This is a genomic window from Snodgrassella sp. W8132 (genome assembly GCF_016100865.1).
GTDB lineage: Bacteria > Pseudomonadota > Gammaproteobacteria > Burkholderiales > Neisseriaceae > Snodgrassella > Snodgrassella alvi.
The window spans coordinates 773,415-831,085 of record NZ_JACFRQ010000001.1 but is presented as its reverse complement, the minus strand read 5'-3'; the positions used below and the strand labels follow the sequence as shown (position 1 = coordinate 831,085).

At 40.4% G+C, this 57,671-nt stretch carries 54 protein-coding genes (2 of these 54 cut by a window edge); 14 read left to right on the top strand and 40 right to left on the bottom strand.

Annotation, left to right across the window (positions count from 1 at the left end; translation table 11 throughout):
- Together trmA and H3U82_RS03690 are read right to left on the bottom strand one after the other, a co-directional pair.
- Positions 1 to 875: the 5' portion of a tRNA (uridine(54)-C5)-methyltransferase TrmA gene (trmA, locus tag H3U82_RS03695; RefSeq protein WP_198209275.1), read on the bottom strand. Its footprint begins 217 nt before the window's first position; the window shows 875 of its 1,092 coding nt (coding positions 1-875); it begins with the start codon at positions 873 to 875; its stop codon lies off the left edge, out of view.
- Positions 876 to 910: 35 nt separating this feature from the next.
- Entirely contained in the window at positions 911 to 1,639 is a 729-nt protein-coding gene (locus H3U82_RS03690; protein ID WP_198209274.1) for an SDR family NAD(P)-dependent oxidoreductase, read from the bottom strand.
- 190 nt (positions 1,640 to 1,829) lie between these two features.
- Between H3U82_RS03690 and bioB the strand changes: the two genes are divergently transcribed.
- Both bioB and H3U82_RS03680 read left to right on the top strand, forming a co-directional pair.
- Positions 1,830 to 2,879, top strand: coding sequence for a biotin synthase BioB (gene bioB / locus H3U82_RS03685; RefSeq protein WP_198209272.1), 1,050 nt, complete (start codon positions 1,830 to 1,832; stop codon positions 2,877 to 2,879).
- 532 nt (positions 2,880 to 3,411) lie between these two features.
- Positions 3,412 to 3,867: a hypothetical protein gene (locus tag H3U82_RS03680; protein WP_198209270.1), complete on the top strand. Its 456-nt coding sequence runs from the start codon at positions 3,412 to 3,414 to the stop codon at positions 3,865 to 3,867.
- 280 nt (positions 3,868 to 4,147) lie between these two features.
- On the opposite strand, the gene H3U82_RS03675 is transcribed toward H3U82_RS03680, so the two are convergent.
- Entirely contained in the window at positions 4,148 to 4,606 is a 459-nt protein-coding gene (locus H3U82_RS03675) for a hypothetical protein (RefSeq protein WP_198209268.1), read from the bottom strand.
- 434 nt (positions 4,607 to 5,040) lie between these two features.
- On the opposite strand from H3U82_RS03675, the gene tadA reads away from it, so the two are divergent.
- Entirely contained in the window at positions 5,041 to 5,772 is a 732-nt protein-coding gene (gene tadA / locus H3U82_RS03670) for a tRNA adenosine(34) deaminase TadA (RefSeq protein WP_198209266.1), read from the top strand.
- Positions 5,773 to 5,795: 23 nt separating this feature from the next.
- On the opposite strand, the gene H3U82_RS03665 is transcribed toward tadA, so the two are convergent.
- From H3U82_RS03665 to lpxK, 6 genes are all read right to left on the bottom strand, one after another.
- Positions 5,796 to 6,572, bottom strand: a complete 777-nt coding sequence (locus H3U82_RS03665; protein WP_037476347.1) for a TSUP family transporter — start codon at positions 6,570 to 6,572, stop codon at positions 5,796 to 5,798.
- Between the two features lie 8 nt (positions 6,573 to 6,580).
- Complete coding sequence (locus tag H3U82_RS03660; protein ID WP_084551940.1) at positions 6,581 to 7,111, bottom strand: CNP1-like family protein; 531 nt, start codon at positions 7,109 to 7,111, stop codon at positions 6,581 to 6,583.
- Positions 7,112 to 7,227: 116 nt separating this feature from the next.
- Entirely contained in the window at positions 7,228 to 7,875 is a 648-nt protein-coding gene (gene adk / locus H3U82_RS03655) for an adenylate kinase (protein WP_037394928.1), read from the bottom strand.
- 49 nt (positions 7,876 to 7,924) lie between these two features.
- Positions 7,925 to 8,692 carry a 3-deoxy-manno-octulosonate cytidylyltransferase gene (kdsB, locus tag H3U82_RS03650; RefSeq protein WP_198209264.1) on the bottom strand — a complete coding sequence of 256 codons (768 nt, stop codon included), beginning with the start codon at positions 8,690 to 8,692 and terminating at the stop codon, positions 7,925 to 7,927.
- On the bottom strand, positions 8,685 to 8,876 hold the full coding sequence (locus tag H3U82_RS03645) for a Trm112 family protein (protein WP_025330730.1): 192 nt from the start codon (positions 8,874 to 8,876) through the stop codon (positions 8,685 to 8,687). Before H3U82_RS03645 ends, kdsB begins: the two co-directional genes overlap by 8 nt.
- Positions 8,877 to 9,149: 273 nt before the next feature.
- A complete protein-coding gene (gene lpxK, locus H3U82_RS03640) occupies positions 9,150 to 10,187 on the bottom strand; it encodes a tetraacyldisaccharide 4'-kinase (protein WP_198209262.1) in 1,038 nt (345 codons plus the stop codon).
- 120 nt (positions 10,188 to 10,307) lie between these two features.
- On the opposite strand from lpxK, the gene xseA reads away from it, so the two are divergent.
- Both xseA and H3U82_RS03630 read left to right on the top strand, forming a co-directional pair.
- Positions 10,308 to 11,660, top strand: a complete 1,353-nt coding sequence (xseA, locus tag H3U82_RS03635) for an exodeoxyribonuclease VII large subunit (protein ID WP_198209260.1) — start codon at positions 10,308 to 10,310, stop codon at positions 11,658 to 11,660.
- 179 nt (positions 11,661 to 11,839) lie between these two features.
- Positions 11,840 to 12,709 (top strand): DUF4261 domain-containing protein, encoded by an 870-nt coding sequence (locus tag H3U82_RS03630; protein WP_198209258.1) that lies wholly within the window; start codon positions 11,840 to 11,842, stop codon positions 12,707 to 12,709.
- Positions 12,710 to 12,913: 204 nt separating this feature from the next.
- On the opposite strand, the gene H3U82_RS03625 is transcribed toward H3U82_RS03630, so the two are convergent.
- The 8 genes from H3U82_RS03625 to lepA form a co-directional block, all read right to left on the bottom strand.
- Positions 12,914 to 13,744 carry a murein L,D-transpeptidase family protein gene (locus H3U82_RS03625; RefSeq protein WP_198209257.1) on the bottom strand — a complete coding sequence of 277 codons (831 nt, stop codon included), beginning with the start codon at positions 13,742 to 13,744 and terminating at the stop codon, positions 12,914 to 12,916.
- A 74-nt stretch (positions 13,745 to 13,818) separates the two neighbouring features.
- Positions 13,819 to 14,682, bottom strand: a complete 864-nt coding sequence (locus tag H3U82_RS03620; protein ID WP_084551946.1) for an ATP-binding protein — start codon at positions 14,680 to 14,682, stop codon at positions 13,819 to 13,821.
- Between the two features lie 30 nt (positions 14,683 to 14,712).
- Entirely contained in the window at positions 14,713 to 15,273 is a 561-nt protein-coding gene (locus H3U82_RS03615; protein ID WP_198209256.1) for a class I SAM-dependent methyltransferase, read from the bottom strand.
- 192 nt (positions 15,274 to 15,465) lie between these two features.
- The gene (era, locus tag H3U82_RS03610; RefSeq protein WP_037394944.1) at positions 15,466 to 16,389 is read right to left on the bottom strand and encodes a GTPase Era; all 924 of its coding nucleotides are present in this window, start codon (positions 16,387 to 16,389) and stop codon (positions 15,466 to 15,468) included.
- Positions 16,390 to 16,617: 228 nt separating this feature from the next.
- On the bottom strand, positions 16,618 to 17,136 hold the full coding sequence (locus tag H3U82_RS03605) for a DUF2867 domain-containing protein (RefSeq protein WP_198209255.1): 519 nt from the start codon (positions 17,134 to 17,136) through the stop codon (positions 16,618 to 16,620).
- Positions 17,137 to 17,202: 66 nt separating this feature from the next.
- A complete protein-coding gene (rnc, locus tag H3U82_RS03600) occupies positions 17,203 to 17,928 on the bottom strand; it encodes a ribonuclease III (protein ID WP_084585890.1) in 726 nt (241 codons plus the stop codon).
- Between the two features lie 76 nt (positions 17,929 to 18,004).
- Positions 18,005 to 18,994: a signal peptidase I gene (lepB, locus tag H3U82_RS03595; RefSeq protein ID WP_198209254.1), complete on the bottom strand. Its 990-nt coding sequence runs from the start codon at positions 18,992 to 18,994 to the stop codon at positions 18,005 to 18,007.
- 3 nt (positions 18,995 to 18,997) lie between these two features.
- Positions 18,998 to 20,788, bottom strand: coding sequence for a translation elongation factor 4 (gene lepA, locus H3U82_RS03590; RefSeq protein WP_037476315.1), 1,791 nt, complete (start codon positions 20,786 to 20,788; stop codon positions 18,998 to 19,000).
- Positions 20,789 to 21,209: 421 nt separating this feature from the next.
- Here lepA and H3U82_RS03585 point away from each other — a divergent pair, with 421 nt between their 5' ends.
- The 5 genes from H3U82_RS03585 to H3U82_RS03565 all read left to right on the top strand — a co-directional run bounded on the left by H3U82_RS03585 (position 21,210) and on the right by H3U82_RS03565 (position 26,535).
- Positions 21,210 to 22,340: a M14-type cytosolic carboxypeptidase gene (locus H3U82_RS03585; protein ID WP_037476313.1), complete on the top strand. Its 1,131-nt coding sequence runs from the start codon at positions 21,210 to 21,212 to the stop codon at positions 22,338 to 22,340.
- 154 nt (positions 22,341 to 22,494) lie between these two features.
- The gene (locus H3U82_RS03580) at positions 22,495 to 23,541 is read left to right on the top strand and encodes a lysozyme inhibitor LprI family protein (RefSeq protein WP_198209253.1); all 1,047 of its coding nucleotides are present in this window, start codon (positions 22,495 to 22,497) and stop codon (positions 23,539 to 23,541) included.
- An 89-nt stretch (positions 23,542 to 23,630) separates the two neighbouring features.
- The gene (dinB, locus tag H3U82_RS03575) at positions 23,631 to 24,701 is read left to right on the top strand and encodes a DNA polymerase IV (RefSeq protein WP_198209252.1); all 1,071 of its coding nucleotides are present in this window, start codon (positions 23,631 to 23,633) and stop codon (positions 24,699 to 24,701) included.
- Between the two features lie 144 nt (positions 24,702 to 24,845).
- On the top strand, positions 24,846 to 26,084 hold the full coding sequence (gene icd, locus H3U82_RS03570; RefSeq protein WP_198209250.1) for an NADP-dependent isocitrate dehydrogenase: 1,239 nt from the start codon (positions 24,846 to 24,848) through the stop codon (positions 26,082 to 26,084).
- Positions 26,085 to 26,238: 154 nt separating this feature from the next.
- Complete coding sequence (locus tag H3U82_RS03565) at positions 26,239 to 26,535, top strand: CHY zinc finger protein (protein WP_198209248.1); 297 nt, start codon at positions 26,239 to 26,241, stop codon at positions 26,533 to 26,535.
- 9 nt (positions 26,536 to 26,544) lie between these two features.
- Here the strand turns inward: H3U82_RS03565 and H3U82_RS03560 are convergent, their stop codons facing one another.
- The 6 genes from H3U82_RS03560 to ettA form a co-directional block, all read right to left on the bottom strand.
- Positions 26,545 to 27,318 carry a toxin-antitoxin system YwqK family antitoxin gene (locus H3U82_RS03560; protein WP_198209246.1) on the bottom strand — a complete coding sequence of 258 codons (774 nt, stop codon included), beginning with the start codon at positions 27,316 to 27,318 and terminating at the stop codon, positions 26,545 to 26,547.
- 110 nt (positions 27,319 to 27,428) lie between these two features.
- Positions 27,429 to 28,775: an aldehyde dehydrogenase family protein gene (locus H3U82_RS03555; protein WP_198209244.1), complete on the bottom strand. Its 1,347-nt coding sequence runs from the start codon at positions 28,773 to 28,775 to the stop codon at positions 27,429 to 27,431.
- A gap of 112 nt (positions 28,776 to 28,887) precedes the next feature.
- Positions 28,888 to 30,420, bottom strand: coding sequence for a peptidylprolyl isomerase (locus H3U82_RS03550; protein ID WP_198209242.1), 1,533 nt, complete (start codon positions 30,418 to 30,420; stop codon positions 28,888 to 28,890).
- 153 nt (positions 30,421 to 30,573) lie between these two features.
- Positions 30,574 to 30,843, bottom strand: a complete 270-nt coding sequence (locus H3U82_RS03545) for an HU family DNA-binding protein (RefSeq protein ID WP_025330749.1) — start codon at positions 30,841 to 30,843, stop codon at positions 30,574 to 30,576.
- Positions 30,844 to 31,043: 200 nt separating this feature from the next.
- Positions 31,044 to 33,488: an endopeptidase La gene (lon, locus tag H3U82_RS03540; protein ID WP_110414235.1), complete on the bottom strand. Its 2,445-nt coding sequence runs from the start codon at positions 33,486 to 33,488 to the stop codon at positions 31,044 to 31,046.
- 195 nt (positions 33,489 to 33,683) lie between these two features.
- The gene (gene ettA / locus H3U82_RS03535; protein WP_198209240.1) at positions 33,684 to 35,351 is read right to left on the bottom strand and encodes an energy-dependent translational throttle protein EttA; all 1,668 of its coding nucleotides are present in this window, start codon (positions 35,349 to 35,351) and stop codon (positions 33,684 to 33,686) included.
- Positions 35,352 to 35,499: 148 nt separating this feature from the next.
- Between ettA and H3U82_RS03530 the strand changes: the two genes are divergently transcribed.
- Positions 35,500 to 36,144 (top strand): DedA family protein, encoded by a 645-nt coding sequence (locus tag H3U82_RS03530; protein ID WP_084554406.1) that lies wholly within the window; start codon positions 35,500 to 35,502, stop codon positions 36,142 to 36,144.
- A 41-nt stretch (positions 36,145 to 36,185) separates the two neighbouring features.
- The gene (gene mutL, locus H3U82_RS03525; RefSeq protein WP_198209238.1) at positions 36,186 to 38,108 is read left to right on the top strand and encodes a DNA mismatch repair endonuclease MutL; all 1,923 of its coding nucleotides are present in this window, start codon (positions 36,186 to 36,188) and stop codon (positions 38,106 to 38,108) included.
- 86 nt (positions 38,109 to 38,194) lie between these two features.
- Here mutL and H3U82_RS03520 read toward each other — a convergent pair whose 3' ends face one another.
- The 12 genes from H3U82_RS03520 to ubiA form a co-directional block, all read right to left on the bottom strand.
- Entirely contained in the window at positions 38,195 to 39,784 is a 1,590-nt protein-coding gene (locus tag H3U82_RS03520) for a YdgA family protein (RefSeq protein ID WP_198209236.1), read from the bottom strand.
- Positions 39,785 to 39,924: 140 nt separating this feature from the next.
- Positions 39,925 to 40,731, bottom strand: coding sequence for an RNA methyltransferase (locus H3U82_RS03515; protein WP_198209234.1), 807 nt, complete (start codon positions 40,729 to 40,731; stop codon positions 39,925 to 39,927).
- Positions 40,728 to 41,681: a tRNA-dihydrouridine synthase gene (locus H3U82_RS03510; RefSeq protein WP_198209231.1), complete on the bottom strand. Its 954-nt coding sequence runs from the start codon at positions 41,679 to 41,681 to the stop codon at positions 40,728 to 40,730. Before H3U82_RS03510 ends, H3U82_RS03515 begins: the two co-directional genes overlap by 4 nt.
- Positions 41,682 to 41,831: 150 nt before the next feature.
- A complete protein-coding gene (locus H3U82_RS03505; protein WP_198209230.1) occupies positions 41,832 to 42,581 on the bottom strand; it encodes a phosphate/phosphite/phosphonate ABC transporter substrate-binding protein in 750 nt (249 codons plus the stop codon).
- Positions 42,578 to 43,069 (bottom strand): PAS domain-containing protein, encoded by a 492-nt coding sequence (locus H3U82_RS03500; protein ID WP_232335786.1) that lies wholly within the window; start codon positions 43,067 to 43,069, stop codon positions 42,578 to 42,580. The genes H3U82_RS03505 and H3U82_RS03500 overlap by 4 nt, the downstream gene beginning before the upstream one ends.
- A 237-nt stretch (positions 43,070 to 43,306) precedes the next feature.
- Positions 43,307 to 44,344: a pseudouridine synthase gene (locus H3U82_RS03495; RefSeq protein WP_100125526.1), complete on the bottom strand. Its 1,038-nt coding sequence runs from the start codon at positions 44,342 to 44,344 to the stop codon at positions 43,307 to 43,309.
- Positions 44,345 to 44,354: 10 nt separating this feature from the next.
- Complete coding sequence (locus H3U82_RS03490; protein ID WP_025330760.1) at positions 44,355 to 44,945, bottom strand: SMC-Scp complex subunit ScpB; 591 nt, start codon at positions 44,943 to 44,945, stop codon at positions 44,355 to 44,357.
- A gap of 53 nt (positions 44,946 to 44,998) precedes the next feature.
- Complete coding sequence (ylqF, locus tag H3U82_RS03485) at positions 44,999 to 45,922, bottom strand: ribosome biogenesis GTPase YlqF (protein WP_038649505.1); 924 nt, start codon at positions 45,920 to 45,922, stop codon at positions 44,999 to 45,001.
- 89 nt (positions 45,923 to 46,011) lie between these two features.
- A complete protein-coding gene (gene rapZ, locus H3U82_RS03480; RefSeq protein WP_198209228.1) occupies positions 46,012 to 46,872 on the bottom strand; it encodes an RNase adapter RapZ in 861 nt (286 codons plus the stop codon).
- A complete protein-coding gene (gene hprK, locus H3U82_RS03475; RefSeq protein ID WP_025330762.1) occupies positions 46,853 to 47,815 on the bottom strand; it encodes an HPr(Ser) kinase/phosphatase in 963 nt (320 codons plus the stop codon). Before hprK ends, rapZ begins: the two co-directional genes overlap by 20 nt.
- A 12-nt stretch (positions 47,816 to 47,827) precedes the next feature.
- Entirely contained in the window at positions 47,828 to 48,283 is a 456-nt protein-coding gene (gene ptsN, locus H3U82_RS03470) for a PTS IIA-like nitrogen regulatory protein PtsN (RefSeq protein ID WP_198190339.1), read from the bottom strand.
- Positions 48,284 to 48,433: 150 nt separating this feature from the next.
- Positions 48,434 to 49,264, bottom strand: a complete 831-nt coding sequence (gene ubiA / locus H3U82_RS03465) for a 4-hydroxybenzoate octaprenyltransferase (RefSeq protein ID WP_078475652.1) — start codon at positions 49,262 to 49,264, stop codon at positions 48,434 to 48,436.
- 255 nt (positions 49,265 to 49,519) lie between these two features.
- On the opposite strand from ubiA, the gene H3U82_RS03460 reads away from it, so the two are divergent.
- Entirely contained in the window at positions 49,520 to 49,987 is a 468-nt protein-coding gene (locus H3U82_RS03460; RefSeq protein ID WP_041881034.1) for a histidine phosphatase family protein, read from the top strand.
- 38 nt (positions 49,988 to 50,025) lie between these two features.
- Positions 50,026 to 50,382, top strand: a complete 357-nt coding sequence (locus H3U82_RS03455; protein ID WP_198209226.1) for a YkvA family protein — start codon at positions 50,026 to 50,028, stop codon at positions 50,380 to 50,382.
- A gap of 19 nt (positions 50,383 to 50,401) precedes the next feature.
- On the opposite strand, the gene H3U82_RS03450 is transcribed toward H3U82_RS03455, so the two are convergent.
- From H3U82_RS03450 to H3U82_RS03430, 5 genes are all read right to left on the bottom strand, one after another.
- Positions 50,402 to 51,127, bottom strand: a complete 726-nt coding sequence (locus H3U82_RS03450) for a GMP synthase (protein ID WP_084585903.1) — start codon at positions 51,125 to 51,127, stop codon at positions 50,402 to 50,404.
- A 184-nt stretch (positions 51,128 to 51,311) separates the two neighbouring features.
- Complete coding sequence (locus H3U82_RS03445) at positions 51,312 to 52,904, bottom strand: bifunctional aspartate transaminase/aspartate 4-decarboxylase (protein WP_198209224.1); 1,593 nt, start codon at positions 52,902 to 52,904, stop codon at positions 51,312 to 51,314.
- Positions 52,905 to 52,934: 30 nt separating this feature from the next.
- Positions 52,935 to 54,635, bottom strand: a complete 1,701-nt coding sequence (gene aspT, locus H3U82_RS03440; RefSeq protein WP_084585904.1) for an aspartate-alanine antiporter — start codon at positions 54,633 to 54,635, stop codon at positions 52,935 to 52,937.
- 894 nt (positions 54,636 to 55,529) lie between these two features.
- Positions 55,530 to 57,086, bottom strand: coding sequence for a patatin-like phospholipase family protein (locus H3U82_RS03435; RefSeq protein ID WP_110414243.1), 1,557 nt, complete (start codon positions 57,084 to 57,086; stop codon positions 55,530 to 55,532).
- A 157-nt stretch (positions 57,087 to 57,243) separates the two neighbouring features.
- Positions 57,244 to 57,671, bottom strand: the end of a protein-coding gene (locus H3U82_RS03430) for an efflux transporter outer membrane subunit (RefSeq protein ID WP_198209222.1). It continues 1,051 nt past the right edge of the window; the window shows 428 of its 1,479 coding nt (coding positions 1,052-1,479); the start codon falls outside the window, past its right edge; it ends in the stop codon at positions 57,244 to 57,246.

Here is a 57,671-nt window from a genome sequence, read left to right as displayed (position 1 = left end):
GTACTGAACTGATAATCAGCCAGATTAATCTGCTCGCTGGCCAATCGCCGGAAAGTTCGGATGCCTGTAAATGCTTCTGTAAATTCTTCTGCCGAAAGTCGTGCTAATGCAATATTATTGATATGATTATTTTCAATATTCCAATGCGCTGCCTGTACAGAAGTTTTTGATACTTCTGTAGCCAGAACTTTGTGAAATTGGCGGGACAGCGGCAAAGTAAAATTACCATTACCACAATAAAGCTCCAGTAGATCTCCGCCATTGATCGATTGAGCAACATCAACAGCCCAACCCAGCATCGACTGACTAACTTCTGCATTCGGCTGAGTAAAACCACCTTCAAACTGTTTATACTCAAAGATTTCATTATGAACTTTTAAGCGTTCAATAACATAATCGCGTTCCAGAACTACCTTTTGCCCACGGCTGCGTCCCAAGATCTGAATGTTCAGTTCGGTGGCCAGCGATTTAGCTGACTGAGCCCAGACATCATCCAGTTTTTTATGATAAATCAGAGTAACCAGCGTATCGCCAGCCAGTGTTGTTAAAAATTCAACTTGAAATAAGCGTGTTTTTAACTCTTCTCTGGCCTGTATTTTGCTCAGTAAAACAGGCATCAATGAGTTAATATTTTCATGAGCTATGGCAAAATCACGTATTTTACATACATTACCGGAACTGGCTTTTTCTCCCGGGGTAAACATAGCATAACTACAGCTGTTTCCTTCATGCCAGATACGAAATTCCGCACGCATCCGGTAATGAGAAGCCGGAGAAGTGAAAATCTGTATTGGCGGAAAAGCACAGTCTGCAAATAGTTGCTCCAGATAGTGCTGTTTATCAGATAATTGTTGCTGGTAAGTAATACCGGTCATATAGTTATCAGCCAAAGCAAAAAGGGCTTATTATATCAAACCCCGTTCTGTTCCCGTACATCGCGCAGAATTTGCCGGCCATAATCATCTGCAGCAATCATATCCGCAATTCTTTTTGCAGTATCTTCAGCACTTTGCAACTGATTTTTATCCTTTAAGCCTATAAAATTTTGTACCAGGGGAAATTTATCAGCATCGGCAGAACGGATATTTTGCTGCATATTGGTATCAACAACGCCGGGAGCAATACTGGCAATACGTACATGCGGATGTTGTTCAGCGGCTACTACTGCTGCATGCTGATCCAGTGCCGCCTTAGTAGCTCCATATACACTCCAGCCTGCTACCGGATGCCGTCCGGCACCACTACTGATATGCGCAATGCGAATTTCAGCTTTCGGAGCAGCGGCAATCACCGCATTAGTTAATAGTAATGGTGCAGTAATATTTACAGTTACCGCTTTAATAATTGCATCACAATCCTGCTGGCCTATTATTGAATTTGGCTCTACCATACCAGCGTTGTTTATCAGAATAATTTCATTTTTATTTTCAAGACCACTTTGCCAGCTGGCTGACCGGATTAATGTCGCCATAGCATCAGCATCAGAAAAATCAATTGAATATTCCAGTAATTTTTCCGGCGGATTATCCCAGCCATGCCGTGATAGACCGACAACTTTAACTTCTTTTGTCAAGTAATATTTTGTCAGAGCCCGTCCCAACCCCCGACTATGACCAGTAATAATTACACAACATTGCATATTAAATTCCCTTTTTCAAAAATTATCTGAGTTTCTAGCCAGATAGTAATCATACACTTTACTTATGCAGTAAAAAAATCAGATTTTAATTTGTTTAAATATCAACTTGATTTACGGAGAGATTGACTTTATTAAGTTAAGTATTATCATGCGATGTAAATTTTATGCCTGTTATTTAAAGGAAACTTTTATGTCGTTAAGCATTATTCGCCATGATTGGTCGCTACCAGAGGTTATCGAATTATTTCAACTGCCATTTAATGATCTAATTTTTCAAGCACAAACAATACACCGACAATTTTTTGATGCCAATAAAGTGCAAGTATCAACTTTACTATCCATAAAAACCGGTGCTTGTCCGGAAGACTGTAAATATTGTCCGCAATCAGTTCATTATGATACTGGTCTGGAAAAAGAAAAATTACTTGAAGTTCAAAAAGTAATTGAAAAAGCCAAGGCTGCAAAAGCAATCGGTTCAACACGTTTCTGTATGGGTGCTGCCTGGAAGCATCCCACTGCCAGAGATATGCCGTATGTTCTGGAGATGGTAAAAGGTGTTAAAGCACTGGGCATGGAAACCTGTATGACTCTGGGCAAATTGTCACAGGATCAGGCTCATGCGTTATCTGAGGCCGGATTAGATTTCTATAATCATAATTTAGATACTTCACCCGAATTTTACGGAAACATCATTACTACCCGTACCTACGCGGAACGTTTGCAAACATTGGCTTATGTCCGAGAAGCAGGCATTAAAATTTGCTCAGGCGGAATTCTTGGAATGGGTGAATCTTTAAAAGACAGAGCCAGTTTATTAATTCAACTGGCTAATTTAGATGAACATCCGGAAAGTGTTCCCATCAACAATCTGGTCAAGGTTAAAGGCACACCTTTAGCGAATGAACAGGATATTGAACCGTTTGATTTCATCAGAATGCTTGCAGTGGCCCGTATTATGATGCCTAAATCACATGTGCGATTATCCGCAGGGCGTGAACAAATGAATGAGCAAATGCAGGCACTGGCTTTTTTAGCAGGAGCAAACTCTATATTTTATGGAGATAAATTGCTTACCACATCTAATCCTCAAGTTGAAAAAGATAATGCTTTATTTATTAAATTGGGTATCAATCCCGAACAATGTGAAGATTATAGTGATGAGATACACCGGGCGGCTATTGTTCAAGCAATTTCCGAGCAAACACAAAATAATATGTCTGGTAATATTAACGAAGCTTAGTAACTCAGTGTTGTTTAAGCTCGTTTGTACAGTTGAGTGAATTGATAAATCTATACTGCAATATATAAAATTCCTTGAATTAACCTTTAGTGTGCATAAAAACAAAAAGCAAGAGTTGCTGTCAAAACTTGCATTTCTTGAAAACCTGAAGAGCGGTAGCCTAATCTGCTCTACTGGTGAGCGGAAATTGATGGTCACAATACTAAGGTTCTTTCAGGTGGTACAGCGAATGTATTAAGTATAGTGATTCAGATAGAACTGATTAAAACGTTTTTGCTTACATGCGTTTTATGTTACTAGGTGAAATTTTCACAGCCTGTGATATAGAACGGCAGATGCTAGCCTTGGACTTTATTATTCCTACAGATTTTTATCAGATAATTATCGTAACGCATGAAGACACGACTTAAGCTATTGCTAATACCCTGATTACATTGTAACTATTAAACTAAGGTAATAAGCTTCGGTTTTTATTTCCTAATTAATACGATAAAATCAAATTTTTAATTAATTTTCCCAAGAACAAGTGAGAATGACTAACAAAAACAAAACTAAAGACAACACAATATTAGCTATGAGAGCTCAACGGACTCTTAATGACTTAGGTGTAAATCTACTTATCCCGCAAGACTCTAAACAATGGAAGTCGTTTATCTGTAATCTTCGAGTTAATCTTCTGGGTTTATCTGCTGAAGAATTCTGGGAGATTTTAGGATTATCCAGAAGTTCTGGTGTCAAATATGAAAGTTCAGATAGATCTTACAGCAGACAGCCTAATCGGAAACTTATGCTTCTTATAGCGGAATCCTTTAATCTGAGCTGGGAGCCACTCAACCAAGTATTTGATAATCCTATTGATTCAAAATCTTCCACAAAAATGTTAGAAATGCTGAAAAAAAATAATGTCAGCATGCAGGAACTTGAGATTCTTTTAAGATGTTTGAGTGATTTACGGAAATTACATTCTAAAATAGAAAATAAAAATTAACCTTTATTATGTTTTTGCATAAATTCTGGTAATTTAAACAACTCAGTACTTCTCAGTATCTACAAAAATCTGGTCAGATGGAATTTCGCATCGGACCAGTAGCCTATTTGGGTTTAGGCAGAATACACCATAAACAACGTGTTGCAGATGCTATAAAGAACAATACGTTTAACAAATTCTAGTAACCGTTTATTATGCAAAGTACCCAAGTGACTGAATAACTCTGGACGAATCCATAACAAGGTTTCCTTTACTTTATTTATGACATATATCTCCTTTATTAAACTGCTTCAATTAAATATAAATTCGGATTACAAGCATCTACAGCGATAACTCTCCATTTAAAGTTAACAGGTGCTCCTTTCTTTACTAGGGTCGTTCCATACGTATTTAACGGGTGATTGAGATTTTCATTGGATGTACTAGGCGGAGTTTGAGCTCCACATACAACATAATCCCCAAAACTCAAATCCTGTCCTGTCACAAACATACGAACTAATGATGCATGGTGAACACAAACTCCATACGACAAACCGTCTAAAGTACCTGAGGCTACAGAACTAACAAAACCTTCAATTTCATCATTTTCTTCACACAGCACCATTGCACTAGAACTTGTACGCTTAATTGCTTTGTTACAATCATTATTCGAAAACTTGGAATTTAATGTGCCGAAGGTATTATTAACTACATTTCGACGATTATATTCGAAGTCAATACTTAGATTAAATTTAGCCATTCATTTTCCTTAGTTAGACTTAAACTGACCCATCCTGTTGATTTTTTCCTGGGCCTCTGACTCAATATCTTTTGGGTCATTTAATGCTACTCAGCCCGATAAATATTTCTGCTGAAACCTAATGTTAATTTGTTAATGCAAAACCTCACAATCCTCAGTTAATAGAATTACTCTTTTTCCTCCATTTATGCTTTTTAAATTTTTTGGTGTACTGGTTTGATTCAAATCCTAACTTCATGTACCTTATGAAGTATTGTTCTGAACACCTTTTAATGAATTTCAAATACAGCTGAATTATAGTATCAGCTCATCCATTTGTATACAATTTTTATACAAATATGAACTTAAAACTGGAATTTAAGGTGGTACTTTAGCGTTAATTTTAGAATATTTATTGTATTTTGAATGATTTATAATGATTGACACCTTTACTTATGAGCACGCCGTTAACAACACCTCCGCTGGCACCTAAAACCATAGCTATTCTTAAACAACTTAATATATATTGCTTAGAAGATTTACATCTTCGCGGAGCGATAACAGCGTTTTTACAATTTAAAAGCATCAGTACAGGCTGTACAGACAGTCTTTTGTGGCAATTTATTGCTCTAGTAGAAGATCGCTCAGTTCAATCGTTTACATCTGAAGAAAAAGATTACTGGCGCCAGCAGCTTAAACTGCATCCGCCAGTAGCTGTCTTTCCGTCTGAAAAAGTTATGCAACAATGGATGCATCAGGCTCTGGATGCAGCGCATCAGGCTTCTATACTGAATGAAGTGCCAGTTGGTGCTGTTGTTGTCTGTGAAAACACTCTGGTTGGTTATGGCTACAATCGCTGTATCGCTGATTGTAATATTAGCCATCATGCAGAAATTCAGGCATTAACGGCAGCCAGTAAGGCATTGGGAAATTACCGTCTGGAAAATTGTGATGTTTATATTACTCTGGAACCGTGCGCTATGTGTGCAAGTGCATTAATACAAGCACGAATCAGAAGGGTAATTTATGGAGCTAGTGAAACAAAAACCGGGGCAGCCGGCAGTGTGATTAATTTATTTACTAATCAGCAGTTAAATAAACACACTGCAATCATTGGTGGTGTTCTGGCTAATGAATCCACCCAATTATTACAGGATTTTTTCCGGCGCAAGCGCAGCTCGGTATAAACCAATGCTGCTGCAATCAGAAATTACAGTAGATCGTAGCCAAATTTACCAATCATAATACACAGAAGAATAATAAAACCTTTACGCAATAATTTGCTGCCGCCACGCATTGCTAATCTGGCACCGATGATCCCTCCGCTCAGATTGGCAATAGCCAGTGGAATTGCCCAATGCCATACGACATACTGATGTGGAATAAAAAATATCAGTGCGGCAAAATTTGTTGTGAGATTAATAACTTTAGAAGATGCTGTTGCGGTAATAAAGTCAAAGGCAAAAAAGCGAACAAATATAAAAGCCAGTAAGCTGCCTGTACCGGGACCGAATATACCGTCATATAAACCGATTAAGGCGCCCATTAACAGTCCGATAATATACTCACGTCGGGTCAGCCGGCTTTGGCGCTGAACCTGACCCAGATCCTTTTTCAAAAAGGTATAAATCGCCATAATGATTAAAATAACCAGAATAGACGGTTTCATCCACGCTGTGGGCAGATATTCCACAACATGAGCACCCATATATGAAAAAGCAAATGCAAGTACGGCAGCAGGTAACAGCATTGCCCATGGAACCGGTATACGTCGGGTATATTGCACAGCTGCTACTAAAGTACCACAGGCAGAAGCAAATTTATTTACCCCTAGAACAACCGGTGTGATGGTTTTCTGTGGTAATGCACCAAACAGCCCGGGGATTTGTAACAACCCGCCACCACCGACAGCTGCATCCATTAAACCGGCACTGAATCCGATAATTAATAACCACCAGATATGAGAATCACTTAACCATTCCACGATATATCCTACTAGCGCATGGCACGTGTGGTAATACGTTTAATTAACTCTTGCTGATTACGGGGTAATCCGTCTTCGCAGAAAGTCTGATACAGCACCGATCGCACTTTATCCAGTTGATTCAGGCTGGTACCAATTACTTTCCATTGACTATTGCGCGGCTGTATCCAGCGTTTATTCACATCGTCACCATATCCGAACACCTTCATGCGCCGTGTCGGGCAATGAATAGCTTCAGCAGTAAGGTTATTAATCCCCTGATCTGATTGCTGGTTCAGAATATAATGGATAGTACGGTCTGTATTGATTTGAATACTGTTCAGCATTAATTTTGGCTGGCCCTGATATGTCTGGCTGATATAAACATCAGCCCATTGCTCATTACCGGCCGGATACGCAGGCATAGGTACAGCCTGCTCTTCCCAAGGCTGATTTTCATCAGGTCCAATATAATGCTCGTTATATAAAGTTTCCCTGCGTGCCAGTGCACAAGCACAAACACCAAGAAGTAATACAGTCAATACGGTTTTGGTAACTTTCATACCATGCTCCGAAACCGGATATACAATCCGGCTTTATTCTGAAATACTGTTTATCATTTGTCATACAACAAAATGCTGTCTGTAATCTCATGAGAACAGACAGCCGGATTCTGCCATCAAAGTTTTAAGGCGGCCAGAACCTGAGTTTTTACTGCTTCTACCGGTTGGGTTCCGTCTACACGGATATAATCCGGTGCGTTGGCATCATTCTGTTTACCATAGAAATCAATCAGTACTTCTGTTTGCTCGTGATAAACCTGTAAACGTTTTTTAATAGTTTCTTCCTGATCATCATCACGCTGAATCAGTGGTTCACCGGTTTCATCATCAATATTGTTGACTCTTGGCGGATTGTAAACCAGATGATAAGTTCTGCCTGAAGCAAGATGGACACGGCGACCGGACAGACGTTCAATAATGACATCATCGGGTACGGCAATCTCTACTACAGCATCCAGATGCACACCCGCTTTTTCCATTGCTTCAGCCTGAGCCAGTGTACGCGGGAAACCATCAAATAAGAAACCATTAGCACAATCCGGCTGGGCAATACGCTCTTTTACCAGACCTATAATAATATCGTCACGAACCAGCCCGCCCGCATCCATAATTTTTTTGGCTTCAATGCCCAAAGGTGTGCCGGCTTTTACTGCTGCACGCAGCATGTCTCCGGTAGAAATCTGCGGTATGTTAAACGCAGCAGTAATAAACTGTGCCTGTGTGCCTTTTCCGGCACCCGGTGCACCTAATAATAAAACTTTCATTTCAACTCCTGAATATATCTGTGATTTGATTTAATATTATTACTAATATTTATTTTTTTACTTCTGTCCAGTTCGTGCGTACACGCTCCAGATCCGCAGCTGTATCCACACCCGCAGCCGGAGCATGCGGTGTGATTTGTACCGCAATATTGTAACCATGCCACAGTACGCGCAGCTGCTCAAGTGATTCAGCCTGTTCTAATGGTGATGGAGTCAAATCTGCATATTGGTGCAAAAACTGTACCCGATAACCATAAATGCCAATATGACGATATACCGGAATATTTGCCGGCATGACTTCAGCGCCGCTGCGCATTAATTCACGCGGCCATGGAATAGCCGCACGGCTAAAGTACAAGGCATTATTTTTGTTATTTAACACAACTTTAACACAATTGGCATCTGTAAAATCTGTGTAATCAGTTAATAGATGTGCTGCTGTGGCCATTGGTGCTGAACTTTGCTGTAATTGTTCAGCTACAGCATTAATCAGCTCAGGTTCAATCAAAGGTTCATCACCCTGGACATTTACAACACAGTCTTCTCCAGCGAGATTCAGAATGCCGGCTGCTTCAGCCAGACGAGTTGTCCCGCTCTCATGCTCCGGAGCGGTTAAAACAGCTTCAATTCCATGAACCTGACATGCAGTCTGAATATCAGCATGATCTGTTGCCACAACTACTCTTCCGGCTTTGCTGGCAAGTGCACGCTCAGCTACCCTTACTACCATCGGTTTACCATATATATCGGCTAAAGCCTTATTGGGTAAACGACTGGAGGATAGTCGTGCCGGAATCAGAACAACAAAATTACTCATGTGTCGCCGTACATTCTTCATCAGTTAAATTACGAGCTTCATTTACCAGCATATAGGGAATACCATCTTTTACCGGATAAGCCAGCCGTGATGCTTTACACCACAGTTCCTGCTGCTGTGCATGCCATTGCAGTTTTCCTTTACACTCGGGGCATACCAGTATATCCAGATATTTTTGATTCATTTTTAATCCTTAGTTTCGCAAAAGTGGCAAGCGAAGTTTATGGTTGTTGATTTAGCAGGTTTCCTGAATGCAGTAATACCAGTTAATAATTTATAAATATCGTCTTTAAATGACTTTACCATATATTAAAATGGCAATATAGAGGCTGCTTAATACAGAACCTGAAATCGTAGTCAGTTTGTATCGTCTACCAACGATATACTGACAATTTATTGAAATTTTACCAGCAGCCGGAGTCTATGGCATCTTTTTCATTGCAGAAAAGTATTTATTTTATTTAGTAAGGTCTAAGCCTAATTTTAACTGAATCAATTCAGCTAAATCCGGGCAGATTTGTGCTGAAAGTGGTAAGACCCAAATATTATATTGCAAAGGTTTTTTCAATTTGACTGCATCTTTTTCTGTAATAAATATTATTTCTGCATCAGGCCAGTCTTCGGATTGAATAGTTGCGTGATCATTCAGCGCAATGGTTTCTTTCAGATGAATACCCAGTATCTGTAATGCCTGAAAAAAACGTTGCGGTTGTCCGATACCTGCAATTGCCGCGCATTTTTTTTCTGAAAATTCATGGGCTTTTGCAGTCTGTTGCGGCTGATTTAAACAATAGAAATCGCCATAGTTCAATTGACTGAAACCACACCATTGTGTTTTTATTAAATTCAGTTGCTGTGCCTGCTGAACAGAATTCGCATCACCCTGACTGAATACTACCGCATCTGCTCCCTGTAAGCGCTCAACTGGTTCGCGTAATGGGCCATTAGGCAATATATCCAGTTTTTGTCCGATATCTGCGGCCGGAAATACTATAACTTCCATATCCCGGCAAAGTGCATAATGTTGTAAACCATCATCACTTAATAAAAGCTGCAAATCCGGATATGCATTTAACAATGCTCTGCCGGCAGCTTCACGAGTAGAAGCAACTGCAACCGGTGCCTGAGTTTGCTGATACAGCATTAATGGTTCATCTCCGGCGTCTGCCGCGGTAGATTGGGCATTCAGAATAACCGTTTCTTTACTTAAACGCCCATAGCCGCGGCTGATGATACCTACCCTTATCTGCCGCTGCTGTAAAGTCTGTACCAGCGCAGCGACTAAAGGTGTTTTACCAACACCGCCAACATGAATGTTACCGATTACCACTACCGGACAAGGCAGTTTTTTAGTCGGCAAAATGCCCGATTTGTACAGCCAGCGCCGTAACAAAGCAATACTTTGAAATAATCGTGCAAGCGGCCACAGTAACAATACCAGCGCTATACGCGGATGCTGCCAGTGCTTTTGTATTAAACCGGCTAACCAGCCCATAACTCTGCCTATTAATAACAAAGCTGCACTATACCATGCTGTATATGCAGAACTGAACTATGATAAAAAAACGCCGTATAATATCTACAGAATAAAACCGCTCTGAATATGGTATCCATTATGTCTGATTTCTTTGCTCCGGCTGCTTTAAGTGTATCTGAACTCAATGCTTACGCCCGTCAATTGCTTGAAGACAATCTGATTGATTTATGGGTTGGCGGTGAAGTTTCTAATCTTACCCGTGCAGCCAGCGGTCATTTCTATTTTTCTTTAAAAGATGCCCGTGCACAAGTCAGATGTGTACTGTTTAAAGGTGTGGCACAGCAGCTGAGCCAGCCCTTACAGGAAGGTGATCATATAGAAGTAGCCGGAAAAATCAGTATTTACGAAGCACGGGGTGAATTTCAGATTACCATTAATGCAGTGCGCCACAAAGGGTTGGGACAATTATATGAAGCGTATGAGCGGCTGAAACAGCAGTTAACTGCCGAAGGTTTATTTTCAAAGGAACGCAAACGTCAGCTACCTGTTCATCCTAAAGTGGTCGGTGTAGTGACCAGTCTGGCCGCAGCAGCTTTACGCGATGTTGTAACAACCCTGCGCCGGCGCCATAGCGGTATCCGTGTTATTGTTTATCCGACAGCCGTACAGGGTGCAGGGAGTGAACATCAGATTGCTGCTGCTATTACCAGGGCCAATCAGCAGGCACTGGCTGATGTACTGATAATTTGCCGAGGAGGCGGCAGTATTGAGGATTTGTGGTCTTATAATGAAGAAATCGTCGTACGAACGGTAGCCGACAGCGCAATTCCCACTGTGAGCGGTGTTGGTCATGAAACTGACTTTACCCTGACCGATTTTGCCGCAGATGTTCGCGCCCCAACACCGACAGCAGCTGCCGAACTGGTTAGCCCTGATATGGAGCAATTAAGACATAGTGTTACTCAATGGCAAAAGCGTATACACCAATTACTGGAACAACGTTATTATGATGCTTCACAAAAACTAGACTGGCTTGCTCGTCAGTTAAAGCACCCGCAGCAAAACTGGCAGCAACAGCAGCAGCAACTAAGGGATTTAGCACGTCTGTTACAAATTGGCATGCAGCGTCAGATCAGGCAGCATCGGCAAAATCTAATACAGCAACAACGCAGTCTGGAAAATACACGACCGCAAACTATTCATGCACTACAGGCACTTGAATATCGGAAACAACAATTACATCAGATCTGGCAAAATATTTTTATGCGCGCGCAACAACGGCTGCAACAGCAGACATCTGTGTTACAGGCAGTCTCTCCTCTACAGATTCTCGCCAGAGGTTATAGCGTTGTCACTAATCAGCGCGGGCAGGTAATACGTGATGCAAACAAATTAAAAACCGGCCAGTATCTTAATATTCGCTTTGCTTGCGGTGAACGTAGCGTACAGGTTGCTCCGCCGAAAATTCAGTCTGATTTATTTGATAATTAAGATATACATTTTCAAATGTATTTCTATTCTATTGCGTAAATTGCTATCACTAAGAATTCGGTGATTAACTGTTTGTTGATTTAAATTCAGATTTTTAATTTAAAAATAAATTATTCTTTGAAATGTTATGTTAAATAAATTTTTGACAGACAATTAACTTAATAAGAATAGGAATTTAAATGTCACTGTTTGCTCGTTTATTTGGGAAAAAATCTAAAGATACAGTTACTACGGTAGCTGAAAATACAAATACTAAACAATCAATAGGATTAAGTGTTGTATTTAAAGGATCTCTTAATTTTGATAAAGATAACTTATTAGATAAATTAAGATATCTGGATTCTTCAATAACAAATGTCAAATACGAAACCCCTGCCGGAGAGCTTGAACAAGGCGTTTTTGCTTTAATAAGCTGGGGAAAACACGTAGTTAAACTAATCGGATTCAATGCGCCTTTTCCTGCTGATGCATTGGAAACGTGTGTTGAGCCAGCACATTATAGTCAGGATGTCAAAAATCAAGTTCGTAAAAATGATAGTCATGTAATTTTGTACTATACAGGACATGATGAAGATGTATTAGAACAATATTTAGCTTTATCCCGTCTGGCGGTATGTTTTGAAGAATTTAACGCATTAGCAGTTATTAATGAAAACGCTCATTCTTCACTTCCTGCAAATGTTTTAAGTAACTTACTTAGTGATGAAGACAGTGCAAAGAGTTTATGCGATTGTTTACCGTTATTTTTCTGCGGGTTTGTTAAATATATTTTAGAAGACGTTAAAGGTGTCTGGATGCGCACTTACGGTGCTGATGTATTTGGATTGCCTGATTTTGCTGTATTAGCAAATAACCATGATGAAGGTTCTGACTATTTCGATATGTTTGGTAATATTTTATCCTATCTGCGTCAGAGCGGAGCAACTATGAATCCCGGGGATACAATGGAAATTGGCGATAATAAAATGTTGTCATTGCGATCTCCGCAGGAGAATGAATACTTTCTGAAAGATACAGGTAATGTTTTGGTTGTAGAGATCGGTAAATAGTTAAACAAATCAATAAATTATTCTTAAGCAGAAATTATCCATTATTAAGCAATATAAAACGACTTCCGATATTAAATTTGATATCGGAAGTCGTTTTATATTTAGGTAAATTAAAAAATAATTGTTTGTTCAATCAGATATGCAAACACAATCAATAATTATTTTAAATATCACGATATCAGATAGTTACCTTACTGCTTCTGTTTATTTGATAACATAATGCTTATTGTGCACAGTAATATCAGCTACTCTGTGCTCAGACTGAAAAATATCATAAGCAGGCTTCAATTCGCTCCAAAAAGGCATATAAGCTGAGTTTTGAAACTTTTGCATATTTAATGCTGTCATTCTGAATGGAAAAATATGAATGGGTATTCGCTTCTGTCCGCTGTTTATAGCTTGATTAACAACAGCATAGATTTGTTCTATTCCCTTGTCAGTCATAGCATAGCAACCGATGGACACGCAGTTTCCATGAATCATGATAAAGCTTCCTGTGTATCCATTGGCACGGTCATAGGCATTCGGGTAGCCGATGTTAAAAGCAAGATGATAATTACTATTTGGCTTTAATAGATTTTTCTCGGTTGCGTAAAATCCTTCCGGACTTTTGCCATCACCTTCGGCTTTTTTAGGTCCCAGACCACCTGAATATGTACAGATATCCCATGTCCTGTACAGCTGATAATTATTATTTTTGTGCTTATACCATATTTCTAATATTCCTTCCTGTTTGAATAATCGCAGATAAATTTTGTCACCACTAACAGGAGGAGAGACTGTTACTGCCGTATTTTTTATATCTATAGTTTTAATTTTCTGGTCAATAGTATAATTTCTAAAAAATAATGATACACCTGCAACTACGCCCGCGAATCCGATAACAATCATACAGATAGTCATTAATCTTCGAGATAGTGTCTTTACCGGATTTTTTTTATTAGCGAAAAAAGGATAAATAATTAATCCGATGCTTCCGATAAATATCAATATGGGAAGTAATATCATTAGTTGTTCGCTAAATAATACAGACATAATTTGTTTCCGTTGAGACCGAGTTACCCAGCAGTTAATCAGAAAACTGAATACAGAACAACCAATTGATTTAGCTATACAATTCTATCCTGAGGATTTCTTCCTGCCCAGTCGCATACAAACTGCCATGCTACTCTTCCTGAACGGCTGCCACGGCTCTGGCTCCAATTTAATGCTGCACGTCTTGCTGTTTCATCCAGATTCAGACCAGCTTCTTCCAGCCAGTTCTGTACAGCCTGTAAATATGCATTCTGATCAAATGGGTAAAAGCTTAGCCATAAACCAAAACGATCCGATAAAGATACTTTTTCTTCTACGGCTTCCTGAGGATGAACTTCTCCGCCATTACCTGTATGAGCCACATTGTCTGCCATATACTCAGGCATTAAATGCCGGCGGTTAGATGTAGCATATACCAGTACATTGTCACATCGCTGGGATAATCCGCCATCAAGGGTAGTTTTTAATGCTTTGTAAGCATCATCACCGTCTTCAAAAGATAAATCATCACAGAACAGAATGTATTTTTCCGGTCTGGCGGTTAGTAAAGAAAGTAAAGCAGGTAACGTTAACAAGTCACTTTTATCAACCTCAACCAGACGCAACCCCTGATCTGCATACTGATGCAGTAACGCCTTAACCAATGATGATTTTCCGGTACCACGTGCTCCTGTCATTAATACATTATTTGCCGGTCTGCCAGCAAGAAACTGTTCTGTATTACGTACCAGTTGTCGGCGCTGCTCATCAACAGCTGCCAGACAGTCCAGAGAAAAGGTATGCGGATTTGGTAAACTTTCCAGAATACCCTTGTTACCTAATTTATGCCAGCGGTAAGCAACTGCCGTCCAGTCAGGTTCCTGAGCCAATGGTGGCAAAATGGCATCCAGCCGCTGTAAAACAGTTGCAGCCAGATTGATAAATTCCTTACGTTTCATCTATTTCCCTTTAGTTTCTAGAGCAATGATCTATGAATGTTTTTGCAATATTAATGCAAAAGGTGCATCATTTATCCGGTTAATAAAAGCATATTTCAACACTGCTATCTGCTGTTGCGGTAAGCTTCGCGCCCATGTTTGTATTGTTTCCGCTTCAATTTTTCCCTGTTCATGACCCGGATATAAAACTGCAGCTAATACCCCATTATCAGTAAGAAGGTTTAATCCGTTTTGCATCGCCTTAAGGGTTGTATTGGCTTGAGTTGTACAGTTTTTATCTCCGCCGGGTAAGTATCCAAGGTTAAATATGATGGCACTAACCTTACTCTGAATATACTCACTTAGATGTTCATGTCCGGCTTGAATTAACTGTACCCGCTCACGATAACCGGCTTTTGCCAGTCTGTTACTGGTAGCTTCTAATGCAGTTGCCTGTATATCAAATGCGAATACTTTACCTTGGGCACCAACGCAAGAGGCCAGAAACAAAGTATCATGTCCGTTACCAGCAGTAGCATCAATGACTGTATCGCCAGCCTTTACTGTCTGCTGAATGTTTTTATGTACAAAATCCAGAATATTGAGAAGCATAAATTAATTTGTGCTGTCTGATGTTTAGTTAGCCGCCATGGCTACATCTAAGATAAATAAGCGTTAAGCATATCAGATTATATATTAACAGAATGAGCAGGCATACTATGAATAGTAATTTTAGTTATCTGTAATGCTGATACTAGGATAAAATTTGATACATATTAAGTTTAGAAGTGCCAGACTCTTACCTCACATCCCTAATTCACGCAAAAAGCGAATGTCATCAGCCCAGCCGGATTTTACTTTTACCCAAACCTTTAAAAAAACTTTTGTTTCAAATAATTTTTCCATATCCAGTCTGGCTTCAGTAGATATTTTTTTCAGTTTTTCCCCGCCTTTACCAATTAAAATGCCCTTCTGACTTTCCTTATCCACCAGAACTGCAATATAAATCCGGTATAATCCGTCTTCTTCGGTAAACTGTTCTACTTCGACGTTCATAGCGTAAGGTAATTCTTCACCAAGATAACGAAACAGTTTCTCCCGCACAATTTCCATAGCAAGAAATCTTGCCGATTTGTCTGTCACCATATCTTCAGGATAGAGCGGAATACCTATTGGCAGCATGGGCTTGAGAATATGCACAAGTTGAGCCACGCCCAGTCCGTGCTTTGCACTCACCAGAGCAACCTGAGTGAATTTATATGCCTGCTGTACTTCATCAATAAAGTTCTGCAGTACACTTTGGTCTTTTGCCTTAGCCTTATCGACCTTATTAATTACCAGCACTACCGGAATATGTGCAGGTAATTGTTGCAGTACTTCTCTGTCTGCATCCGAAAAACGCAATGCTTCAATCACAAATACAATAACATCCACACCGGCAACTGCCTCAGTAACATTCTGATTGAGACGGTCATTAAGTGCATTGCGGTGATAAGTCTGAAAACCGGGAGTATCTACAAATATCAGCTGTGCTTCATTATCTGTATAAATACCATTAACTTTATGGCGAGTAGTCTGAGCTTTTTTACTGGTGATACTGATTTTCTGACCAATAAGGTGGTTCATTAACGTGGATTTTCCCACATTAGGCCGGCCAACAATTGCAACAAAACCGCAGCGAAAATTTTCTGACTGAGGAGGATAATTGTAACTGGATACTTCAGACATACATTCTTTCTTAAATGATACAAATAACCATAAAATGGTTGATAATAAGCTGAATTATTTCAAAACAAGTAAAATGAATTCTGCTAAATAACACATTGCAGATACCAATTATAAACTACTAAATTACCTGAATATATACAGTTTTATTCGAACGATTTTAGAGAAATGGAGTCATTCTTACTGAACAAATACTTTATGAATACTAAGTAACGAAAGACCTCAGAGTGATTAAACAATATTTTCAAAAAGTTTATTTACAATAAACGGATGAAGTTTACTAACTGGCATCATATATAACCGTCCCCAGAAATTATGATTTTTTACTGAAGCGATCAGATAAAGCATTTTTTTATCCGGCTGCTGGGTATTATCAGTAATACGCAGGCAAAGACAAACATCTAAATGAGAATCTTTAATCTCTAAAGTAAGTTTATCTGCAGTATTTTCAGTAATAGTAAAGAAATGTGCTGAATTTGTTTCACCGGATTGAATCCTCTCCTCATCCAGATAAGTAAATCCCTCTATAGTACGGATGCCAGCAGGTCTAACTATATTATCTCTGATTTTAAATAATATCCTTAGCCATTCAGGCTGACGTGAAGTCATCATTTTATATGCTTCAAAAGCTGTAATATTTTTACCGATTTCTTTTTGCTGACAATCAAGATAGTCCGGTTTATCCGCAATCAGGCTAACACACTCGGGTAATTCATTCAGTATTTCAGAAATTGACTTTGTTTTTCCCATTATTTCCCCTTTATTGTAAGACAATAAGTAATAACAATATGCCACCTTCAATATATTGTAACTTATTTATTTTTTTCTAGGTTTAGCTGCCGGAAACTGCTTTTCTAACCAAACAAGAGCTGTTTGTGCGGTTTGTTGTTCTGCTTCACGCCGGCTGTGTCCGGCTGCTTCAGTCTGAAAGCCGGTTTCTCCTAAATCACATTGCACTACAAATTGTAAATCATGAACATCACCAATCTGATCTACAATCCGATATTTTGGCAATGGCATATGTCGTGCCTGTAAGGCTTCCTGCAGACGTGTTTTTGCATCTTTTCCACTATTCTGAGGATTAATATTACGGATGCGGTCTGCGTATAAATGTCTTACGACAGTCTCAGCAGTATTAAAATCTGCGTCAAAGCTCACTGCGGCAAATAATGCTTCCATAGCATCGGCCAATATAGAAGGCCGCCGGAAGCCACCGCTTTTTAACTCACCAGTACCCAGCAATAAAGCATCTCCGATTTTTAGTTCAGCTGCAATCTGAGCCAGCGTTTCCTGATTAACCAGATTCGCCCGCATTCGTGAAAGTTCACCCTCTGTCAGGCGCGGAAATGCATTAAACAGCATTTTAGCTACAGAATAATTTAAAATCGAATCACCAACAAATTCAAAACGTTCATTGTGTAACGCACTGTAACTGCGGTGAGTTAAAGCCTGCAGCAATAAATCAGACTGCTTAAATTGATAGCCAAGCTTTTGTTGTACATATTTCAAAGCATTTTCATGGCGTACATCAGTTTTTCTCATTTAACCGTCTTTGATAATGAATAACCATAATTAAATAAACAAAGCGCAAGAAAAATCTTGCGCCCGGTATCAGATATTACTGAATCTTCGTACCGATTCGTTTCATATCACCCATATTCAGCCATACCAGAAAGGCTTTACCTACAACAAGCTTATCATCTACAAATCCCCAATAACGGCTATCTTCACTATTGTCACGATTGTCACCCATCATAAAGTATTTTCCTGCAGGAACGGTACAACTAAACCCACTGCCATCAGTCTCATAGTTACACAATTCCCGATATGGAAAATCAGTATGTACTGCTTGCAGAATAACTGGGGGTTGCTGAGGCATTTTCAGTATCTGAATCGATTTATTGCCAAGCTGCTCGGTTACTTGCTGAGCCTGCATATTTATATTTCCAAACTGAGGAACCTGTTCGGAATAATTATAAATTTTCTGCTCATCAGTATCAGTGATTACTTTACCGTTGATTGACAGAATTTTATCCTTGTATGTAATAACATCACCCGGCAAACCGATTACCCGTTTAATATAATTTATACGTGTATCTCGGGGGTAATTAAATACAATTACATCACCACGCTCTACTTTGTTTACCGGAATAAGTACGTTATTCAGAATTGGTAAACGGATACCGTAAGTAAATTTATTCACCAGAATAAAATCACCGGTAATCAGCCCCGGACGCATAGAACTGGATGGAATCTGAAAAGGCTCAGCTAAGAAAGTGCGCAGAATAAATACCACCAGAATAATCGGAAAAAAACCACTCATGTAATCAGTAAAGTGATTATTATCTATATGCCCCGGATTTTTTTTCTTCTGGCCACGATGAATAATCCAGGCTATTCCGGTAAACAATACAAAAATCAGCAAAACTGCGGTAAAACTCATTTTGTATGACAATACACCAAATGCACCAACCAGAATCAGCAAATACCCCCATTGTAATGCTCCGCTCCATTCCCCATTTTCTTCACGCTTTTTCGAGCTTTTCAAAAATAGAACTATTCCCAGCACCAGAAGGATTGCTGCGCCTATAATCATCGTGTTTGACATTTATTAATCTCCAACCTGTAAAATCGCCAGAAATGCAGATTGCGGAATTTCTACATTACCCACCTGTTTCATACGTTTTTTACCGGCTTTTTGTTTTTCCAATAATTTTTTCTTACGGGTAATATCGCCGCCATAACATTTGGCCAGCACATTTTTGCGCAGAGCTTTTACATTTTCACGCGCAATAATTTTACCGCCGATTGCCGCCTGAACCGCAATATCAAACATTTGTCTCGGAATCAGCTCACGCATTTTAGCTACCAGCTCTCTGCCGCGATGAACAGAATTACTGCGGTGAACAATCAGACTGAGCGCATCGACTTTTTCACTGTTAACCAGAATATCCAGTTTAACCAGATCTGCAGCCCTGAATTCGAGAAATTCATAATCAAGCGAAGCATAGCCGCGTGAAGTCGATTTCAGCTTATCAAAGAAATCCATCACAACTTCATTCATTGGCATTTCATAAGTCAGCATTACCTGCCGGCCCATGTATTGCATATTTCTCTGAACACCGCGTTTCTGATTACACAATGTCATTACCGCACCGACATATTCCTGCGGCAATAATATAGTTGCCGTGATAATAGGCTCATAAATTGCTTCAAGTGTACCAATATCAGGTAATTTAGACGGATTTTCAATCTCTAAGCGTTCTCCGCTTTTCATCAGTATTTCATATACCACCGTTGGTGCAGTGGTAATCAGATCCATATTAAATTCTCGTTCAAGCCTTTCCTGGACAATTTCCAGATGCAGCAGACCAAGAAAACCACAGCGAAAACCAAATCCTAGTGCCTGTGAAACTTCCGGTTCAAATTTCAGTGCAGCATCATTGAGCTGTAATTTTTCCAGAGCTTCACGTAATGCATCGTAATCGTGACTCTCAACAGGATATAAACCGGCAAACACCTGCGGCTGCACTTCTTTAAAACCGGGTAAAGGTTCGCTGGCCGGCTCCCGCGCCAGGGTAATCGTATCACCTACTTTAGCCGAACCAAGCTCTTTGACACCGGTAATTAAAAAGCCTACATCACCGGCTTTTAATTCCTGCTTCTGCACAGATTTAGGTGTAAATATACCCAGTTGTTCTACCTGTGTTTCGGCTCCTGTGGCCATGAAACGAACTTTATCTTTCAGACGTACCGTTCCATCGACCATGCGTATCAGCATTACTACGCCAACGTAATTATCGAACCATGAATCAATGATTAACGCTTTTAACGGTGCATCAATTTTACCATTAGGTGCCGGTACTTTTTTTACAATCTCTTCCAGCACATCCTCAATACCGATGCCGCTTTTAGCAGAACAGCGTACAGCATCAATGGCCTCAATTCCGATAATATCTTCTATTTCTTCTATAACCCGCTCAGGCTCTGCTGAAGGTAAATCAATCTTATTTAGAACGGGTAAAACCTCTACCCCCAGGTCAATAGCTGTATAGCAATTGGCTACGGTCTGAGCTTCTACCCCCTGTGATGCATCTACCACCAGTAATGCACCTTCACAGGCAGAAAGAGAACGGGATACCTCATAGGAAAAGTCCACATGCCCCGGGGTGTCAATCAGATTAAGCTGATAAACCTGCCCGTCACGGGCTTTATACTGTAAAGCTGCAGTTTGAGCTTTAATTGTAATACCGCGCTCTTTTTCAATATCCATGGAATCGAGTACCTGTGCACTCATTTCCCGATTTTCAAGACCGCCACAATACTGAATAAAACGATCAGCCAGTGTCGACTTCCCATGGTCAATATGGGCGATAATAGAGAAATTGCGTATATTGTTCATGTAAGCCAATAATTCAAATTAATTCAGACAGCAACATTCTGGTAAATCAATACCAGAAAACCAGAAAATAACTGCTTATTTTAGCGGAATGTACTGTAGCGCGCCCAAGAATTTATAATAATTCAGAAAAGCTTTTAATTTTCAAACATTAGAGCTTAAAAGCTTTCATTAAATTTATCACTCCGGGCAAAGTGCTAATAAATTAACAGATTTTTAAATATTCACACCTTAAGCAGATATTTTAATGTTCAAATTAAATTTTAAACTCATAAAATAAATTTTAAGCGGTACAGAAATTATTTATTAGCAAAGCGATACTATATTATCCTGCCATAAATTTTGTCTGACAAACATAGAAAGTCACTGCCAGAAAGACTACAATATCTTTAACTCAGTTGTTTATTTCAATGAAAGTAGTTGTATGCTAAAAATCAGCACACAGTTTGATGGTGGTAATATTGAGATTGTCGATGCCAGTGATCCGGCTAATATCCAGCTCAAATTACCTAAAGACAATGCGGCCGAATTTCGGCAATGGTTTTATTTCCGTGTACAGGGTGTTGCCTATCAGAATATTCGCCTGAACTTCATTAATACAACTGAATCCGCTTACCCGGAAGGTTGGGAAGATTATCAGGCAATGTGCTCTTATGATCGCATCAATTGGTTTCGTGTTCCTACAACTTTCGAAAACGACATATTAACTATTTCTCATACTCCGTTATCCAATAGTGTTTACTATGCCTACTTCGAACCTTATTCATATGAACAGCATCTGAATTTACTAGGTGACAGCCAGAGCAGCGGCTTATGCCAGATAGAAGATTTAGGCAGCACTATTCAGGGACGTGATATTAATCTGCTGACAATTGGCAATCAGGTTGCCAGCGATTTGAAAATCTGGGTGATTGCGCGTCAGCATCCTGGCGAAACGATGGCTGAATGGTTTATTGAAGGTCTGTTAGGCAGATTATTAGATCATCAGGATCCGACAGCACGTGCTTTGCTGGATCAGGCTACATTTTATATTGTTCCGAATATGAACCCTGATGGATCCGTACTCGGTAATTTGCGTACTAATGCTGCCGGAGCAAATCTCAATCGCGAATGGTTACAGCCCAGCATGCAAAACAGTCCGGAAGTTTATCTGGTACGTGAAAAAATGCATGAAACAGGAGTGGATTTATTCCTGGATATTCATGGCGATGAATCTATTCCTTATGTATTTCTTTCAGGTAATGAGGGAATTCCTTCCTTCGATGACAGGCTGCATTCGTTACAGGAAATGTTCAAACAGGCCTTTCTGGTAGCAAGTCCGGATTTTCAGGATAAATATGGTTATGAAAAAGATGAACCGGGTAAAGCCAATCTGAATATTGCTACTGCATATATTGGCGAAACCTTTAATTGTTTAGCTTATACACTTGAAATGCCATTTAAAGACAATAATCAATGGCCGGATGACGATTTTGGCTGGAACGGCCAGCGTTCTCTGCGTTTGGGGGAAGCAATTTTAAGCCCGATTTACTCTATACTGGATAGTTTGCGTTAAATCAGTCATATTGTTTTCAAAGCCTGAGAGATATTTCAGGCTTTTTGTATTTTTGAGTAAAATCAAATGATTAATAATTACATACGCAGCATAATAAAGATGCATTATTTGTAATCAAGTTGTCTTTTATCCATTATCAATATAGGAAACAATCATGAAAAGAAGCATACTTGTATACAGCATCATCAGCATTATTTCTTTGGCAGCCTGTTCAAGGGATGATTCAGAAGCATCTAAAGCAAAGCTAAGCTGCAATAGTGAGCAGCTTCGCAGTCAGATTCAGCAAACCCTGCAGACAGGTATCAATAATAATGTTCATCAGTTTGCTCAAAATGACAGCCGTCAGTTTGTAGATGCAGATAAAGTAATCAATGCCAGCCATGAATTATCTGTAGCCGTGTCTGATGGCAAGCTGGATAAAGACAATAATGGTAATCCTGTTTGCAGCAGTGAGCTAAAAATTACCGTTCCAACTAATATTTGGCAGCAAATTCAGACAAATGCACCGTTGTTATTTGGTAAAACTGATTTTATTGCCCATCTGAATCAGCAGTTGCAAGGTAATGAAGTTACCCTGCATGATAATGTTTTTACTAAACCTATCCAATATGCACCTGTTTCAGACAAAACAAATGCTAATGCAGCATCTGTAACCAATTCCGCCAGCAAATTTGATCAGACAGGTATTCAAACCTTAAGTACTGTTTTAGGTAATGCACTATTACCCTATGGTATCAAGGATACAGTCATGATTGCCGGGCATATGTACAATCGTGCAGATGCTATCAAGCTGATCACTAATCCCAATGCCCAGGTTTTACCATTAGATCGCCTCAGCCCAGAAGCTCAGAAAGCAAGTGATATTCTTAACGGTCATTCCTTAGCAACAGAGAGTAATAATCAGGCTGATAACAATCATGTTATCCAAAATGATATAACTGCTGATCAGTTGCAGCAGGCACGGGATAATAACCGCAATGCCAATAGTGTTATTAATGCGAAATGGCATAATCTGAACGATACTGTTCGTAATACCTTGCAGCAGGAAGAACAGAAATGGATAGCCCAGAAAACCAGTCAGTGTCAGGCAAAAGCGGCTAAAGCTGGTTCGCCCGCTCAGGCAGAACTAATACGGCTGGAATGTGATACACTAATGACTAATGAACGTATTAAGTATCTTAACGGTTATAGTCTGCATTAATTCGTCATTTTATTAGTCTGGACATCAGTATTATTTTTTATATTACTGGTGTCTGATCCCACATAATTAGTAAATAATAAAGTATAAACATGTCGGATCGGAAAATCATTCATATTGATATGGACGCTTTTTATGCGTCAGTAGAGTTGCGTGATCGTCCCGAACTTCAAAACAAACCTGTTGTTGTAGCATGGGATGGACCAAGGTCAGTAATCTGTGCTGCCTCGTATGCGGCTCGCAAATATGGATTACATTCTGCTATGGCTGTATCTACAGCTAAGCGATTATGCCCTCAGGCAATTTATATTACCCCAGATTTCAATAAATACCGTGCAGTATCACAGCATATTCACAGTATCTTTAGCCGCTATACACATCAAATTGAACCATTATCTTTGGATGAGGCTTATCTCGATGTCACTAATTATCAGGGCAATCTGCCTTATGCCCGGGATATTGCCAGTGAAATACGCGCATCAATTCTGTCAGAAACCGGTTTGACCGCCTCCGCCGGTATTGCTCCTAACAAATTTCTGGCTAAAATTGCTTCTGACTGGCGCAAGCCAAACGGTCAGTTTGTTATTGCACCTTCGCAAGTGATGAATTTTTTGCAGAAATTACCATTAGGTAAAATTCCCGGAGTCGGTAAAGTAACAGAGCAGAAAATGAATGCTTTAGGCTGGAAAACAGTCGGAGATTTAAGTCAGGTAAATTTATCTGTTTTAGTGCATTATTTTGGTCGCTGGGGGTACCGGCTGTTTGATCTAGCTCAGGGGCGTGATGACCGCGAAGTTACTCCTGAACGTAACCGACAGCAGATATCTACGGAAATTACACTTATCAAAAATGAAAATCTGATTGAAATCGCCCGCCATCTGCCTGACCTGGCACAAACATTGGTAGAAACAATGCAGCAGAAACAGTTGCAGGGAAATTGTGTAACTTTAAAATTAAAAACTGCCGATTTTCAGATTCATACACGTTCGCAGACCTACTCTTCTCCTTTACCTGATGCTGCAGCTTTGATTGCTGCCGGGCAGGATTTACTCAAACGATTACCGGACAATGGCGAACAATTCCGACTGATTGGTCTGGGTATCAGCCATTTCTATCAGCATGAATATCAGCCTGATTTATGGGCTTCTGAAAATGTATTCTGATGATATCGCCCTGAAACAATTTCCGACTACATCGCACTACATTTTTCTGGCTTAAGTTAACAAAATAAAGGATAATGAGGCTGTCAGGCTGCAAGCGGGAATAAGTAGCCCTTTATCAGAAAAAGTAACATCACAGGAGTTACCATGAGTCACATTAAAGTGCCGACAGAAGGTCATAAAATCGTTTCTGGCCAAGCTATTCCGAATGATCCAATCATTCCTTTTATTGAAGGGGATGGTATTGGTGTTGATATTACGCCAGTGATGAAAGACGTTATTGATGCAGCAGTAGCGAAAGCATATAACAGTTCCAGAAAAATTGTCTGGATGGAAGTTTATGCCGGTGAAAAAGCCACTAAGGTTTATGGTGAAAATGTATGGTTACCGGAAGAAACACTGGAAGCCATTAAAGAATATAAAGTAGCAATTAAAGGACCGATGACTACGCCGGTAGGCGGCGGTATTCGCTCACTGAATGTTGCCATTCGTCAGCAACTGGATTTATATCAGTGTGTGCGTCCTGTACAGTATTTCAAAGGCGTACCTTCTCCGCTTAAAAATCCTAGTAAAGTTAACATGGTTATTTTCCGTGAGAACACTGAAGATATTTACGCAGGTATTGAATGGTTTGCAGAAACAGCAGATGCTAAAAAAATTATCAATTTCCTGCAAGGTGAAATGGGTGTTACCAAAATCCGCTTCCCTGAAACATCCAGCATTGGTATCAAACCTGTTTCTAAAGAGGGTTCACAACGCCTGACCCGCGCAGCTATACGTTATGCAATTGATAATGACCGAGACAGTGTTACCATTGTTCATAAAGGTAACATCATGAAATTCACCGAAGGCGGATTCCGTGACTGGTCTTATGAAGTAGCTAAAAATGAATTTGGCGCAACCTTGATTGGTGATGGACCATGGTGCGAATTTAAAAATCCGAAAACCGGTAAAAATATCGTCATTAAAGATTGTATTGCTGATGCATTCCTGCAGCAGATTTTGCTGCGTCCGGCTGAATATGATGTGATTACGACACTGAATCTGAATGGTGACTACATTTCAGATGCTTTGGCCGCTCAGGTTGGTGGTATCGGTATTGCTCCGGGAGCCAATATCTCTGATGAATATGCCGTATTTGAAGCAACACATGGTACTGCACCTAAATATGCTGGTCAGGATAAAGTTAATCCGGGATCTATTATTCTGTCTGCCGAAATGATGTTACGTCATTTAGGCTGGAAAGAAGCTGCAGATTTGGTTATTACCTCAATTGAAAAAGCCATTGCCGACAAAATTGTCACCTATGATTTTGCCCGTATGATGGAAGGTGCAAAAGAAGTCTCCTGCTCAGATTTTGGTAAAGCTCTGATTGAACGTATGTAACTTTTCATATCATGTATTCATAAAACCGAATCCTGAAACGGGATTCGGTTTTTTTATAAAATAAAATTTTTAATCCGTTCGATATATAAAGACCGTTATCTTCAAAAACAGTTATGTTCAGCTATAATGAATATTATCTGAAAAGTTGAAAACAATGATTTTAGGAATTCAAACCGATTCTTGCGGTCGCTGTGTACACTATCATAATGAAAATGATATCGCTGCCCTTCAATGTGCCCAGTGTAAACAATACTATGCCTGCTTTAAATGCCATGATTTGATGTGTGATCATACATTTGTAGCCATGACAACAGAAAATAGCCAACCGGTTATGTGTGGAAATTGCAAAACCCTCTTAACCTATAAACAGTATCAGCAATATCAGTGTCCGTTTTGTCAGGCTGCTTTTAACCCACGCTGTGCATCACATAAAGATATTTATTTTAAATAATATATATTATTAATTATCATCAAGGTCAACAATTAGTCCGTCTTCATCCCATTCGGTTTTACGTACTAGTTCATTCTTTTCAAATACAGATTCACTTTTTTTGGCACCTGAATCATACCAGGTTAGAACAACACCGCTGACTTTATTATCTATAATTGCTACATCAGAGATCAGATGTCCGCTGTTATCCCACGTGGTCATCGTTTTTACAACGCCTTGATGAACAATCATGTCCTGTTTTATCTGCCCATTAACGTACCAGCGCTGCCAGCGCCCTTCTGCTTTTCCGTTAACAAAATAAATTTCTCCGCGTTTATGACCATTTTCATACCAGCTGCGTGTTTTGCCATTCGGTAAACCGTTTTTCCAGCTTATTTCAATCGCAAGCCGGCCATTTGGATACCAGCTATGCCATCGTCCGATTGGTTTACCATTTTTATAGTTGCCTTGTAGTTTCTTTTTACCATCCAGATACGATAACTGTAATACGCCTTCTTTCATAGCCGGAATTAACTGTTGTAACTGATCTATTGGCAAAGCATATTCAGCATCATATTTGTTTTTTTCAGGTTCAGAAAGAATCTGTTCATTAACCTGATCGTTTTTTGATTGGTGAGAATTCTGATGATATTGAACCTTTGGCTGCTTATTCACAACCTGCTGGTTTATATCTGTATTGACAGCTTTATGCGCTTGGGACTTTATCTGCCATACAACTGTTATTACAATCAAAAATAGTATTATGGCGAGTACGAACCAGTAAAAGCGTCTGGCTACATACATAGTTTCTGTCCCTTTTTACTAAGTAGAATCATTATTTTATGCAATAAAAATTATATCTATAGATATTACATTCTTTTTCAAATAAATGATTGATTATATGAATGTATCAATTATTTTTGCCAGTAGGTTTTCACATTAACAAACTCATAAATACCAAATTCTGACAATTCGCGTCCGAATCCGGAATCTTTTACTCCGCCAAAAGGCAGGCGTAAATCACTACTCGTATGTCGGTTAATAAATACACTACCTACATTTAAATGTTCTGCGAATTTCCATGCCTGTGAAGTGTTCTGCATATAAATACTGGCTCCCAGACCAAAAGGATTATCATTAGCCAGCGTTAATGCATGATGATTATCACTGGCTCGCAGAATAATAGCTACTGGTCCGAATACTTCTTCATAATATACACGACAATCCGGATTGACTTTATCCAGAATAGTAGCCGGATAAAACCAGCCTTGTACATTTTCCGGGATATTACCGCCAAGTAAGCATTGCGCACCCTGGGTAAGTGCATCCTGAACCTGTGCATGAACCAATGAACGTAAATCATTGCGATGCAGTGGTGCCAAAGTTGTGGACGGCAGCCATGGCTCTCCCATTTGCAGTTTCCGGCAGTATTGCATAAAAACAGCCAGAAATTCATCAGCAATGTCATTATTTATAATCAGACGTTTGGCTGCATTACATGACTGACCGGCATCGCGAAAGCGTGAATAACAAGCATCTGCAGCAGCCTGCTCAATATCCGCATCCTTTAATACAATGAAGGCATTGCTTCCGCCCAGCTCCATAACACATTTGCGTAAATGGCGGCCGGCCAGTGCTGCCAGATATCGCCCGGTTTGGGTTGAACCGGTGAAAGCCAGTGCCTGCGTTTGAGCAATAGCATATTCAATATCATCATTACTGAGCCAGACAAGTTGTAAAGGTAAATCATCCCCTATCAATTCAAACAGCATCTGGCTGATTTTGCCTACAGAAGGTGCCGGTTTTACCAGACAGGCATTTCCGGCACATAAAGCAGGAATAGCAAAGCGCAAAATCTGCCATACCGGATAATTCCATGGCATTACTGCCAATACTGTTCCTAAAGGCTCAAAACGAACCTGACTCAGGCTTGCCTGCGTGGCAATAGTTTTATGGGCAAGCAGCTCGGGCGCTAAATGCGCATAATAACGAATCAGAGCAATAGATTTACTGATTTCTGCTTCACACTCACGTAAACAGCGTCCTACTTCAATACAAATCTGATAGGCCAGTTCGGTTTGTGCTTGTTCCAGTCGCTGAGCAAACTCTAAAAGATAATGAGTACGTGTTTGCACATTTTCACAGGCAAAATTACGTTGTTTACTGGACAGCTGCTGATACTGTAAATCGAATTCAGCTCTGGTCAGATTTTCACGGGTAAATAGAATTTCACCTGTAATGGCATGATAACTGGTATACAACTCAAAAATCCTTCAACTGCAAACGGAAAATCTAAACTTATTGAATACAAGACAATATATGTCTGTAAAAAATATTGACCTTATAAAATTTATAAGGTCAATAATCATTTTATTATTCGTCAGCCGTATCCAGCTTTTGTACACCCTGCTTCACTTTATAGCGATTTTTTAACCATTGCAGATTAGCAATAGCAAGGTTCTGTGCCAGATTTTCACTGATAATTTGCTTAGCCTGTGGCAAAACATTACCCATATCCTGAGGTGGTTTAATTGCATTAATTTTAACCAATACTGGATTTTGCTGATCGGTAAGTAAAATATATGCCGGTTTATTGTTTGCGGGTTTGGCTTTAATCCAAAGCTGGAAATCATCCTTAGACATCATCGCTACAGCTTGTTGTGGTGTAAGATCTGTACTTGGTGACCATGACAGACTGGAAATGTCACCTTTATTTAAATTTTCCAGAGCCTGCTTAGCTGATGCTGTCGCCAGCTTTTTGGCTTCCTCGGCAATGTAGTCTTGTTGTATCTGAGCTTTAATCTCTGCAAAAGATGCCTGATGTTCTTTACGTACATCCAGTGCACGTACCACCCTATATGTTCCGTTACCCAAATCAACTGGTTCAGAATTATATCGTTTTACCAGTACATCATTTCCAAATAAAACATCTTGCAACGCTTTAGGCATCCGATTGGCATTGGCCATATCGCGTGTTACCCAACCCTGATCTACCTTGTGAATTTGTAAACCGAGCTTATCATTAATCGGCTGTAATGTTTTTGGGTTATTAAATGCCAAATCACTGACAGTTTCTTTCATTTTCGCAACAACAGCTGCACCCTTACGAATCTGAATCTCTTGAGTTAATCGTGCTTTTACACTTTCCAATGAGGGTTTCGGAGCTGATGCGGAAGTCGGAATCTGATTATATGCTTCCTGCAGCTCAGCTTCACTGACTGTTTCCTTAGCGCCCAGCTCTGCAGCAGACAATTGTACAAATTCATATTTCACAGCCTGCGGCAGATAATAACGTTTTTTATTCGCTTCGTAATAAGCTTTTAGCTTGCTGTCATCAACAGCTACCTGACTGACAAAATTTGCTGCAGGAAAGGTAATTGTTTGAACCTGACGTGCAGATTGCAACAGATTAATCATTTGTCTGGCCTGTACGTCACTTACCAAATTACCGGCTTTCATAAGATTCAGCATAGTCTGCATAGCGTACTGTTTACGCATACCGTCTATTAGAGCTTCTTCTGTCATTCCTGACTGTTGTAAAAATGCACGATATTTGGCTTCTACAAATTTTCCGTTTTCCTGAAAACTCGGATCAGATGCAATCACCTGTTTTATCTGGCTGATAGAAACATTAATATTCATATCATTAGCAGCCTGCTGAATATAAGCCTGATCACGCAGTGTTTCATAAGCAAGCTGTTTACTTACCGGATTACCAGATGCGTTCTGTAGACGCCGCTGAAAATCATTGACGTCGTTTATTTTAATTTTTATGTCACCTACTTTGCTGACATAATCAGAACCGGGAACAGCCAGTGAATAGCCACCTGCAAATACAAAACTTAGACAAATCGCGCCTAGAATAATCTGAGCCGGGGTTTTATATTTTTCTACAATATGAAACATGAGATTCAGTTAACTTTATTTAAAACAGACAGAACGATATTGTAACTTTTTTTATTAAGCTAAACCATGTTGATTAAAGAATTAATGCACAAAAGCGACAAACAATAAAAAAGGCGGGAAAATATCCCGCCCAGCTTGATTACAGAATTCAAATCAAAGAGCATCTTTCAGTGCTTTACCTGCACGGAACTTAGGAGTTTTGGCTGCTTTGATTTGCAATGGCTCGCCAGTTTTCGGGTTACGTCCGGCACGTGCAGCACGTTCACCAACATAAAATGTACCGAAACCCACTAAAGTTACAGTATCACCACTTTTCAGTGCTTTAGTAACAGAGCTAATCATACCGTCCAGAGCCTTTGCTGCAGAAGCTTTAGGTAAATCGGCTTCCTGAGCAATAGCTTCAATCAATTCAGACTTATTCACAATAAAGTCCCTTTCTGTTGTTATGTTCATATGATTTTCAGTTTCCGACCATTTCCTTTATGGCAAAAACTGAACAATACATTACGATTACTTTATAACAAGCCCAAATTCTTTATGTCAAGCGCCGACACATCTACATTGAGTTAAATCATGCCAAAAACAATGCCATTCACCATTAGTGTTGGTGAATGGCTGCATACTCAGTGTTTTACGGTTTTTGTTGTTGACTTAGGCGCTGAATTAGCTATTACATTTTCTTCCGGTGCACTTTGCCATGGGCTGGGTGGATAAGCCAGTCCAAGATTAAGTACTTCATCTATCCATTGTACCGGATGAATAGTCAGCTGTTCACAGATGTTAGCCGGAATTTCTTCCAGATCTTTAACATTGTCTTTCGGAATCAGCACATGTTTTATTCCGCCGCGTAAAGCAGCCAGTAGCTTTTCTTTCAGCCCGCCAATTGGCAGAATTTCTCCTCGCAGAGTAATTTCGCCAGTCATGGCTACATCCGCACGTACCGGGATACCGGTAAAAGCAGAAACCAAAGCTAGAGTTATGGCACTACCAGCACTCGGACCATCTTTCGGCGTAGCACCTTCAGGAACATGTACGTGAATATCATTTTTTTCATAAAAATCAGGCTCGATACCCAGACTTTCAGCCCGTGAACGAACAACACTCCACGCAGCGCTGACAGATTCCTGCATCACATCACCCAGCTTACCGGTACGCAGAATATTGCCTTTACCACGAAATTTGCTGGCTTCAATAGTTAAAAGCTCACCACCTACTTCTGTCCAGGCTAGTCCTGTTACCTGACCAATACGGTTTTCATTTTCCGCTACTCCATAATCAAAGCGGCGGACACCAAGATAGTCATGTAAATTATCTGCATTAATGACAATCGTTTCTGGTTTTGCTTTAGTTTTTTTACCTTTACTGGTATTTTCTGCTGCAACCGCTTGCTTCATTACTACTTTACGGCAAATTTTGGCTATTTCACGATCAAGTGAACGTACACCGGCTTCACGGGTGTAATAACGGATAATATCGCGTACAGCTGATTCCTCAATGCAGATTTCACCGTCGCGTACACCATTTTGCTTGATCTGTTTAGCTACCAGATATTTCATGGCAATATTAATTTTTTCATCTTCGGTATAACCGGAAAGACGAATAATTTCCATACGGTCAAGTAGCGGAGACGGAATGTTCATACTATTAGAGGTAGCAATAAACATTACATCTGATAAATCAAATTCAACCTCTGCATAATGGTCAGAAAAAGAATGGTTTTGTTCAGGATCAAGCACTTCAAGTAAAGCACTGGCAGGATCACCCCTGAAATCATTACCTAATTTATCAATTTCATCGAGTAAAAATAGTGGGTTTTTAACACCAACCTTGGCCATGTTTTGCAGAATTTTACCAGGCATTGAGCCGATATAAGTTCGCCGGTGGCCGCGGATTTCACTCTCATCATGCACACCACCTAACGCCATACGAACATATTTTCGTCCGGTCGCTTTAGCAATGGATTCACCCAGTGATGTTTTACCTACACCCGGAGGGCCGACCAGACATAAAATAGGCCCCTTAAGCTGATTCATGCGTTTTTGCACTGCAAGATATTCAAGAATGCGTTCTTTAACTTTTTCGAGACCATAGTGGTCGGCATTCAGAATCATATCGGCTTTGCCAATATCTTTGCTTACCTTGGATTTCTTTTTCCACGGTAATTCAAGCAGCGTATCTATATAATTGCGAACAACAGTTGATTCAGCTGACATCGGAGGCATCATGCGCAATTTTTTGAATTCAGACAGACATTTTTCTTCTGCCTCTTTGCTCATACCAGCCTGACGAATCTGCGTTTCAAGATTAGCCAGATCATCATCTTCTTCACCCAGCTCTTTCTGAATCGCTTTTACCTGTTCATTCAGATAATATTCACGCTGCGACTTTTCCATTTGCCGCTTTACTCGCCCGCGAATACGTTTTTCTACCTGAAGGATATCCAGCTCAGACTCAAGCAAATGAAGTAAATGTTCCAGACGGGCAGTCACATTGGTCATAGCAAGGATTTGCTGACGCTGGTCAAGTTTCAGCTGCAAGTGGGCTGCAATAGTATCAGCCAGACGGCTAAGAGTATCGATACCGTTAATAGTAGTAATGACTTCTGCCGGAATTTTTTTATTCAATTTCGCCAGCTGTTCAAACTGGGATAATAAGGTACGACGTAATGCCTCATCATCATGTTTATCCTCTTCAATGGCATCCGTACATTTTTCTATATGAGCCTCAACATATGGCCCGCTTTCATCAATATACTGTACCTTAGCCCGGTACAGACCTTCCACAAGTACTTTAACCGTACCATCAGGTAATTTAAGCACTTGCAGAATACTGGCTACTGTGCCCATGTCATACATGTCTTCAGCATGTGGCTCATCAGTATCTGCGTTTTTTTGTGCCAGCAAAAATACCGGTTCATCATGCTCCATGGCAGCATCCAGAGCCGCTATGGATTTTTCACGTCCTACAAAAAGGGGCAATACCATATGCGGGTAAACGACAACATCACGCAAAGGCAACATTGCCATCGTGGTTGGCTGTAACGGAGCAGAATCATAAATTTCAGCCATGTAATGCCTCAATCTTTCCTGGAAATATGCAATTAAATTGGATGTTAAAATGGTGCTAAACCAGTTTTTTTCAAGTATTTCAAATATTGAATAATTATTGAAAAATTCTGTATCAAGAAGATTTATTTTAAAAAGAGAAATATTAGCCGGACAAATATATATAGCATCTGAAATTAATCTGTCCGGCCAGATAAACTAGCGAATTACCGGTTTATAGCGAATGCGTTTGGGTTTTGCACCTTCTTCGCCTAGACGACGTTTTTTATCAGCTTCATACTCCTGATAATTGCCATCAAAAAATACCCATTTTGATTCGCCTTCAGCAGCCAGAATATGTGTGGCAATCCGGTCAAGAAACCAGCGATCATGTGAAACGACGAGTACGCTGCCGGCAAATTCCAGTAAGGCCTCTTCAAGTGCACGCAGAGTTTCCACATCCAGATCATTTGATGGTTCATCCAGCAGCAATACATTACCACCGGAAATTAAAGTTTTGGCCAGATGCAGACGTCCGCGCTCACCTCCGGATAGTTTTCCTACAATTTTACTCTGGTCACTGCCTTTAAAGTTGAATCTGCCAAGATAGGCTCGGGCAGGAATTTCAAATTGTCCTACCTGTAAAATATCACGCCCTTCTGCTATTTCATCAAATACGTTTTTATCATCATGCAGACCGTGACGGCTCTGATCAACAATTGATAATTTTACTGTCTGACCAATCTTTACCTCACCCGTATCCGGCTGTTCCTGTCCGGTAATCAGTTTAAATAATGTAGATTTACCGGCTCCGTTTGGTCCGATAATTCCGACAATGGCACCAGGCGGAATTTTAAAACTTAAATCATCAATGAGTAATTTGTCACCAAAACTTTTGCTGACATGCTCAAACTCAATCACCTCATTACCCAGACGCTCAGCTACAGGAATAAATATTTCCTGAGTTTCATTACGTTTCTGATATTCGTAATTACTCATTTCTTCAAAACGCGCCAGACGCGCTTTAGATTTAGCCTGACGACCGCGTGCACTCTGTCTTACCCACTCAAGCTCTTGCTTCATGGCTTTAATTCTTGCGGCCTCGGTTTTAGCTTCGTGCTCCAGTCGGGCTTCTTTTTGTTCCAGCCATGAACTATAGTTACCTTTCCATGGAATACCATGACCACGATCTAATTCCAGAATCCACTCTGCAGCATTATCCAGAAAATAGCGGTCATGCGTAACAGCTACTACTGTACCCGGAAAACGAACCAGAAACTGTTCCAGCCATTCTACTGATTCTGCATCGAGGTGATTAGTCGGTTCATCCAGTAATAGCATATCCGGCTTACTTAATAGTAATTTACATAATGCAACCCTGCGTTTTTCCCCGCCGGACAAATTACCAATCCGTGCATCCCATTCTGGTAACCGCAGTGCATCAGCAGCAATTTCCAGCTGATGTTCTAAATTATCTCCGGCACCTGCCGCGATAATAGCTTCCAGCCGTGCCTGCTCTTCGGCCAGCGCATCAAAATCAGCATCCGGTTCTGCATAAGCAGCATAGACTTCTTCCAGTTTTTTCTGTGCACCGGCTACATCCCCCAAACCGGATTCCACTTCTTCTCTTACTGTTTTATCAGCATCAAGCTGGGGCTCCTGTGGTAAATAGCCGATTTTGATACCACTCATTGGAATGGCTTCACCTTCAAATTCGGTATCCACTCCAGCCATAATTTTTAACACAGTGGATTTCCCAGCACCATTAAGTCCCAACAAACCAATTTTGGCACCGGGAAAGAAAGATAAAGAAATATCCTTGATAATCTGTTTTTGAGGCGGCACGGTTTTACTTACGCGCAGCATTGAGTATACATATTGGCTCATAGTGTATTCATCAGTGTAAATTAGTCAGAATCAGCCTGAAAGGAAGAGCTGATGATTATGATTTTAATTTTAGCATGCATATACCTGCTGTTTCCGAATGCTTTGCGTTAAAATACCACCATTTATTTCTTTGCTATCCTTCATGAATATAATCTCAACCCTGATAGATTTCATTTTACATATTGATCAACATTTGCAATTTATTGTGACTCAATATGGAATATGGATTTATGTAATTCTGTTTGCTTTGATTTTTTGTGAAACCGGATTGGTAGTTACTCCGTTTCTGCCTGGGGATTCCTTGTTGTTTGCAGCCGGTGGAATCGCTGCTATAGGCGAGATGAATGTGCATTTTATGGTTGTGTTGTTATTGGCTGCCGCTATCATCGGTGATGCTGTAAATTTTTCAATCGGAAAAAAATTTGGTGCCCATCTGTTTGCAAATCCGCATTCGAAAATATTCAAACAAATTTATTTACACAAAACACAGGAATTTTATGCAAAGCATGGCGGCAAGACGATTATCATTGCCCGTTTTGTCCCAATAGTGCGTACATTCGCACCGTTTGTAGCCGGAATGGGACATATGCATTATGGTCATTTTATACGCTATAACTGTATTGGTGCTATCCTCTGGGTTGTGCTGTTTTCTTATGCCGGGTATTTTTTTGGTAATCTGCCATTCATTAAACAGAATCTTTCTCTGGCACTGATTATTATCATTGCTGTTTCTCTATTGCCGGCTGTTATAGAAATACTGCGCCACAGATTTGCAGCTTCAAAGCAAAATTAAATATTCTTTTCTGCTGTTAATAACGATATTACAGGCATGTTATGAGTCAGATACATGTATTACCCGATCATTTAATTAACCAGATAGCTGCCGGAGAAGTGATTGAACGTCCGGCCAATGCACTGAAAGAAATAATTGAAAACAGTCTGGATGCGGGAGCCAGCCATATTGATATTCAGCTGGAAGCCGGTGGTATCAAACGTTTGTCGGTTACTGATGATGGCCAGGGCATAGATAAGACAGATATTCCGCTAGCTTTACATCGCCATGCAACAAGTAAAATCAGTTCTCTGGAAGATCTGGAAAAAGTAGTAAGCATGGGTTTTCGTGGTGAAGGTCTGGCCAGTATTGCCTCAGTCAGCCGCCTGACTCTAACCAGCCGTACAGATATGGATAATCACGCAACTCAAATTTATGCAGAAGACGGCAAACTCAGTGATGTTAAACCAGCTGCACATTCCACTGGAACAACTGTTGATGTAGTTGAACTTTTTTTCAACACACCGGCAAGGCGTCAGTTTCTTAAATCACCTGCAACTGAGTTTGCACATTGTCGTACCATGGTAGAACGTCTGGCACTGGCTCATCCTGAAGTAGCATTCAGTTTACAGCATAATAATAAAAATATACTTTCATTGCCTGCGCAATCCCTGCAAGAGCGCTGCTCAGCCATTATGGGAACAGATTTTACCGCTGCCAGCCTGAGTGTTGACGAAAAACTCAATGAAATGCGTTTACACGGACTCATTGGTAAACCCACTTTTACACATGGCAAAACCAGCCAGCAATATATTTTTGTCAATCAGCGATTTGTACGGGATAAAATTATTCTGCATGCAGTTAAACAGGCATATAACGATGTTTTACATCAGGCTTTAACACCTGCATTTATCCTGTTTCTTACCTTGCCGCCTATCGAAGTTGATGCAAATGTCCATCCAACCAAAACTGAAGTGCGTTTCCGCCAGGGGCAGGCTGTACATCAGCTTGTATTTCATACTTTGAATAAATGTCTGGCTTCTACGAATGCCAGCCATACCACCTCTGTATCCCAGCCGGAAACAGCACTCAAAGATATTATGCAAAAACAGCCGGCTGAAGTTCACCAAGTATTTGGTTCTAATAAAATCAATACTGCAATACAGTCTCCGGCACCATATCAGCGAAGCCATACACCGGTTCAGCGCAATCTGAGTTTAAAAGAATCACAGAGTGCTCTGAATACTTATGCTGAATTATATAAATCAGAACCAGTACTTGAAAACAATACAATCAGTATCCCACAATCAGCAGAAGTTGATAATGAACTGTCCAGCTTGGAGCAAGTACGCGGTATAGATTCTACTTATCAATCAGTACAGGCAAATGAAACGATAGTTCCCCCACTGGGATATGCTATTGCCCAGCTACTTGATATATATATTCTGGCACAAGCAGAAGACGCACTTATTCTGGTCGATATGCATGCTAGTGCCGAACGGGTAAATTATGAAAAAATGAAGCAACAGCGTGATGCAACGGGTAAAGTAAGTAGTCAGACATTACTGATTCCAATCCGCTTTAATGCCAGCCATGAAGAAATTGCCCTGGCAAATGAATATGCTGCTACTTTACAAGATTATGGTCTGGATATTTCGGTTGAAAATCATCAGCAATTGGTGGTGCATACCGTACCGGCTATGCTGGTAAAAAGCGATATTAAGCTGCTGGTACAGGAAGTTTTGGATGATTTAATGAAAATTGGCAGCAGCGAAGTCATCAGGGAACGGGAAAACCGCATTCTTTCCACTTTAGCCTGTCATGGTTCAGTACGTGCAGGACGTAAATTAACTTTACCGGAGATGAATGCATTACTGCGCGATATGGAAAATACAGAACGTGCTAATCAGTGTAATCATGGTCGCCCTACATGGGTAAAACTTCGCTTACAGGATTTGGATGCTTTATTTTTGAGAGGACAATAAATAATTATCTATACTAAAATTTGATATATGAATTAATAAAAAACCTCTTAATCAGCAAGATTAAGAGGTTTTTATACTAATGGTAGTTAGTGATTAGTGGCAGCTTGAGGGATAGAAGCAGTTTCAGATGCTGCCGGTAATTCAGCATAATCCGGCTCAGGTTCTGATTCGGTATTCCACATTTTGCCATTCAGATAAAGCTTGCCGCCCAATAATTTCAGATGAGTTTTAATAACCCCATTGTCGACCTGTATATAGCCTTTGGTCTGCATGGATTTAACCGCACTATCAATCATCAAGCGGATTGTCTGATCAATATCTTCAAGAGCTTCCGGCCCCCCTGCACTGGCATCTACAGTAAAAAAGGCACGCGCCTGACTGATGGCAAAATTTTCCATTACCGCCTGAGGAATGGCAAAGTCCATCTCTGACTCAGTTTTGTTCAGCATTAATCCAAACTGCTGCATATCAGAGGCAAGTAGGTTTTTAAAACCAAGGCTGCCATGTATATCTATTAAGCCCTGCGGCATTTGCAATTTAAAACTGTTCAGTTTAATAAGCGGGTCATGAGTAAACAGTCCCTGCCCCTCATTACGCACAGCAGATACTATTGCTGCGCGAAGTTGCTCATTATTCAGATTCTGAGTTGATAACTGAGTAATTTTGTTATTGATCGCCACCAGACTGGCTGCATCCAGATGTTCGGCAGATGCATCAATATCCAGCGGACCATAAACATCATTGCCATACTCTAATTTAGCAAAACCAAATTTACCATTACTATTAATCCACTGATCTTTTTCCTGAGTAGAAGTAGCCAGTTTCAGATCCTGAATGTTAATTTTGGCAGGAATACTGCTACCAGCCGGACTAATAAATGCACCTATCTGCAAATTAGTTACCAGATTAACCAGCTGATCTAAACGGATACTGTTATCAGATGCATCATTCCATGTAAATGTAATGTTTTTGATACTCAGATCACTATTACCTAAAGCCAGTGATGTTTTACCATGTTCTGTATGGCTGTTCAGCTTTAAATCCTGATAAGACGCATGTCCTTTAGTCGCCAGAATCACATCCAGGCCGGGACTGACTGTATGGCTATCATAACTATTAAAATCTTTAGCATAATCAATTGTTGAATCCAGTCCCTGCCAATTAATTTTAATTCCGGATAACTCTTCATAATTGAATTTCGGAATCACAACGTGCATTTGTCCGCTTCCACTTAGATTAATGGTATTTTCAAGCTTTAGCGGCGCGTTCTGGCCAAAAAAACGATCAAGAATCTGTTTTGCCTGAGGCGTGAACTGCAGTTCAGTTTCTACATGAGCCCGTACAGGACGAATACTGCCGGCAAATAATCCATGATGGACATGATTAACCAAAGTAATCGGTTGTTGCAGTACCGTGCGTACATTATCCGGTAACTGTTGCTGTACACCGGCAAAAAAACTGGGTTTAAAGCGAATCTGCATAGTCTCTGTTGAACTAAACCAGCCGCGTTCATAGTTCTGCTTTTCAATCAGCAGAAAAGAATTTTTGGCAAGTAAAGCACGCTGTTCGTCCAGACTTTGCTGGGCTTTAATACCCAGATAATATGGCAAACCCAGTAAAATCAGTAATACAACCGCCACTAAGGCAGCAACAATCGTTACAATACGTTTATTCATGCTTGAAATGTCTTATATATCTACGTTCTGCAAGATTAGCAGGATAACATCAAACAGAGCATTTGTCCGCCGGGTTTGCTGCTGATAACTGCCCTAGTTTCATTCCGGTATCTGCAAATCAGACCCGAAAAATAAAAATATTAATTGTTTGGTAGGGTGTTTACCTGAAGCCGCTGCCGCTGTTGTTCAAATAAACAAATAGTTGCAGCCATAGCCACGTTAAGAGATTCTGTCTGACCGGTCATGGGAATAATTACAAGTCTGGAAGCAGCTTGTAGCATTTTTGCACTCAGCCCGCTTCCTTCATTGCCAAATATCCAGCCGGCAGGTTCGTTCAGATTTAATGTATAAAGACTAAGCGACTCAGGACTCAATGCCGTAGCATACAACGGATAGGCATAATCTGTACACCAGGCTGTTAAATCGGAAACAGTCTGTATATTCAAATAGGCATGTGCACCCATTGCCGCACGTAATACTTTGGGCGACCAGACATCGACACTGTCTTTGCTCAGTACAATATTATGAACACCGGCAGCCAGAGCACTGCGTAAAATGGTGCCAGTATTACCGGGATCCTGTACTCTTTCTAAAAGAATAACATCCTGAATATCTGATGCAGATACAACCTTCGGTAACTTCACTATTGCCACAGGTTCTCTTGAATTAACTAAATCACTGATTTTATCCAGCAGATTGTTCGCAACCAGTACAACCTGGTGTGCCGGAATCGCTACGAGTAAATCAGAAATTTCCGAGTCATGAATACGCTGTTGCGGTAAATATAATGCCTGAATTAAATATCCTGCCTGAATGAATGTTTCAATCAAATGAACACCTTCCAGTACAGCAAGCTGATGCTGACGGCGGTAATGAGACTGTGCAATTAATCTGGACAAATGCTTTAGCTCATTATTACTGGCAGATTGTATAATTTTATAACTCATACACTATTCTGGCTTTCTTCTAATTGCTGATTAAGAACCTGACTGATTTGATTAACGGCTGTTAAAGTACGCAGCTGGGTAAATAACTTTCCGGCTTCAGGGTAATTTAATTTAAGCATGCCCAGCCATTGCTTTAGTCTGGATACCGGATAAGCTGAACCCTCAGCGGCTTTATCACAACAACTATTAAAAAAATCATTAATCCACGGCAGAATTTCTTGCCATGATAGTGCAGGTATTACTTGCCCATGATTATAGGCAGCAATTTGGCGTGCCAGATCCGGACATTGAATTGCCCCGCGCCCCAGCATAACATCTGTACAATTACTAACAGCACGGATTTTCTGATAATCAGCCAGTGTAAATACATCACCATTGGCAATAACCGGAATACGAACTACCTGATTAATACGCCCTATCCATTCCCAATGAGCGGGAGGCCGGTATCCTTCGCTTTTTGTACGTGCATGTACGGTTAGCTGCTGTGCACCACCCTGTTCTATGGCCTGTGCACAATCTAGAGCCAGATCTTTATTTTCATAACCCAGACGCATTTTGGCACTCAGCATAATTTTATCTGGCAGGCTTTTGCGTACTTTGGCTACTATTTGTTCAATTTTATCCGGATACTGCAGAAGAACTGCACCACCCTGATGCTGGTTAACAGTAGGAGCCGGACAGCCAAAATTCAAATCAATATGTGTAGCTCCCAGTTCAACCACCTTTTGAGCATTCAGTGCCATATTTTCTGAATCGCTTCCTAATATCTGTACAACTACAGCAGTACCGGCCTGAGTTTGATTATTATTTGTCAGTTCAGGCATATATTTCAGCCAGATAGAGCGACCATGAATGGTATGAGTTATGCGCACAAATTCGGTAATACAAACATCAAATCCGCCAATGCGTGTTAGCAGATCGCGCATTGGCGCATCTATTAAACCCTGCATAGGCGCCAAAAATAATTTTGGTATAGTACTTTTAGTTTGCAAAATAATACAGCTCACACAAATTACAATTACTTAAATCAAAAAACAACGCAACTTGTTTTATAAACAAGTTGCGTCGACAATTATAAAATAAAATTGCTTTTAAAAGCTTTAATCGCGTAATGTTTCAATCAAATCGATTAATAATTCAACATCTTCTTTTTTCAATACTTCAAAGCCGTCATTTAAACCCAAGTCCTCCAGCAACATTTCACCAGCCGGAGTATCACGCATGGTACTGAATGCATTCTGTAAGTTTTCCAGCATTTCTGCATTACGCGGATGCAATAAAATCAAATGATATAAATCATTGATTTTACTTTCAATTAACAGATTTAAGCGACTACGTGTAATAGCAGTCAATTTATGATAGGCAGAGGACATAAATAAACCAATATTACCCTGATTCTGTATCAGTCCGCGGGCAACAGCTGCAAAAGATTCACTTTTAATCCACGTTAAATCTTTTTCATCTATATCAACGGCTTCCAACAGTCGCAAAGCAATTAGTTTAACATCGTAATTCTCGGTACACAGAATTGACATACCGGGCTTGATATCTTCAAGTGACTTGATCTCACTGTCTGCACTACTGGCAATAATCATCTCATCAAAACAATTGACGGGCTTTACCACCGGCAAATAACCAAGTTCGCGAATAAGCTTGGAAGCATTGAACGGATTAGCATAGATAATATCAACATTATCCTTATCAATTTCCTGCTGTTCTTCTTCAGCATTACTGGCCATAGATAAATGCACCGGTGCATCAATCAGCCGTTGCAGGCGAGTATTAAGAAAATGCCAGCCGGCATAGTATTCAGGAGGAAAGTCTGGGGCAATTAAAAAATTGATTGTCATGAGTCACCCCGCTCTTCTTTCATGAGGCCTTCATATAATGCCTGCATTTCTAATACTTTACTGCGGGAAGGTTTACGTCGTACAGAGGTATAGCCTTCAATAACACCATCGCGGATATTAGGTACTATCGTAGCGTAAACCCAGTAAAAACCACCGTCTTTACGCAGGTTTTTTACATAGCCATGCCATTTCTTTCCTTGCTCTACAGTATCCCACAAATCTTTATAAGCTACTTTGGGCATATCAGGATGGCGTAAAATATAGTGCTCGGCACCCATCAGTTCATCGCGCGACCAGCCACTCATGTGTACAAACACTTCATTTGCATGAGTAATAATTCCCTTCAGATCTGTTCTGGAAGTAATCAGACAGCCATCAGGAAACTCTGTTTCTACATCAGTACAATATACCGTGCGTTTCACACCATCGTAATGTGTCAATTCAAATGTGCGGTGTTCGATTTCTGGCACTTTCATTGGTGAAATCATTATGACTCCATTTTCTTGAATGTGGACAACCAAGCAAATAATGCAAAAATTAATTTGCAATATATATTGCGCCGATTAGCAAAAGAACACAAAGCATTTAATCAGGTTGTGTAAAAAAAGACACTATTTATTGACACGAATCAATCAATATTCAACTTAATGTAAAAAAAAATATACACTGATTAATTAGATATAACATACAGTTGAGCCGTCTATCACCTCCAAAAAGCTCTATATTTACCGTTTCCTTGAGGACTCAGACTGATATAAACCAGCCCATTTCATAACATTGGCTACTTCAAATTCATTCAGTTCGTAATACTGACCACGTTTCAGCCTATTAGGTAAAGCAATCGGTCCGAAACGCACACGAACCAGACGGCTTACGGTCAGCCCCTGACTTTCAAATAAACGCCTTACCTCACGGTTGCGCCCCTCTTTAATGATGATGTTGTACCATTTATTCGCTCCCTCACCACCCTGTTCCCACAGATGCTGAGCCTGAGCAATACCATCCTCCAGTTCGACACCATTGAGCAAACTTTGTTTCTGTTCTTCACTCAGTTCACCCAGAACACGAACAGCATATTCGCGTTCTACTTCAAAACTTGGATGAGCAAACCGATTAACCAGTTCACCGGAGGTGGTTAATATCAATAACCCGCATGTATTAATATCCAGACGACCAATGGCTACCCAGCGACTGCTGGCTGTCTGAGGCAAGCGGTCAAATACACTGACCCTTCCCTGGGGATCATCACGGCTGACAATTTCACCTTCTTGTTTGTAATAAACCATAATGCGCGGCAAACGATCCGGCCATTTAATATTAATAGCAGAACCGCGCACACTGACTTCATCATCCGGCGTGATTTTGTCTCCCAATTGAGCCACTTTACCGTTAATACGTACCAGCCCCTGGCTAATCCACTGTTCCATTTCCCGTCTTGAACCGGCACCAGAAGCGGCAAGAGCTTTTTGCAGTCTCACAGGCTCCATTTTTTCCAGACTGATACGCTGGTCTTTCAGCATCCGTGCCCGTTGCTGAATTTCTTGATTAGGCGTACGCTGCACCAGTTTTTTGGCACGCTGTACTTTCGTTTTTGTATTAGCTGTAATTACAGAACTATCCGCTTTACCACCTGTATTATTTTGCTGTCTGAGAGCTGATTTGGTCTTATTGCCGGAGTGCCGCCCGGAAACATGTTTATTGCTTTTACTGGCTACTCCGTCGCGTATCTGGCGTTTAGTTAATTTTTTCTTGGCTTGATTCATTCATATACTCCTATCTGTCTTCAGACAGTTCTTCTGCGGTAGACTGATCTACGGCAGGTTCATTTAAATCAGGTAAGACAAGCTCACCCAATTCTGTTAATGGTGGTAACTGGCTTAAATCTTCCAGCTGCAAATCACTCAGAAAGCCAGCTGTGGTAGCCCATAAATTTGGCCTTCCCAGGCTATCACGCTGTCCGATAATTTCTATCCAGCCTCGATCCTGTAATGTTTGTAAAACATTACTTGAGACAGCAACACCACGGATAGCCTCAATATCACTTCGCGTTACCGGCTGCTGGTAGGCAATAATGGCCAGTGTTTCCAGTACAGCCCGGGAATAACGGGGGGTGCGCTGAACATCCAGACTGGCCAAACGGGGATAAGCCGCATGAGTAACCTGAAAGCGCCAGCCCTCGGCACTATGCACCAGATTAAGTGCCCTTTCTTGCCAGCGTATTTGCAGTGCTTCCAGTATGCTGGTTAACTCATCTGATGATAAAGGCGGATCAGTAAGCGCAGACAAAATTTTTTCACTTAATGCTTCACTTTGGGTCAGCAATGCAGCTTCAATTAATGCTTCGATAGAAACAGATTGATTCATAGTCATATATTTCTATACTTAAATTGAAATCCGTTTTAAATAATCTATAAAGATTAACCTTTGCGCGCAGCTTTTCTGGCTGCCCGTTCTGCCTTAAGCTGTGCTTCATGCTGCTGACCTTTTTTCAACCAAACTGCCCACTGATTGGGCGTTTCCAATGTAATACGACCGATTAGTCCGTCACGAAAATCAGTCAGCAGGCGTTCAGCAGCTTTCTGGTAATCAATGCGCCCGCCACTTAATAATGCACCACGCTTTTTACCTACCCATTCTAACCATTGATCATCAAGCCAGTGCGAGCTTTCGCTCAAGTCGGCCTGATAGCGTTGCTGTAGTAATGGCAAATAATGCCGGCGCAGATAATCCAATAATTCCAGTGCCACCACCTCTTCATCCAGGGCATTACGACCCACGGCACCACTGGCAGCTAAATTATAACCGGCCTCCTCAACTATAATTTTCGGCCATAACATTCCGGGCGTGTCGTATAACCAGAAATCATCAGCCAGTATCAGTCGCTGTTCAGCCTTAGTAATACCCGGCTCATTACCGGTTTTGGCACTGCGTTTACCCAGCATGCCATTAATTAAGGTAGATTTACCTACATTGGGAATACCGCAAATAAGCACTCTCAGAGGTCTGTCCAAACCGTGGCGATTAGGAACCAGTGCACGGCTGGCCGCAATAATTCTGTTAGCAGCCTGCTTTTCTGATGCATCCAGTGCCAAGACATTAGTATTGGGCTGGGAACGGTAATCAGCCAGCCACAACTCTGTGCGCTCGGGATCAGCTAAGTCCTGCTTATTCAGAATTTTTAATTTTGGTTTATTCCCGGACAGTTTTGCCAGCAAAGGATTGGCACTGGAAGCAGGCAGGCGGGCATCCAGCACTTCAATTACCATATCCACGCTCTTTATCCGTTCGGCAATGACTTTTTTGGCTTTGTTCATATGCCCGGGATACCACTGAATAGCCATAAACTGTCCTTGTCTGAAATCAAAAATATCAAAACTGAAAACATTCAGGCAGCCTGACATCAGGCTGCCTGAATAACGCATAATGCGTATTATACCGTTTTTTCAGAATGATTACTTAATTCTAACTGTCTGTGCCGAATCAATACTGAATAAGCATTTAACCTGTTTGCCAGTGCTTCTACAATATAAACAGAACGATGCTGACCACCAGTACAGCCGATGCCAATATTAACATAACTGCGACTTTCTTTTTCCATGTACGGTAACCAGCGCAATAGAAAACCGGATAAATCATCTATCATTTCTGCCATAATCGGCTGTCCGGAAAAAAATGTCCTTACAGGTTCATCCAGACCACTATACGGACGTAAGAGGAAATCGTAATAGGGATTAGGTAAAAAACGTACATCAAAAACGAAATCAAGACCGGCAGGTACACCAAATTTATAACCAAAAGACTCCAGAACAACACGCATTGGCGCTACCGGCAAGTGCAACCATTGCTGAATCTGGCGGCGCAATTGCGGTACATTCAGTAATGAGGTGTCAATTACATAAGCATGGCTTTGCAAAGTGGACATGTATTGCTGTTCAGCAGAAACACTCTCACTTAATGTTTTATGTTCCCGTGCCAATGGATGGCTGCGGCGTGTTTCTGAAAACCGGCGCAGTAAAACGGCTACTGAAGAAGTTAAAAACAGCAAATCTACCTGATGTCCCAGAGTACGTAACTGTGTGACCAGTTCCAATAGATCTGCAGGGTTGAAGCGTGAACGGATATCTACGCTTACGCCAAGTTGCGCTACATGACTGGCTGCATAGTGTTCAATTAGACCAGGCAACAGCTTTACTGGTAAATTATCAACACAGACAAAGCCAACATCTTCCAGTAAACGTAAAGCAATGGATTTTCCGGAACCGGATAATCCGCTAATCAATACTATCCTCATGATTCACCGCATCCTCTTTCAGCATTGAATTATGACGATCCAGAAATTGCTTGGTACTGTCCTGACCACGCATTTGTAAAATAAAGTTACTGACAGCAGCTTCTACCAATACAGCCAGATTTCGACCCACTGCTACCGGCAGAGTAACACTGCGAATAGATACATTGAGAATGCTTTCAGTTTCACTTTTTATACTCAGACGGTCAATCCTTTGCATATGGGTATCATCGGCCAATACCAGATTGATTATCAACTGTAACTGCTTTTTGGGTCGTACAGCAGTTTCACCGAAAATTGCCCGTATATTCAAAACACCAAGACCGCGCACTTCAAGAAAATCTTTCAGCATAGCCGGACAGCGGCCTTCAAGTGTTTCCGGCCCGATACGGTATAACTCCACCGCATCATCTGCCACCAAGCCATGTCCGCGTGATATCAATTCCAGCGCCAGTTCGCTTTTACCCAGACCTGACTGACCGGTTATCAGCACACCAACTTCAAATACATCCAGAAATACGCCGTATTTAACTGTAGAAGCTGCCAGCACCCTCTGCAGATAAATTCGCAAAACATCCATCAGAAAAGGACTTTCTGTTTTGGATGTCAGCAAAGGTACATTATGCGTATGACAATAATCACGCAGCATATAGGGCACAGGTAAATCATTTGCGACTATGATCAGAGACATAGTCAAATCGAACAATTCATTAAGCGTGGTTTTGATTTCACCCGCTTCAATTTTATTCAGATACTCGACTTCTGCAATCCCGATTACCTGCACCTGATTGGGATGAATAAAATTCAGATGTCCTACCAGCGCCAGTACCGGCTTATCGGCGTCAATACTGATACGGTTATCCGCACCGGCTGTGCCGGCAGACCATGCAAGTTTCAGTTTTGTCTGATTGTCATGATATAAGCGCCGTACCGAAATACTGGGCATAGTAATGTTTCCTTATACCTGATCTGCTATCAGAATTTCACGCACACTTTCGGCACTGGTAGCAGACAATAATGCATTGCGTACAGATTTTTGTGAAAATTTTCCGGCCAGTTCCGATAAAACATTCAAATGCTTGCTTGATGCATTTTCCGGTACCAATAGTATAAATACCAGACTGACGGGTTGTTCATCCGGAGCGTCAAATGCGATGGGTGTCTGCAGACGGAAAAACGCACCTACCGTATCTTTTACTGCACCGGTACGCCCGTGCGGAATGGCCACACCCTTACCTAATGCGGTAGAACCCAGCTTTTCGCGTGCAAACAAACAATTAAAAACATCTTCCTGCGACAAACCTGCCTCTTCGGATAATAATTGACCGGCTTCTTCAAACAGACGTTTCTTACTACTTACATTTAAATCAAGAACCACATGTGAAACCGGTAAAATATCCCCAATTAAACTCATGCTCATATTCAATTCCTATCAAACTGCACTGTACAGCCGGCTAATCCGGAAAGGGGACTAATTTACTTTGCTGAATCAGATACAATTTATTTCAATACAATCAAATTACAAAAATTATCTCTTATTTCTACCCGATAATGTTTTCATTGCTCATGATTTGCCTATCCAGTAATGCAGAAGCAATCCAATAAACAGGATAAGACCAATCCGGTTATTACGAACAAACATGGTAAAGCATATTTTGCGGTCTCTTGTACGAATATTGAGCCATTGACAATACTGCAAAACAGATACAATTACCAGTGCCAGCCAGTACCAGATAGTGGCGTGAATCTGCCAGCCAGCCAGAATCATCAGCAGATCAAACCCTGCATGACACAACATAACAGCAGTAATATCGTGATTACCAAAAGTAATTGCAGATGTATGAATGCCGATTTTTAAATCATCTTCCTTATCTGCCATGGCATATATAGTGTCATAAGCTAAAGTCCACAATGTATTGGCAGCCAGTAAAATCCACGCAATCATCGGCACATGATTAGTTATCGCTGCAAACGCCATAGGTATCCCAAACGAAAATGCCAGACCAAGATATAATTGCGGTAAAGGAAAAAAACGTTTAGTAAACGGATATGTCATGGCTAGAAATAGTGCGGGAATACTCATCAGCCAGGTAAGCCGATTCATAGGCAGTAAACAGAATGCAGACAAAATACACAATAATAATGTCAGTATGAGCGCTTCTTTTTTACTTACCTTTTTTAAAGCAAAAGGTCGTTGACAGGTACGATCAACCGCACCGTCAAAATCGCGGTCTGCATAATCATTAATCACGCAGCCGGCACTGCGCATTAAAAAAGTGCCGATTGTAAACAGCAGCACGATTAACCAGTCCGGATATCCGTCTGCAGCAATCCATAAAGCCCACCAGGTTGGCCATAACAGCAATAACGTACCAATCGGCCGGTCTATTCGCATTAACTGTATATAGACTTGAAAGCGCTCAGCCAACTGCCCGTTTTTTTTATCTTGCAGTTTCCTTTCTACAAAAAATCGATTCACACCTGTCTTTCAATGTTAATGCATGATTAAAAAATACAAAGATAGCCTCTGCCACATTGCCAGAACACTACTGATGCTACTACTATCAGAAAGAAGTCGGCAAACCAAATAATTGTAGCATAAGCATAACAGCTAACTGCACTCTGAAACCATAATCCAAAGGAGTAAGATATGGATTTAATTTTATGGCGTCATGCCGAGGCTGAAGACAGCCGCAATGATATGGCACGAAGATTAACAATTAAAGGGCAGCAGCAGGCAAAGTCCAGTGCTCAATGGTTGCATCAGCATTTACCGGATAACTTTCAAGTTTTCTGCTCAGAAGCAGTAAGAGCACAGCAAACTGCAGAATTTCTTAAACAGCCTTTGACTATTAATAAATTACTGAATCCTAACAGCCATCCGCTTAATCTCGCTACTTTTCTGCAACAGCAAAACGCTGCTTCTTCTGCACAGATATGGGTAGGTCATCAACCCTGGATAGGTCAATTCTGCGCTTATTTGCTCAACGGCATCTGGTTACCGCAGCAATTCTGGTCAGTGAAAAAATCAGCTTTTTGGTGGTTTGATGTCCGTTTTTATCAACAGCGCCATCAGGCACGGCTAAAAGTCGTTCTTTCACCCGCTGCTTTAAAATAAACCATACAGATATAATCTGCAAATGAAAGCATATAGCGATGAGTTGGTTACATAAAAATGTCAATATCGGACATAATCAGTTCAATGAAAAAAGCTTTTTCACAAAGCTTAGTAAAAATGCCTTAATTCTGGGTAAACCCGTAATGGTGCAGCTATACACCTTATATCTGCTTTTTAAATCAGTAGAAACACCGCTACGCAGTAAAATGCTGATATTGGGTGCCCTGCTCTATTTTCTCAGTCCTATAGATCTGATTCCGGATTTACTCGGACCAATAGGATTTACTGATGATATTGCGGTTATTACCATGGTATGCAGACAACTGCAAAAAGCCATCACACCGGCACTTAAAGCTCAGGCTGAAATAGCTGTTTCCCGATTCTTTCACCGTTAAATCATACCTTCCTGCTAAGCTATTCAATATTATTTTGATATAGCCGCATCAGTTTATCCATAAAAATAAAAAGTTGCTGGTTCATAACAGAATAATCAAAATATCTGATTTCCTCTGCTGACTGAATAAAAGGATAATCAGCTGCTTTCTCTAATTCAGATGCAGAAGCTGCAATTAATTTATCAATAGCTTTTGCATTCAGCTCCAGATGACACTGAAAACCGTATACCAACGGTGCATAACGGATAATCTGATGCGGACAACCTTTACTATAGGCAAGCACTTGTGCCTGTTCGGTCAGACCCGGCATATCACCATGCCAATGTGCCACTAGCATTTCTTTATCAAAATGAGAGATAAGTTCATCCGCCATACCTGCATGAGTTAGATAAATTGGAAAATAACCAATTTCTTTATTAGGACTGTGTTCATACATTCCGTTTAAAGCCTGCCCGATTAATTGGGCACCTAAACAAATACCAAGCACAGCCTTACCATTATTAATGGCACTGAGAATCAGACTTTGCTCTGCGTTAGTATCAAAATAAGGGCATTCCTCAATTGTCGTAACTGGTGATTGCGGCCCCCCCATAATAATCAGCATATCGAAACCAGCTGCAGATTCGGGTAATTTGTCGCCAAGATAAACGCGTGAATGCGAAATCTGATAATCTCTACTGATTGCCCATTCTTCACAAGCTGCAGCTTCTTCATAATCCTGATGAATAATAAAATGTACCCGCAATTTTATTCTCCTCCATATACAATAAAATCAGAATGAACCGGTTAAACTATACGGTTTTTTCCGGTAGATATCCAATTATAAAAGGATTTCCATTTATCAGATTTTTGATTTACTATATAGCCAAAGCAAATATAATAGCGCCGCACAAACAGTGCGGCGCTGATTTAAGCTAGGGTAAAATTAATTACTTGCTGGCTTTAAATTCTTCATGATATTCACAAGCCAGTTTATGCAGAGATGCACCAATAGCTTTGTACTGATATTCATTCAGATTGGCTAATGAAACACGACCGGATGGGTGACGTACGGCAAAACCTTTACCCGGTAACAATACTACGCCGGATTCATCCGCAATTCTGAACAGCAGTTCATTCGGATTTTTGGTTTTAACAACCCATTCAGCAAACTCATCACCATACAGCTGACGTGCAGTATCTTCCATATCAACCAGAGTGTAGTAATCCACACTGTTTTCATTAAACTCATGTTTAATACCCAGCTGTTTGTACATGGCAGCACTGCGGTTGCGAATCAGAGCCATCAGAGCATCTTTATACTGTTTCTTGGTATCCATCATTTCGGCCAGAGAGAACAGTACCATCTGCACCTGTTGTGGTGTAGACAAACCAGCTGTGTGGTTCAGAGCAACAGCACGGCTGTCAGCAACCATACGGTCGATCAGTTTCAGTTTTTCCGGTTCCGGAGTAATAGACAGATAACGTTTGTGCAATACCTGACGTTCTTCTTCAGGCAGCTCAGCAATTTTCTTGTCCAGTACATTTTCTTTGGCCATGGCAATGACACCCAAGCGCCAACCGGTAGCACCGAAGTATTTAGAGAAAGAGTACACTAAAATAGTGTTGTACGGGCACAGAGTAAACAGAGATTCAAAGTTCTCAGCAAATGTACCGTATACGTCATCAGTCAGAATAATCAGGTCAGGACGTTTTTTCACGATGTCAGCAATAATCTGCAGACTGCGGTCGTCCATTTTCACTGAAGGCGGATTGGATGGATTAACCAAATAGAATGCCTTGATTGAAGGATCTTCCAGTTTGCGCAATTCGCTTTCAGGATACTGCCAGTCCAGTTTCGGATCAGCATTGATCAGAACTTCTTCCAGTTCATAATCGTTCAGTTCTGGAATTTCCAGATAGGGTGTGAAAATTGGTGCGCCCAGAGCAATTTTATCGCCATGACGAATCAGACCATTCTGTTTCAGAGAACTGAAGATGTATGCCATAGCAGCAGTACCACCTTCAGTTGCAAACAGATCGATATCGTCATTAGACATCGTCTTAGCACCCATTTCTTCCAGAATATAGGTTTTAACGATTTCTTCAGACCAGCGCAGCATACGGTCAGGTACAGGATAATTGCAACCCAGAATACCTTCGGTCATTTCCAGCAGGAACTGATGCTGATTGTAGCCAAGCTGGTCACGTACATAGGACATGGCTTTGCTTAGAAAATCAACACCCGGTTTGTGGCGGTTACGACGGATAAAATCATCAAAACGTGCCATCAGATCATCTTTAAACGGCATACCACCGATATTCTGATCCAGGAAAGAGAAAGAAATTTCAGACTCTTCTGCAGCAAACAAACCTAATTCAAAAAAAGCATTGCGTGGTAAAGTAGCTAAAAAGTTAGGGTTACCACGACCGGCATTCAGCATCATCCGATCGTTGCGGCTCTGTGCCAGATCAATCAAGTGATTTTTCAACTCAAACGGGCTTAAATTAGCATATTTTTCAAAATCATGTTTTGAAGTCATAATAGTTTCCTCAAGAAGTTAAAGCACATATCAAACAAGAGCCACAATCAACGGACCTAACAATGTCAGGAACACATTGGCTAATGCATATGTAACGGCAAATGGAGTAGTCGGAATTGCATTGCCAGCTTTATCCAGAACTTCACCAAATGCAGGATTGGCACTGCGTGAACCAGCCAAGGCACCTGCAAATACAGCTGCATTGTCATAACGAAGCACATAGCGACCAAAGAAAATAGCCAGAATCATCGGAACCAGAGTAACCACCACACCGATCAGGAACAGAGTCAGACCATGTTCTTTAATAGTGGTAATTGCCTGTAAACCTGATTGCAGACCTACAACAGACACGAAGCCGGCCAGACCGAAGTCCTTCATAAACTGAGAAGCCGCAGCAGGCATATTGCCGAATGTCTGTTTACGGGCACGCAGCCAGCCAAAGAAAAGACCGGATAACAATGCACCACCACCGGCACCAAGCGTAATCGGAATATTGCCGATACGAATTACTACCCAGCCGATAATCAGACCAAGTACTACACCCATACCGTGATAAGCCCAGTCGGTTTTACTATTAACCGTAATAGGTGCACCGATAATGTGTACAACACGGTTAATATCACTGGTAGAACCGTAAATGGTCATTACATCGCCCAGTTTGAACTCTGTATCAGGTGTCAGATCTATTTTTTCACCATTGCGATGTAGTTCAATCAGGTAGATACCATGCTGAATTTCAAAGTCTTTATCGCTCATATGAACTTTGGAACGAATTTCAGCCATGGTTTTATTCGCATACTCAGGGTTGCGGAAAACCACATTTTTGGTATCAACAATGACTTCCAGACCCGGCTCGGCATCTAATTCGCGGCCGAATAAAGTGCTGACAGAAGTAACAGCTTCACGACGACCAACAATCAGGATGATGTCTTCCCGTTTCAGAATCGTAGACGGAGTACAGTCAATCAGATTACCGTGACGTTTAATGCGTTCGATCGTAATACCCAGATTCTCTAATTCAATATCTTTAATAGATTTCTGAATATCATGTTCAACTACATAGATACGTCCCACCATCTGCGTAATTGCCATCCCCTGATTACCTTCCAGTGCCATAGCACCTTTCAGTTGTTCAGCTTCAGCAGCTACCGCATCATCACGAATATCCCGACCCATGATTTTCGGTAACACATTCATACAAATTATGATTGCGCCAAGAGAACCAAAGATATATGTCACCGCATAACCAATAGCTACATTAGCCTGTAACTGCTGTAACTGATCGGCAGGCAGACCCATATGTGTCAGAGCATCGGCAGCCGTACCCAGAATTGCTGACTGGGTTAAACCACCGGCAGCCAGACCAGCGGCCAGACCTTTATCCAGATGGAACAGGCGTGCCATAATCATTACCGTAATAAAGCCGGTAATGGCGATAAACAATGCCAGAAAAATTTCACGCAGAGTTTTTACACCCAGTGAACGGAAAAACTGAGGACCGCTTTCATAACCCACAGCGTAAATAAATAAAGTAAACAGCAATGCCTTAAGACCAGAATCAATGTGAACATTGAGCAGGCTCAAAACCACTGCCACCAGCAGGGAACCGGCAACCCCGCCGAGCTGAAACTTACCGAAGCGTATATTGCCCAGCAAATAACCCAGACTTAACGACAGAAACATCAGAATAACCGGTGATTCCTGAATATTAGTCAATACCCAATTCAACATATGTCTACCTTCTCCTGAAAGAACGTAGGCTAGTGTGCGCTCGTGCGCTTTTAATTTTTGTCTAAATATTCATATGTACGAAAATTAATGATAATTTTGGTATTTTGTTAACAACATTGACATTTAATTAATCCAATTAATCACGTTTAATTACTATGTAAGAATAATTTCACATTCATGCGCCAATCCTGTTTTTTTGCTTTTTTCAACTGATTTTAAAGAGAAAAGTTAAGATTTTGTTCAGAATATTTTATTAATATATTAATGTAATTTAGAACTATAATATCTATATTAAATAAAATTCATTAAATAATCTGTTATTCTTATATCTTAATAGCCAATAAAATAATTTATTTCTAATTAAATATATTTAATCAGAATGCATATTTAATTATTAAACTATATAAACCATTTTTCAATACGATTGATAATCTCTAACATATTGAAATGATAATAAGAATCCTATTTAACAACTACGCTGAACAGTCAGATTTCTGTTGCCATTTCACAACAAATCATCTATTTTTTCTAAAAAAAATGATATTAAAATTAACATAAATTGCTAATTAAAATATCCATTCCAAATTATAACTAATTAAAACCATTTAACTACATAAAGTTTACATAATTATTTTTTGATTTCTCAGACTTGAATTCAGGCAGATGGTTTTATTGATAAGGGATTACTTCATCGACATTTATACCAATAACTCTTTAATACTTAAAATAAATCAATTCAGACAAGAATTTTAGCCTGACATATATACGCTATATCTGATAAGAGTTTGAGTATTGCCGGAAATGAATATAAAAAAGCCTGAATAATTTTCTTTCAGGCTTTTTTCAAACAATCAAACAGATAAAAGTATCTACTTCACTATACAATAAAATTTTTCAGCGTAATAAAGGTAATGATTCAGTATTGATAAAATTAACCACATTACTCAAATTATTTTGAGGATTATCTTCTGCATTCGGTTGATCTGTAGCATCTGCTGAATCATCACCATCATCAGATTCTTCATCATATAAACTAAATGCCTTTGTATCAGTATCGGATGAATCTACACCAATATCTTTAATCAGCCGATGATATTCGGCAGACTGGGCTAATAGCTCTTTCGCAGCTTTACGCAAATTATTCACTTCACTGCGTGCCAGATAAAACGTTGTTGGTATATGAATTACTTTATCCCTTAAAGGGGAAGAAGGTAAATCCAGTAAATTCACACTTATATAATATACCCGCGGTGTACCCTCACTACGATTTTCATTCCACCAGTCTACATATTTCTGAAATTGATGCTGAGTATCTTCTGAATACTTCTCAATCGGAATACTGGTTAAAGCTCTCACTACTTCAGTAGTTCCGGGAACACTGGCGCTACTGTCAATTTCATTTTTGCGCTGTGTCTGGGCGTTGACATTAATAATGATAATTTTATGAATATTCGCTGATTCCAGCTGGTCATACAAAGTTTCATTACTATATAACTCAGTTGTGTCCAGCAAACTGCGTAATCCGAGATTATCCGTTAATCCACCATCCAGTAAATGAATATAAGGTCTTTTCTGACTATCCTGATATTGCTTGAGATTATTACGATAAGCTGTGCGCGTCTGAGCACGGAAAGCTGTCGTGCCGGTAGCATCAGCATTATTACTATCAACCAGATTATCTGGTAACTGATAATGGCAATTACCGCCATTGTTATTCAGAGTTACCGGTGCAAAAACCAGTGGCACAGCACTGGATGCCGCTACGGCACGGGAAATGGGTAATTTAGTTAAATCAATGCAGAGTAAATCAAAATACTCCTGCGTAAAATCCAGCCGGCTGCCCAAACTCATATCAGTAGCACTAATTACCACAAACGGCCCCTTACGTTTATTATTTAAATCCGCATAAGTAGCGCCATGATATAAATGTAAATCCAGCTGTTCCTGTAACAAATCACCGCGGCCAAATTCCGGTGAAGCCAGCCGCGACCAGTTAGCCATCGAAAAAACCTGACCAACTAACATTTTCTGCAAATTTAAATTGAGAAAATTTTGCTCAAATTTCGGTATTGTATCGGCTCCGTGTAATCCAAAATAAGTAGCTAAAACTGAGCCTCCGGATATACCATAAACCACATCAACCGTATCAAGCAGACTCACCTGTTTACCGTCTATTTTTACTTGCTGCTTTTTCAGAGATTCCAGAACCCCATAACCAAACGCAGCTGCACGGGTTCCGCCACCGGAAAGCATCACAATACCGATTACATCGTCTATTTTCTTCGCATCATTGTTTAACAATGCATGTTGTATACGATAACCCTCCTGTTCATCAATATGATCAATTGTGTCTATAGGCTGATATTGCAGTGTAGAACAGGCACTCAGGCTCAATACGGCAATCAGTATCAGCAGATACCATCTAACAGATCTCGTAATACTTAGCGGCATTACAGCTCCCGGAGCGGAAAATATCAGGATACCTGATATATTTTGATTAATTAATAATTGCTATTATCATGTAATCTATCAGTGTACCATTACTGCCACTTATTCATACAAACAGAAAATTAAACGATAACATAATTTTCAGCTTAATTATCTTAAATCAGTTTTCATCAGTAATTTGCCAGCCACCGCCTAATGCCTTATACAGATTAACCAGATTACGTGCCTCTTCCAGTTTGCCCTGAATTTGCTGATCATCCAAATCTTCTGCATTCAGGCGTGCCCGTAAACTGCGGTCCAGGGTCATATCGCCATAGCGAAACAGTTTTTCAGCCGCACCGGCCTGACTGGCAGCCTGCATTTGAGCCTCATGCATTAACCGGTTTTGTTTATTCAGACTAAATTGCATCTGATATGCACTATCTACTTCAGCCAGAGCCTGTAAAATCATCTGGTCATATCCGGCAATAGCTGCCTGTAACTGAGCATCAGCCCGCTCAATATTATGTTTGATTCTGCCTGCAGTAAACACAGGAATAGTCATGCTTGCATTCAGCAAACCGGCCGTATTTTTTAAATATGAAGTAC

Excerpts from the sequence above, each read along its gene's own strand:
- H3U82_RS03690 (WP_198209274.1), bottom strand. The coding sequence starts at position 1,639 with ATGCAATGTTGTGTAATTATTACTGGTCATAGTCGGGGGTTGGGACGG.
- bioB (WP_198209272.1), top strand. The coding sequence starts at position 1,830 with ATGTCGTTAAGCATTATTCGCCATGATTGGTCGCTACCAGAGGTTATC.
- H3U82_RS03680 (WP_198209270.1), top strand. The coding sequence starts at position 3,412 with ATGACTAACAAAAACAAAACTAAAGACAACACAATATTAGCTATGAGA.
- H3U82_RS03675 (WP_198209268.1), bottom strand. The coding sequence starts at position 4,606 with ATGGCTAAATTTAATCTAAGTATTGACTTCGAATATAATCGTCGAAAT.
- tadA (WP_198209266.1), top strand. The coding sequence starts at position 5,041 with ATGAGCACGCCGTTAACAACACCTCCGCTGGCACCTAAAACCATAGCT.
- H3U82_RS03660 (WP_084551940.1), bottom strand. The coding sequence starts at position 7,111 with ATGAAAGTTACCAAAACCGTATTGACTGTATTACTTCTTGGTGTTTGT.
- adk (WP_037394928.1), bottom strand. The coding sequence starts at position 7,875 with ATGAAAGTTTTATTATTAGGTGCACCGGGTGCCGGAAAAGGCACACAG.
- kdsB (WP_198209264.1), bottom strand. The coding sequence starts at position 8,692 with ATGAGTAATTTTGTTGTTCTGATTCCGGCACGACTATCCTCCAGTCGT.
- H3U82_RS03645 (WP_025330730.1), bottom strand. The coding sequence starts at position 8,876 with ATGAATCAAAAATATCTGGATATACTGGTATGCCCCGAGTGTAAAGGA.
- lpxK (WP_198209262.1), bottom strand. The coding sequence starts at position 10,187 with ATGGGCTGGTTAGCCGGTTTAATACAAAAGCACTGGCAGCATCCGCGT.
- xseA (WP_198209260.1), top strand. The coding sequence starts at position 10,308 with ATGTCTGATTTCTTTGCTCCGGCTGCTTTAAGTGTATCTGAACTCAAT.
- H3U82_RS03630 (WP_198209258.1), top strand. The coding sequence starts at position 11,840 with ATGTCACTGTTTGCTCGTTTATTTGGGAAAAAATCTAAAGATACAGTT.
- H3U82_RS03625 (WP_198209257.1), bottom strand. The coding sequence starts at position 13,744 with ATGTCTGTATTATTTAGCGAACAACTAATGATATTACTTCCCATATTG.
- H3U82_RS03620 (WP_084551946.1), bottom strand. The coding sequence starts at position 14,682 with ATGAAACGTAAGGAATTTATCAATCTGGCTGCAACTGTTTTACAGCGG.
- H3U82_RS03615 (WP_198209256.1), bottom strand. The coding sequence starts at position 15,273 with ATGCTTCTCAATATTCTGGATTTTGTACATAAAAACATTCAGCAGACA.
- era (WP_037394944.1), bottom strand. The coding sequence starts at position 16,389 with ATGTCTGAAGTATCCAGTTACAATTATCCTCCTCAGTCAGAAAATTTT.
- H3U82_RS03605 (WP_198209255.1), bottom strand. The coding sequence starts at position 17,136 with ATGGGAAAAACAAAGTCAATTTCTGAAATACTGAATGAATTACCCGAG.
- rnc (WP_084585890.1), bottom strand. The coding sequence starts at position 17,928 with ATGAGAAAAACTGATGTACGCCATGAAAATGCTTTGAAATATGTACAA.
- lepB (WP_198209254.1), bottom strand. The coding sequence starts at position 18,994 with ATGTCAAACACGATGATTATAGGCGCAGCAATCCTTCTGGTGCTGGGA.
- lepA (WP_037476315.1), bottom strand. The coding sequence starts at position 20,788 with ATGAACAATATACGCAATTTCTCTATTATCGCCCATATTGACCATGGG.
- H3U82_RS03585 (WP_037476313.1), top strand. The coding sequence starts at position 21,210 with ATGCTAAAAATCAGCACACAGTTTGATGGTGGTAATATTGAGATTGTC.
- H3U82_RS03580 (WP_198209253.1), top strand. The coding sequence starts at position 22,495 with ATGAAAAGAAGCATACTTGTATACAGCATCATCAGCATTATTTCTTTG.
- dinB (WP_198209252.1), top strand. The coding sequence starts at position 23,631 with ATGTCGGATCGGAAAATCATTCATATTGATATGGACGCTTTTTATGCG.
- icd (WP_198209250.1), top strand. The coding sequence starts at position 24,846 with ATGAGTCACATTAAAGTGCCGACAGAAGGTCATAAAATCGTTTCTGGC.
- H3U82_RS03565 (WP_198209248.1), top strand. The coding sequence starts at position 26,239 with ATGATTTTAGGAATTCAAACCGATTCTTGCGGTCGCTGTGTACACTAT.
- H3U82_RS03560 (WP_198209246.1), bottom strand. The coding sequence starts at position 27,318 with ATGTATGTAGCCAGACGCTTTTACTGGTTCGTACTCGCCATAATACTA.
- H3U82_RS03550 (WP_198209242.1), bottom strand. The coding sequence starts at position 30,420 with ATGTTTCATATTGTAGAAAAATATAAAACCCCGGCTCAGATTATTCTA.
- lon (WP_110414235.1), bottom strand. The coding sequence starts at position 33,488 with ATGGCTGAAATTTATGATTCTGCTCCGTTACAGCCAACCACGATGGCA.
- ettA (WP_198209240.1), bottom strand. The coding sequence starts at position 35,351 with ATGAGCCAATATGTATACTCAATGCTGCGCGTAAGTAAAACCGTGCCG.
- mutL (WP_198209238.1), top strand. The coding sequence starts at position 36,186 with ATGAGTCAGATACATGTATTACCCGATCATTTAATTAACCAGATAGCT.
- H3U82_RS03520 (WP_198209236.1), bottom strand. The coding sequence starts at position 39,784 with ATGAATAAACGTATTGTAACGATTGTTGCTGCCTTAGTGGCGGTTGTA.
- H3U82_RS03515 (WP_198209234.1), bottom strand. The coding sequence starts at position 40,731 with ATGAGTTATAAAATTATACAATCTGCCAGTAATAATGAGCTAAAGCAT.
- H3U82_RS03510 (WP_198209231.1), bottom strand. The coding sequence starts at position 41,681 with ATGCAGGGTTTAATAGATGCGCCAATGCGCGATCTGCTAACACGCATT.
- H3U82_RS03505 (WP_198209230.1), bottom strand. The coding sequence starts at position 42,581 with ATGACAATCAATTTTTTAATTGCCCCAGACTTTCCTCCTGAATACTAT.
- H3U82_RS03500 (WP_232335786.1), bottom strand. The coding sequence starts at position 43,069 with ATGATTTCACCAATGAAAGTGCCAGAAATCGAACACCGCACATTTGAA.
- H3U82_RS03495 (WP_100125526.1), bottom strand. The coding sequence starts at position 44,344 with ATGAATCAAGCCAAGAAAAAATTAACTAAACGCCAGATACGCGACGGA.
- H3U82_RS03490 (WP_025330760.1), bottom strand. The coding sequence starts at position 44,945 with ATGAATCAATCTGTTTCTATCGAAGCATTAATTGAAGCTGCATTGCTG.
- ylqF (WP_038649505.1), bottom strand. The coding sequence starts at position 45,922 with ATGGCTATTCAGTGGTATCCCGGGCATATGAACAAAGCCAAAAAAGTC.
- rapZ (WP_198209228.1), bottom strand. The coding sequence starts at position 46,872 with ATGAGGATAGTATTGATTAGCGGATTATCCGGTTCCGGAAAATCCATT.
- hprK (WP_025330762.1), bottom strand. The coding sequence starts at position 47,815 with ATGCCCAGTATTTCGGTACGGCGCTTATATCATGACAATCAGACAAAA.
- ptsN (WP_198190339.1), bottom strand. The coding sequence starts at position 48,283 with ATGAGTTTAATTGGGGATATTTTACCGGTTTCACATGTGGTTCTTGAT.
- ubiA (WP_078475652.1), bottom strand. The coding sequence starts at position 49,264 with ATGCGAATAGACCGGCCGATTGGTACGTTATTGCTGTTATGGCCAACC.
- H3U82_RS03460 (WP_041881034.1), top strand. The coding sequence starts at position 49,520 with ATGGATTTAATTTTATGGCGTCATGCCGAGGCTGAAGACAGCCGCAAT.
- H3U82_RS03455 (WP_198209226.1), top strand. The coding sequence starts at position 50,026 with ATGAGTTGGTTACATAAAAATGTCAATATCGGACATAATCAGTTCAAT.
- H3U82_RS03445 (WP_198209224.1), bottom strand. The coding sequence starts at position 52,904 with ATGACTTCAAAACATGATTTTGAAAAATATGCTAATTTAAGCCCGTTT.
- aspT (WP_084585904.1), bottom strand. The coding sequence starts at position 54,635 with ATGTTGAATTGGGTATTGACTAATATTCAGGAATCACCGGTTATTCTG.
- H3U82_RS03435 (WP_110414243.1), bottom strand. The coding sequence starts at position 57,086 with ATGCCGCTAAGTATTACGAGATCTGTTAGATGGTATCTGCTGATACTG.